A 57671-nucleotide genomic window follows, 5' to 3' on the forward strand; every position below is an offset into this window, starting at 1 on the left:
AAGGCCGCTTAATCATTAAGCGGCCTTCTTGTATTCATTCACAAAGCAGAAATTATTTTTCTACAATTGCTGTAACACCCTGTCCACCCGCTGCACAGATTGAAATCAGTACCCGGCCAGAACCTTTTTGATTAATCAGTTTTGCAGCAGTAGCCAAAATACGGCCGCCAGTCGCTGCAAATGGATGCCCTGCTGCCAGTGAGGAACCATTAACATTCAATTTAGAGCGATCAATTGACCCAAGTGGCGCTTCCAGTGCTAAACGCTCTTTACAGAAAGTTGGGTCTTCCCATGCTTTCAAGGTGGAAAGTACCTGGGAAGCAAAAGCTTCATGAATTTCATAATAATCAAAATCCTGAAGTTTCAGACCGGCACGTTCAAGCATACGTGGAACTGCATAAGCAGGTGCCATTAGCAGTCCCTCTTTCTTGTTAACGAAATCGACAGCAGCAGTTTCAGTAAAGGTCAAATAAGCCAGCACTTCATGACCGTTAGCTTTTGCCCATTCTTCAGATGCCAGCAATACAACAGATGCACCGTCAGTTAGGGGAGTCGAATTGCCTGCGGTCATAGTAGCTGTCTCACCTTTACCAAAAACAGGTTTCAGTTTTGACAGTTTCTCGACAGATGAATCCGGACGAAGGTTCTGGTCACGTTCAACACCGAGAAAAGGAGTAATCAGGTCATCAAAAAAACCTGCTTCATAGGCTGCAGCCAGCTTATGATGGCTTGATGCAGCCAGTTCATCTTGTGCAGTACGGGAAATTCCCCATTCGAGCGCAGTAATCGCCTGATGTTCACCCATAGACAAGCCGGTACGTGGTTCACCATTTTTAGGCGCATCCAGTAGGTTTTTAACATTAATTTTAGTTAAGGCTTTTAGCCGGTCTTTTGCAGTTTTGGCAATATTGAGTTCGAGTAAGGCCTTACGCAAGCCATCCCCAAAAGCGATTGGCGCGTCGGAAGTGGTATCCACACCGCCAGCAATACCTACATCAATCTGGCCCAGGGCAATTTTATTTGCAACCAAAAAGGCAGCCTGTAAACCAGTACCACATGCCTGCTGGATGTCGTAAGCAGGTGTTTCAGGTGCAAGTTGAGTATTAAGTACACATTCGCGTGTCATATTAAAGTCACGGCTATGTTTCAGAACAGCACCAGCAACAACTTCACCAATGCGTTGTCCCTGCAGATTAAAACGCTCAACAAGGCCATTTAATGCTGCGGTTAACATATCAGTATTGGATGCAGTAAAGTAAGGACCATTTGAACGTGCAAATGGAATACGGTTACCACCAATAATTGCAACGCGGCGAACTGTGTTTTGACTCATGTTTTGATCCTGTTGAACAGAAGATGGATTAGACGAAGTAACTTTAGCTGCAGTAGAGACAGTTTTTTTGCTACGGCTAGAAGTGGATTTTACTGCTTTGGGAGATTCGGTCGTACTTTTAGCAGTACGCGATGCTGTTTTTGATGTATTTGACACGTTCTCCCGAGCAGAATTCTCGACCGCCTGATTTTCTTGAGTTGTTTTAGTCATAAGGCTTTTCCAAGCACGTTTACGATATTCTGATGTGTTACATTAACATATTATAGAATAGCCTGAATTGACTACAATGACATTGCATGGAGCTTTCAGGTCAAGACATCAAAACAGTAACTCAAGTATTATTTTGCTAGAATCCGGTGGACCCTTTGAAATATAACTGTTTGAGATTACTTCTAAAGTCAACAGAACTCCAGGTTCATTCAAATTAAATTGTATGAGAGATAATAAACATGACTGATCAATACCAGGTATTTGCAAAATCTCCAATTGGTAAATTTGTCATCAAGAATCTAGGTTTACCATCGCCAATCCAGCTGGACCGTTTTGAGTCAGCTGCGCCTGTTATTAAAGGAGCAGTACTTTTAGGTGCAGCACCCTCAAGTACATTGTCTGGTGAAATTGCACAGGTTTTAAACAATATCCATGCAAATAGCTATGCAGGTAATAATGCTGAACTACAGCAGGCAGCAGCCCAGACCGGCTTGAACCTCAGTGCTTTTAATGCTGGCGATAAAGAGTCCAAGTTTAAGGCAGTGGTATTTGATGCTTCCGGAATCCAGAACTCTGAGCAGTTAAATGAACTGTATAAATTTTTTAATCCGGTTGCCCGCCAGATTCAGACTTCTGGCAGAGTGATTGTAGTAGGCATTACACCTGAGCATGCCAAAACAGTAAAACAGGCAATTGCCCAGCGCGCATTAGAAGGCTTTGTTAAGTCAGTTGGCAAAGAATTCAAAAAAGGTATTACCGCTCAAGTTGTATATGTAGATGAAGGCGCTGAAGCGAATATTGAATCTACTCTACGTTTCCTGCTTTCACCTCGCTCAGCTTATGTATCTGGTCAGGTAATCCGTGTATCTAAAGCTGAAGTGGTTAATGTTGACTGGGCTAAACCTTTAGATGGCAAAATGGCATTGGTAACTGGCGCCAGCCGTGGTATTGGCGAGGCGATTGCACAGGTACTGGCACGTGATGGTGCTCATGTGATTTGTCTTGATGTGCCACAGCAGCAAGCTGACCTTGACCGGGTTGCAGCAAGTATTGGTGGTTCAGTTTTGGCACTGGATATTACCGCAGCTGATGCAGGTGAAAAAATTAAGGCAGCTTCCTCAGAAAAAGGTGGTCTGGATATTATTGTGCATAATGCCGGTGTGACCCGTGACAAGACACTGGCCAATATGAAGCCTGAACTTTGGGACATGGTACTAAATATCAACCTGTCTGCGGCAGAGCGTATTAATGATTATCTGCTGGAAAATGATGGCTTAAATAACAATGGCCGTATTGTATGCGTATCTTCCATATCAGGTATTGCTGGTAATCTGGGCCAAACTAACTATGCTGCCTCTAAAGCAGGCGTAATCGGTCTGGTTAAATTTACCGCACCACTTCTGAAAAATGGGATTACCATTAATGCAGTTGCCCCGGGTTTTATTGAAACTCAAATGACCGCAGCCATACCATTTGCAATCCGTGAAGCCGGACGCCGTATGAACTCTATGAGTCAGGGTGGTTTACCGGTAGATGTTGCTGAAACGATAGCATGGTTTGCCTCAACTGCATCTACAGGCCTAAATGGCAACGTTGTGCGTGTCTGTGGACAAAGCCTGTTAGGCGCGTAAATTTTTCATAAAAACTCTTTTCCATTAAAGGGAAGAGCAGTATAAAAGGAGAGGTGGATTTAAACCTCTCTGGCCCTCTTCCTGAGCAAGGGAGAGGGAATTTTATTTATAAAAAAGATATTGATGAAGGTTGAGTATGCACACACGTCATTTTAGCCAGTTGCCTAAGCCTTATCTGGCTTATCCAAAAGTTATTCAGGGACTGATTTTTAAAAAGCCTAAAGCTGAGAAAGTATTGCCACAAGTTGAATATGTTGTGGACTCTCTTAAGATCGATCAGAAACATCTGAAAGCCTACAATGAAGTGTGCGGCTTTAAAAATAATGGAGAGGTTCCTGCAATTTATCTGGCAGTACTTTCACAAAGTCTGCAAATGCATATGATGACGCAGGAAGCTTTCCCGTTTGCAATTCTGGGGCTGGTACATATTCGCAATATGGTACGTCAAACCCGTAGCATCAAAACCAGTGAAGAGCTGACGTTGTCTTGCAGGTTTGGTGAACTTAAACCCCATGATAAAGGTATACAATTCGATTTTATCACTACTGCTAAAGCTGGTAAACAGGTCGTGATGGAAGGACTGACTACCTACCTGGTTCGTCAGAAAAGTACAGTAAAAGCGGCAGAAAAGGTAAAGGCTGAACAGGAACCCGAATATCAGTTGAAAGAAAAATGGGATATTTCTGAAAATACCGGACGCCGCTATGCTTTAGTCTCAGGAGACTTCAATCTGATCCATATTCATGCTGTTACAGCCAAAGCATTTGGTTTCAAGCAGGCAATAGCACATGGTATGTGGAGTAAGGCTCGAGCACTGGCAAGTCTTGAACTACCAGAAGCTTATGAAGCCGATGTGAATTTTAAATTACCTATGTATTTACCTTCCCGGGTGGAGCTTCTCTCTGCCGAGCAAGGCCAAGATACAGTATTCCTGATTTGTAATGCCAAATCGCATAAACCCCATGTTGCGGGTTGTATTAAAGCGTTGTAAGTTTTAAGCCTGAGTTTCATAACTCAGGCTTTTTTATAGTAAGTATTGAATTAAAACATTTAGATTAAAAATAAGAGTAATGATATGTCAGCCATTCAAGAATGGATTCTTCATGGACACCAGCATTATCAGGGTGAATGTCAATCTGAATTCAGAGATTTAGCAAAGCTGTTTAGCCGATTGCAGTCTAGCCGTTTAAATAGCGGAGGGGCTGGGTTAGCAGTTTATTTTAAAGGAAAAAAAGTTGTTGATATTTATAATGGCAAAAAATCTGTAACTGAAAACTGGCAAGCCGATACGCTGGCAGTATGCTATTCAACCGGTAAAGGCGTATTGGCCACTTTAGTTCATATTCTGGTAAGTGAAGGCTTTCTGGACTATGACACACCCATTGGTCGATATTGGCCTGAATTTGCACAGCAAGGGAAAGACAAGCTGACGCTACGACATATATTGTCTCATCAAAGCGGTTTATATGATATCCGCAACCTGATTAATGACGCTGCAGAAATGCTCGAGTGGCAGCATATGTTAACAGTGTTCGAGCAGGCTAAACCACGTTTTTCAGCAGGAGAGGGCGTTGCTTATCAGGCTTTAACTTTTGGCTGGCTGGTCGGCGGGCTACTTGAGAAAGTTACCGGTCAAACTTTATCTCAGTTAATGCAACAATATCTGGTAGAACCACTTGGGTTAGATGGTGCATATTTTGGTCTTCCCTTGACTGAACTGGAGCGTGTAGCTCGTCCTTTTGCTGCCTCTAAACCAGTCCGGAAGAAACATAACAATCAAATATCAAAGAAAACAAAAAGAAAAACATCATTTAGTGAAAAGCTGTTTTACTGGAGTGGACAGAACCCTCAAGATTTCCAAGATGCTATGGTTCCTAAAGGAATGAAAAACTTTAGCTTCTTTAATGAGGCCGGCCTGCAGGCCTTGGTTCCCGCAGCCAATGGTGTGTTTAATGCGCATAGTCTGGCAAAAATTTATGCCATGTTGGCTAATCATGGACAGTGGAAAGGTAAGGTCTTGATTAAACCAGAAGTTTTTCAGGAGCTCAGCAGTATTCAGAGTTTTGCTCGCGACCGGGTTATGCCTGTACCCATGAACTGGCGTTTGGGCTATCATCGGATTTTTACGCTGGGTAAGGCCGCCCAACAAGGTTTTGGGCACATGGGTTATAACAGTTCAGCGGCCTGGTGTGATCCTGAGCGTAATTTGAGTTTTGCCTATACTCATAATTTCCAGATGGGTTCCATGACTGGAGATTACCGTCTGTGGGCACTCACTCAAGAAGCTTTACGCTGTGCAGATGGTGTACTTACTGGCAGGAAAGGATGGTTCTCTTGAATTAAAATAATATAAAAGGACATATATGGACATAGAGCTTTCAGATTTACAAACCAAGAAGCAGGCTTTACTAGATCTGTTAAAACATCTTAAAGCTAATGCTTATCAATTTATCAGTGTAACGCCAGAAACGCATTCACGGGTCTTAAGACATGCGGCGGTAGGAGAAACTTTAGCAGATATTTTTGGCTGGAATCGCTGGTTCTATGCAGCAGATCTCAAGGCACCTTTATTTGAACTATTGAAATATCATGATTTGCTTGAGCAGCAGGAGCAACTGTTTCGTTGTAAATTTCGTGTTTCAAGTTTAAATGATGAGATTTTTATCCATAGCAGTTACCCTACAACTAGCCAGAATGCTGTTTTTTTAGGACCTGATACCTACCGTTTTAATTTGCATTTAGACTGTTTCCTAAAACAACAGCAGTTCTCTGTGAACAGTATTCTGGAAATGGGCTCGGGTACGGCAGCCACTGCGATTCTAACAACCAAAAAATTTAACCCTCAGCCAGAACTTACATTGGTAGACATTAATCCACACGCTCTATTATTAAGTGAACTTCATGCAGAATTCTCGGGCATTGAAAAGTTTCGTGCAGTAAATAGTCATTTATATCAGGAAATTCATGAGCAATATGATTTGATTATTGCCAATCCTCCTTACCTGGTAGACTCGGAGCGGCGTCAGTACCGGCATGGTGGCTATAAAATGGATGGTGCACAGCTGGCTTTTGATATTGTGCAGCAAGGAGTTACTCATCTTTACAGAAATGGACACTTGTTTTTATATACAGGGGTTGCCATCCGTAATGGTCAAAGCATATTACAGGAACGAATTGAAGAGTGGTTTAAAGGACAATCAAAATTTACATGGCACTGGCAGGAAATCGATCCGGACATTTTTGGTGAAGAACTCGAACAGCCATATTATTCAGGTGTGGAGCGAATTGCAGCCATTATTCTATGTGTTCACAAGATTGCCTGATAGTTTAAAAGCACAGAAATTTTAAATATACATAAATGTAAAAGCGTATCTGGTTTTAAAAATTATTTTCATATTCAAACGCAAAGTAGTGACTTGTCGTTTTAAAAGCAATTGATGACAACGGCTCATTCACTAAGCTGCAAAAAAACAGTATGCTTATACAGGCAAAAAGGAGCATACATGTATCAAGTACTTGCGCGAAAATATCGTCCACGCAACTTTAATGAGCTGGTCGGGCAAAGCCATGTGTCACGGGCGCTGACCAATGCGTTAGAACGTGGCCGTCTGCATCATGCTTATTTATTTACAGGTACACGTGGCGTAGGCAAAACAACAATTGCGCGTATTTTAGCAAAGTGCTTAAACTGTGAAACCGGTGTTACTTCTACACCATGCGAAGTATGTGCTACCTGTAAAGCCGTCAATGAAGGCCGTTTCATTGATCTGATTGAAATTGATGCCGCTTCAAGAACCAAAGTTGAAGATACCCGCGAACTGCTCGACAATGTACCTTATGCACCGACTCAGGGACGCTTTAAGGTTTATCTGATCGATGAAGTGCATATGCTCTCTACTCACTCTTTTAATGCACTCCTGAAAACGCTCGAAGAGCCGCCAGAGCATGTAAAATTTTTATTCGCTACCACAGATCCGCAGAAATTACCTATTACGGTTATTTCACGATGCCTGCAATTTACCTTGCGACCATTAGCAGTTGATGAGATTACTGAACATTTAACCCGAATTTTACAAAAAGAAGAGATTAATGCCGATAGTGACGCCATCTGGCAAATTGGTGAGTCTGCCCAAGGCTCCCTACGTGATGCATTGTCCCTGACAGATCAGGCTATTGCTTATGGTCAGGGTGAGGTACACCATCAGGATGTCAAAGAGATGCTGGGGCTCATTGACCGCACTATCATATATGACCTGATCTTGGCTATTCATCAGAATAATCAGGCCCGGGTCAGCCAGCTTTTATTACAGTTTAGACATCAGGCACTGGATGTTTCACTTGTTCTGGATCAGCTGATTTCGACCTTACACGAATTGGCTCTATTACAATATTTGCCTGACCTAGGCCTTAAATACAGTGATGAGATTAACCGTAAAATTTTACAGCTCTCACGCCTGATTTCAGCGCAAGACCTGCAACTGTATTATCAAATTGCCTGTAAGGGACGAGCTGACCTGCAACTGTCTGTTACGCAAGAGCAGGGCTTTGAAATGTGTATTTTACGGCTGTTAGCTTTTCGGCCTTTGGCACCTGATGAAATATCAATAGACAATTCTGGACCGGCAGTTTCTGATAGTAGCTCCTCAGCATCGGCAGAAGTTAATACAGCACCTCATCTGTCTGAACCACAGGTAACAGTTTTAGCAGAGAAACTTGAGCCTGAGACAAATTTTATTTCTGAAGAGTTATTACTCGCTGGAGCAGAGCCAGACACTGTGTCTAAAACTACAGCAGACTCTTCTGAACCTTTTGAGAAAAAACCGCTAGAACCAGCTGTTCCGGACAGTAATACTGAGGAAAGTTCAGCAGCAAATGAAATGCTGAGCTTTAATTTAAACTCGGCTGATGGGCTGGTCGGGTTTGATGAGGCAGGTTTAAATGTTCAGCCTAAACCGGTAGTGCCTTCTGCTGATCTTTTGGATACTAAATTTCTTGAGCCTGATGCTCTAGTCATTTCAGAACTGGCAATAAACACCCAATCCGATATACCAAAAGATCTTAGCCAGAGTGAAACAGCGCCTACCATATCTGCGGAAGATTTATTTGTTGAGTTACCTGTAGCCGAGTCCTTTAAAACCGGGGGAAAGAGTGAGCAGGTATCTCATAGTTTTTCTAGTGAAAAATTGTCTGATACTAAGCTGGAAAAAGCTGGTATTAGCGCTCAGCAATATGAAAACTCTGGTCACTTGATGCCTCAGGATATTCTAACACTAGCACCTCAGCAGTTAGAGCATGAATGGACTGTAGACAAATGGGAATACTGGTTTAGGAATAGCGAGTTATCACCTGCCGTTCAAGAGCTGGCCCAGCATGGACTGATGACAGGCACGATTAATGGCCTGTCAGTTTTTCAAATTCCACAACAATATGAAGGAATGCTGTCTCAGCTCCAGCATGCTTTAGAGCAAGCCATGAAAGAGCAATGGCCCGATACACAGTTTCAAGTGGAATACAAAGAAATTGAGCAGATCACACCATATATCATGCAAACGGTACGCAAGGAAAAAGCGTACCAGCGTGCAAAAGAATTACTACAGCAAGAGCCTGCAATTCAGAGTTTAATTCATCTTTTTGATGCCGAGCTGCAAAATATCCAGTTAAAATCATGATTGTTTTATAAACAATAAGTGGCTAGATCCTCCCGCATCTGTTGAGATATGGGAGTACTTTTTCGCGTTTCACGATTTACAAACACATGAACAAAGTGACCTTGTGCAGATGCCTGCTGCTGACCCTGTTTAAAAATCGCTAAACGATATGTTAAAGAAGATTGGCCGATCCGTTCAATTGCTACGCCAACCTCAATTATTTCAGGAAAAGACAGTTCCTGAAAAAAGCTGCAAGCAGAATCAACTACCAGCCCAATTACAGGGGATTGATGAATGTTAAACCCTGCTTTCTGAATCAGCAGCGAATTAGCCGCCGTGTCAAAATAGCTATAATAGATTACGTTATTGACGTGCCCGTATATATCGTTATCTGCCCAGCGAGTCTGAATCGGCAAGAAAAATTTAAAATGCTTGCGTTCGGTAATTATAGGCTTATTCATGAATAAATGGCTCGATATATATTGAGGGCATCCTCATAACCCAGCTCACGGGGGTTATTCTGTAATAGCCGGGTTTGTAATATTGCATCTTGTGCCAGCTGTTCTAAAGCCTGCTCAGGTATGGCGAGTGATTGCAAAGTCAAGGGTAAACCAGTGATGTCCAGATAATTTTGCATATGATCAATAAACAGATCACTGAGGCCTTCTACTGAGCCACTACTTTTAGGTTCAATATGTAACATCAATTCAGCATAGTGCTGCTTGGCATGAGTCAGGTTAAATTTTAAGACTTCAGTAAAAACCAGAGCATTGCTATGCCCATGTGAAATATGGAAGTGTCCACCAAGCGGATAAGCCAGCGCATGTACCGCACCTACTGGCGAGTTGGCAAAGGCCTGCCCGGCAAGCATAGAACCGACCAGCATATTCTGCCGGGCTTCCATATTGTGGCCATCTTCAAGTACCGGTCTTAAATTTGTATAAAGAATCTGGAGCGCTTTAACTGCGAGTAAATCCGCATAGAAGTTTTTTTTAATTTTAGATGTATAGGCTTCGACAGCATGCACCATCGCATCAATACCGGTCGCTGCAGTAATATGACGTGGTAAATTTCGGGTGAAATTTGCATCGAGTATAGTAGTATCTGCAAAAAGCACAGGTGATACTATTCCACTTTTTGTTGTTTCCCCAGTGGTTACTATCGAAATAGGCGTGACTTCGGAGCCGGTACCAGCAGTGGTAGGAATTAAAATTAATTTCAATCGTGCGCCTTGGACCTGATTTACACCATACGTCTCCTGGAGCTTTTGCTGTTGTTCAGGATGCGCAAGCAGGGCAATAATCTTGGCAACGTCCATAGAGCTGCCGCCACCAAAGCCTAAAATAATGTCTGCTTTTTCTTCTCGGGCAAAACGGGCGGCTGCCAGGACTACGTCTTCTGGTGGATCAGCCTGTACATCAGCATAAATACTATATTCAAGTCCAATGCTATGTAAAATATCTAAAACAGGTTGATGAAGCTGCTGAGCCAGCATTCCCGGATCGGTAACCAATAACAGTTTTTTGGACTTCTGCTCTATCAAGATTTGCTTGAGTCTCTCAATTGAGCCTAGCCCAGCAATAATATTGGGAACGGTTTGAAACTGAAATTGGCCCATACATTTTCCTTAATTCTTTAAAAAATTGAACATTATTGTTTTGCAGTTCTATAGGATTCATCCTGTAAATAATTTAACATAAGACTCTTCAAAAGAAAGCTGTACTTGAGGTCGTTATGTCGTCCAAAGCGCCGTATAAGGTGTTGTGTGTCTGTTTAGGAAATATTTGCCGCTCTCCCACAGCGGAAATTGTCCTGAGGCATTATTGTGACGAGTATCAGTTAAATGTAATCGTTGATTCAGCTGGCACCAGTAATTATCATCCAGGTAAAGCACCTGACCAACGGAGTCAGAACCATGCCAAAAAACGTGGTTATGATCTCTCAATGTTAAGAGCTCGTCAGTTAAAGATTCAGGATTTTCTTGATTTTGACTTGATTCTGGCAATGGATCATCAGAATCTTGAAGATATACAAGCAGTAATGCATCAAGCTGGTCTTGAATATGGCGAAACATGCCTGCGTGCAAAAGTTGCTCTGATGAGTGAGCATGACCCTGAATATTCCAAGCAGGCTTTACCCGATCCGTATTATGGCGGACTTGATGGTTTTGAGCGGGTATTGGATCAGTGTGAATCAAGCAGTCGTGCCTGGATAAATGTATTTAAAAATCAGTTTGGTCAGTAATTTAAAAGGTTTAGATGTGATTCAGATTCAAAATAATATTCAACTTAAACCTTTTAACAGTTTAAAGCTTAACAGTGTCGCTTCCCATTACATTCACATTGAACAGACTCGGCAGATTCCGGCTGCGGTTCAATATGCTGTCCAGAATCAGCTAAATATTCTTGTGCTTTCTGGTGGCAGTAACCTGCTTTTACCTGAAAAGCTTAATGCACTGGTCATGCATATTGATATTCAAGGTATTGAGTATTTAGATGAAGATGAACAAAGCCGCAGCCTGAGGGTGGGTGCCGGTCAGGTCTGGCATGAGTTTGTACTTTATACCACCACAAAACGCTTGTATGGCTTACAGAACCTGGCTTTAATTCCAGGACGAGTTGGCGCGTCACCTGTACAGAATATTGGTGCTTATGGGGTAGAAGCTGGAGATTTTATTGAATCGGTACAAGTATATGACCATGAAACTGGCCAGTTTGACTCGATCTGTGCTAAAGATTGCGGTTTTTCATACCGGCACAGTATTTTTAAAGATCAGCCAAATCGCTACATTATTACCCATGTAACATTCAGGTTATTAAAAACACCGCAGCTCAAGCTGAACTATGGCGATCTGAAACTGGCTATGGCAGGTGATCAGAGTGCCGAAAACCTGCAACAGCAGGTTATTCATATTCGACAAAGTAAGTTACCTGATCCGGCACAATATCCTAATGCCGGCAGTTTTTTTAAAAATCCTGTGATTAGTAATGAGGCTTATCAAAAACTGGCAGTGCGATTCCCGAGACTACCGCATTACCCCCAGTTGACTGGTCAGGCCAAGATTGCAGCCGGCTGGCTGATTGAGCAGGCAGGATGGAAGGGCAAGCGTCTGGGTCAGGTAGGCATGTTTGAAAAACAGGCACTGGTCTTGGTCAACTATGCTGAAGCGTCATTAGAAGATATCAAAGCTACATACTGCGCGGTACAGCACGATGTTTATCAGAAATTTAACATCATGCTCGAGCCGGAACCGGTACTCTATAATGAAATAGCCCAGATTTGCTCACATACGGAATAAACAGTTTATGGCTCAGTATCATTGGATGGTGCGTTTAGTACAGCTTGCCGCAGGCATATTTGTACTGCTCGGCTGTCTGATGGTTTTTATCTATACTCCTTTTTATTCGCAGCTGGTGGTCAAGGCTCTTAATACTTTTGTGCCAGTAGAAGTCAACCAGGTGGCAGCAAAAAGTCAGGAAATGGCCGCCCTGAGCGAATATGAGGAACTAGAGCCTGGTTCAAATCTCTGGATTGCCCGTCAGGCATATTTAAAACTGATGGAGCAGTCTATGCAAAACCAGAATGCACAGGATTTGCCTACGCTACAGGCCCGTTATAAAGCATTGCAAAAAATTATTATTGAAGAACAGGAAAAAGAAGAAAACGATAAGGACGACCAGCCGGTTATTCCATTACTGGTTCCATCTGTTGATAAAAAAGGACAGGAACAAGAACAGCCAGTCTCCGATTCGGTTGAAGACATGCGTGAGCTTCTGCAATTGAATAGCGCAGAGAATAAGGTGTTAATGGAGCAATATATAGATTTCCTGATGACACATCCGGTTGAACAGCAAGAGGCAGTAGAAAGCGAAATTTATCAGGATATTGCCCAAATACAAAAAGAAAAAAATGAACCAGTCTATCCGGCAAGTTCCAGCAAACCTTATGCAATTGTTGTTTTAGGTGGCGGATTGACTTTAGCTGATAACCAGAAAGATATTGTAGTGAATAAATATACCCGCTTGCGGCTCGAGAAAACCCTGGAAGTCGAAAAACAATACCATTTACCCATTGTTTTAAGCGGGGTAGAAGCCCCTTATATGCAGGCTTGGCTAAAAGAAAGAAATGTAGAAGCAAAATTACTGGAAAACCGCAGTATGAATACTTGTGAGAATTCACGGTTCAGTTCATTGCTTTTACAGAAAAAAGGTGGGGCACCTACAGTAATCTTGATCACGGATGTTTATCATATGCCACGTACACGCCGTTTATTTGCACTAAACGGTATAGAAACCATACCGGTTGAAGCGCCTATGCCTTCAAAATTAACAGACTGGCGTCCAAGCCGGCAGAATTATGATCACAGTCGCCGTGCCAATTACGAAATGCTGGCCACAATTCGCGATATCCTATTTGGCTCAAGTGGCTGCCGGGAGGTACCTTAATGTCAGATATCCCATTTTTAAATCCGAATGTACTTACCCAACTTGACTTGCCTATACCTAGCCGTGAAATTACTTCACAGCTTCTAGAACCATTAAATCTGAACCGCTCCTATGAACCCTCAGTTGATATTTTAGCTTATCGCAAACTTTATGGTTTAAATCTGCTGGACTGTGACCAATGGCAGGGTTACGTTCCCATGCCACTTTTTCGATTACATGTACAGGTTTTTAAACCGAGAAGTGCTGAAATTAAAGGTACAGTCTGCTTGCTGCATGGTTATCTTGAACACAGCGGCATTTACCAGCCAATCATCCGTGAAATACTTGAACAGGGCTTCAGCGTAATAACATATGACTTGCCGGGGCATGGCTTAAGTGACGGTTCGCCGGCCAATATCCAGAATTTTGATCATTATCAGCAGGTTTTACTGGCTGTATATCAGTATGTCCGTCAGGCTGACCAGTTGCCGCAACCATGGTTAGGTATTGGACAGAGTACGGGTGGCGCAATCTGGATGCATCATTTGCTCGAATATGCTGAGCAGCGCCGTAATCCGATTGTTGATCGTATTTTGCTTTTATCTCCACTCATTCGACCTGCAAAAACAGCATGGTGGCATAACCCGGTTGGCCTCGGTATTATCCGGCGTATCAAGCGGCAAGTGCCTCGACATTTCCGGCGTAATAACCATAATCCGGAATTTCTGCGCTTTATTCGCTTAAAAGATCCTTTACAGCCCCGTATGATGGGTATGGACTGGATTCTGGCGATGTCGCGGTGGATGCAGGAAATGGAGCAGAGACCGGCTTGCCGAATACCAGTCTGGCTTGCTCAGGGAGCACTGGACCAGACGGTAGACTGGCGTTATAACATTGAATTTATCCGGCGAAAATTCCGGTTACAGACCCTGCTTATGCTTGAAGAGGGTTCGCATCAACTCATTAATGAGCGGGCCGATATTCGGGCTGCACTTACCGGGCTGATTCCGGCATTTCTACATGCCAGACCTTCAAAATACTATTATGAATAAATAAGCTCATGATCTGGCATTAAGTACTAATAAAACTTAGCGCCATATAATCTTCTGAAAAAGCCAGAGTAATGATCTGGCTTTGTAGTTTTTAGTGAATAGTATGCTTTTATATTCAAGCCTGTTTTTTTGCCAGTAATGTAGCAAAACGCAATTTTATCCGGCGACCATGCTCATCGAGCCGATGTAGCTCACCAACATCTTCATTATATTGTAAGATATTCCAACCCGTATAATAACGAATGAGCTCTCCTTCTTTAAAGGTGAAGGGGAAATCAACATTACATGGATAGTCTGGTGTATCCATAGCCGCAACAATCAGATTATAACCTTCAGGCAGAGTTGCTTTTTGCATTTCTTCTATAAGTCGGGGAATAGTAGGGGGCTGTAAAAACATCAGCACAACCGTTGAAAAGATAAAGTTATAGCGTTTTTCAATAATGGGATTCTGGTTCAGGTCACGTATTTCAGTGTGAATATGATCAATTTTCTCTGCACCAATAATTTCATTAAGCTTATTGATGCTAGCTTCATTAATATCCCATGCATCGACCTCAAAACCTTTTTCACTGAGAAAAAGTGTATTGCGGCCACTACCACAACCAAGATCAAGTGCGGTACCTGCACTGTGCAGAATTTTACTCGCCATACGTATTTCGGAATGCGTTGGTACTAGTCCATATTTTTTTTCAAAGTAACGCTCAGGCTCACAGAAAAATTCAAGTTGGCAGGCAATATCGGAACTGGTAGAGACAATTTTGTGCCATGCTTGAGGTGAGACTAAGGAAGGTTGATGATTAGCATTAAAAGTTTCTTCAGAAATTATTTCACCATTTTCTGATAGCATGGCAAATACCAGTTCGCCCTGCAATATTGTCAATTTAGCCCAAGTCCCTTCTTGAGTATTATGTTTCTCGCGGAAATTCTGAGGAAGGTTTTCATTAGACCATACAGGCATTTGTTTATAACAGCGTAAGTTATTCATCGTATTTTCCTCAGATAGAATTTTATGGTGATCAAGTTAGCCAAGTTAAGAATGTATGTACTCAGCTTTTTACAGATCAGAATTTTTGAGCATTGGCCATTTGCCACATGCGGTAATAAAAATTTTCTTTATCCTGAAGCTGGTTGTTAATAAGGGCATTTTCTTCCATAAAATAATGCAACTGGGCATAATTTTTAATTTCCCGGTCATTAATCCGTTGTGCCAGATGGTGTGCATCCAGTTCCGAAGGATGACGCAAGCCTGCTGCTGCTATCATATCTGCCAGGGCATGCAAAGTGTTTTTATGGAAATTAAAAACTCGCTCAGCTTTGGTGGGCACATGTAAAGCTTTTTGTCGGTCACGGTCCTGTGTAGCTACCCCAACCGGGCACTGATTGGTATGGCAGCTTTGTGCCTGTATACAGCCAATTGCAAACATAAACCCCCGACCTGAATTCACCCAGTCTGCGCCCAGTGCAAATGTACTGGCAATATCAAATGCACTGACGATTTTACCCGCTGCTCCAATCTTGATCTGATCACGTAAACCGGTACCCACCAAGGTATTATGTACAAAGCGTAAGCCTTCACGCAGAGGTGTACCAATGTAGTCACTAAATTCAATTGGTGCTGCACCTGTACCACCCTCAGAGCCATCGACTACAATAAAATCCGGTACAATTTTGGTTTCCAGCATAGCTTTTACAATACTCATAAATTGCCATGGATGCCCAATACACAACTTAAAGCCTACTGGTTTACCACCAGAAAGATCACGTAATTTTTGCAGAAAGTGCATCATCTGGATCGGTGTACGAAAAGCAGAGTGGGTAGCAGGAGAGATGCAGTCACGATCACGACTTACTCCCCGAATCAGGGCAATTTCTTCAGAAATTTTATGCTTTGGCAAAATACCGCCATGACCCGGTTTGGCGCCTTGGGAAAGTTTGAGTTCAATCATTTTAACCTGTTCAAGTTGTGTCTGTTTAGCAAACTTTCCTTCATCAAACTGTCCGTCAAGCGTCCGGCAGCCAAAATAACCACTGGCAATTTGCCAGACCAAATCGCCACCATTTTCCAGATGATAAGGGCTGATACTGCCTTCTCCTGTGTCATGGTAAAAGTTACCCATCTTGGCACCCTGATTTAACGCCAGAATTGCATTGGCGCTGAGACTGCCAAAACTCATGCCAGAGATATTGAAAATTGAAGCGCTATAGGGCTGAGTACATTGCTCATTACCAATCTGAATACGAAAAGTGGCCGGATCTGCTGGTGAGCAAGGTGCCAGGGAGTGAGTAATAAAACGATAATCTGCCTGATAGACATCTAAAATTGAGCCAAAGGGTTTATCTGAATTTTCATTTTTCGCACGCTGATATACCAGACTGCGCTGTACCCGTGAAAATGGCAGTGCATCATGATCCGATTCAATAAAATACTGCCGGATCTCTGGACGAAAATCTTCAAAGATATAGCGAAAGTGGCCCATAATCGGATAGTTTTTTAAGATCGAGTGACGATTCTGCAAAACATCATAGAGACCCAGCAGGCTGAGCAAAGCTGTGATTAGCCAGACACTGTTAAGCAAGGTATCTGAAACGAAGTAATAAATATAATGTGGCTCATAGAATAGCCTAAGCATGGTAATACCTAATGCGATTAGAATGCACAGGAACCAGACCGAATGTCTTGAGAAAAATGTATTGAGGAGCTTATGACGTATTGTTTGTGCTGGGCTTGCCATTATATTCAGCTTTCCTTTTAATATTTTTCAATAGATTCAACTTGCCAAGCCGGGCTATATTTCTCAATGAGAGTTTTGTTCATTCTCAGTCACATAAGAAGATAACTGAGATAATTTTTCAGATAAAAAAATAACCAGAACAGGTCTGGCTATTTTTTATAAATAAATATTAGTTCTGCTCTTCTTCTGGTGGAAGCAGCATCAAAATAGAGTCAGTTAATAGTTGTGCGATATCTTCAAGTATTTCTTCATCATTTAAATTCTGATCAAGAACCAGAATTTCACCATCAGCAAGGCGCTTTAAATAGGCTGCAAAGCTTTCAGAAATATATAGTGCTTCACCATTTGCCCAAAAAAGTAGCTGGTTGTCTTCATCTGTATAAAGCAGGCGTGAAGCAGGTTCCAGCATTAGCATGTAGCCCTGATCCAAAGCTTCTTCCAGATCACCTGTACCGATCTCTTCCGCTTCAGGAATATTCTCCGGATACTTCGGTTCTGACATCAAGCTGATAATAGCATCATCAAGTACAGTAGAGTTTTGCAGACGGGCAAGCAGTTCTGTTTTAAGGTACTCAAGTTCAACAGGTGTAATCTCGCCTGCTGCTGTAGCCTGGCCACGCAGAATATCGGTTAGCGGATTTCTGAGTAACTGATCTTCAGAAAATTTATCACTCACACGATCCATCATATCTGCAATATTAGGCATGCGAAAACCAAAGGAAAAGGTCAGGCAGTCATCTTCTGCTACGCCATAGTGAGACAGACCGGGTGGAACATATAACAGATCACCTGGAGCCAGTACTTCATCAAAATTTACCTCCATGTCTGGTAGCAGTTTAAGAGGCTGACCTGGAACAAAAGCCGTGTCTGCATCGCACATCTGCCCAAGCTGCCAGCGACGGTGACCGTAACCTTGCACCAGGAATACATCATAAAAGTCAAAATGCTTGCCAACTGAACCGCCTTTAGGCGCATAAGACACCATAATATCATCACGGCGCCACTGTGGAATAAAGGGAAATTTTTTCCATAGGGCTGCGAGGTCAAATGAATAATGGTCAACCGCCTGAACCAGCAAGGTCCATAGTTTTGGCATTTTCTGGAAATCGCCTTTAATCAGGGGAGAAGATTTCACTGACCACTGGTTAGAATCTTTATCTTTTTGCTTGATTAAACGGGCAGTAATATTTTCTTCAAGCGCAAGTTCTTTAACATCGTTCGGTTCAAGAATATTGATAATTTCGGGCAGGGCATTACGGACCAGTAGCGGTTTTTTTTGCCAATATTCACTTAAAAATTGTTCGGCAGTTATACCGCCTAAGACAGCTAGAGGTTGGGACATAGAAAAAACCTGTAAATATTAAAAAAATTAGCTAGGGAATCTGGAAGTCGAGTTGGCGCAAAATCTGGCATAGCTGAATCATGGGTAGGCCCATTAAAGTTGTCTGGTCATTACCCGTCATCTTTTCAAACAGACTAATGCCCAGACTTTCACATTTAAAGCTACCTGCACAGTGAAGTGGTTGATCCAGTTCGATGTATCGCTCAATTTCGGCCAGATTTAATGTGCGGAATTTTACCTGATAATGCTCTACCAGTGTGTGCTGAAAACCTGTGGAATGCTGCTGTACACTCAGCCCCGTACTAAAATAGACCGTTTTCCCGGAATTGACCTGCAACTGTTGCACTGCCTTTTCAACTGTTAAGGGCTTACCTATAAAATCATCGGGTGTATGTTCCCGCCATGCTACCTGATCGGAACCAATCACTACTGCTTCAGGGTAAAGTCTGGCAACAATATGAGCTTTGTCAAAAGCCAGTCTCCTTGCAAGTTCATCTGCATGTGTCTCACCCTGGGGTAATTCATCAATATCTGGTGAAATACATCGATACTGCAAGCCTAAACGATTCAACAGCGCTTTACGGGTCTCACTACTGGAGGCCAGAATAAGAGGAGGCTGCTTCATCAAATTGCATAATCCATTAAAATATCTAAAGGTACATAACTGAGTACTGCCTGATGGCAGGCATGAATTTTTACAGGCGGAGCCATATCAGCCTGATAGGCTTCAACCCAGCGCGTTACGCAGATACACCAGAAGTCACCAGGTTTTAGTCCGGGAAAACCCACTTCCGGTAAGGGCGTAATCAGATCATTACCCAGTTTTTGAGAAAAACTTAGAAATTCAGATGTCATCTGTGCACAAACAGTATGCTGGCCCAGATCAGTAGCAGCAGTATGGCAAAAACCATTACGGAAATATCCGGTAATAGGGTCATAGCAACAGCTTGCCAAGGGTTCACCTAATACATTTAAGCGGTTAATCTTCGGATCAGGATGAAAAGACATAAGTACTCGGAAATAGACAGGCTTTATCTATCATAACAAATCTTTGGCAAACGTTAGCTTTTATGCAAAAGAAGCTAACCTTTTTAAGCATAATCATTTAAAATCGATGGCATTTTTAAATACATAAAGAGAGTATTACATGAACTTTCAGCGTATGACTGACCTTGACCTGACAGGCAAACGTGTCCTTATTCGTGAAGACTTAAACGTTCCTGTAAAAAATGGTGAGATTACGAGCGATGCACGTCTACGCGCTGCATTACCGACAATTCAGGCTGCGCTGGAAAAAGGTGCAGCAGTGATAGTGTGTTCTCATCTGGGTCGTCCGGTAGAGGGTGAACCTAAACCGGAACAGTCACTCGCTCCTGTTGCGGCTTATCTGTCTCAGGCACTGGGTCAGGAAGTCCAGTTGGTTACAGAGTACTTGGATGGCGTTCAAGTTCAGGCCGGCCAGGTAGTTTTACTGGAAAATGTACGTTTCAATGCAGGTGAAAAGAAGAATAATCCTGAGCTGGCACAAAAATACGCTGCATTGTGTGATGTCTTTGTTATGGATGCATTTGGTACTGCGCATCGTGCGGAAGCATCTACAGAAGGTGTAGCACGCTTTGCCAAGGTTGCAGCAGCAGGACCGCTGCTTGCAGCAGAACTGGATGCGCTGGGCCGTGCACTAAAAACACCTGAAAAGCCAATGGTAGCAATTGTTGCAGGTTCTAAAGTCTCTACTAAACTCGACGTTTTAAATTCTTTATCCACACTTTGTGACCAGTTAATTGTTGGCGGCGGTATTGCCAATACTTTCTTGGCAGCCGCCGGTTATAACGTGGGTAAATCGCTTTTTGAAGCAGACCTGGTCGACACTGCAAAAGCGATTGCTGCGAAAGTTTCTGTCCCTTTGCCAATTGACGTGGTTGTTGCTAATGCATCTGAAATTAACTTTGAAGATTTCTTGGGTTCATTGGCAAAAGCTCAAGCTGTAGTCAAAAAAGTATCAGAAGTTTCGGAAAATGACATGATTCTGGATGTTGGTCCAGAAACAGCTCAGGCATTTGCAGAGATTCTTAAAAATTCAAAAACTATTTTATGGAATGGTCCGGTCGGTGTATTTGAAGTTGACCAGTTTGGAGAGGGTACCGAAACGCTTTCTCAGGCAATTGCAGAGTCTGCCGGTTTCTCGATAGCAGGCGGTGGAGATACATTGGCAGCTATTGATAAATATGAAGTCGCTGACAAAATTGGCTATATCTCGACTGGTGGTGGGGCTTTCCTTGAGTTTGTAGAAGGCAAAACCTTGCCAGCAGTAGCCGTGCTACTAGAGCGTGCCTAATACATTCTTCTGATTCTATAATTTTTTAAGTTTAAACAGGTTGGCTTGGACCAGCCTGTTTTCATTTTAGATTCATATAACTGTCATATTTGTGCAATAACATAATCTGCATTAGATCTTCTTTGTTTGGATAAAGGTAATGAAGTTAAAATTTATGCTTGTGATCTCACTGGTCGCACCACTGGTACTAACTGCATGTGCAAAGAAAGAAGAAGCAGCTGCAACTGATCAGGGGCAAAATGCACCTGCTGCAGAAGAAAAAATAACACCTGAACAACAAGCTGCAATTGATGCAATCGACAAGCCAATCATGGATGAAAATAATACAGATATTTCGCCTGAACAAGTGAATGTACCAGCTGAAGATTCTATGACTCCAACAGTAGAAATGCCTGCACCAGAAGCTGAAACAGCTACTACAGGCACAGCCACACAGTAAATTGTAGGCTTTTGTTTAAAAGTCCCTGCAAATGCAGGGATTTTTTTTTAAATCATGTGTTTTGTTGCTGAATTGAAATAAATGACAGGGTAGAATAGGCCGCATTACCTGGGAGGATATTATGGCACTTATTTCGATGCGCCAGCTCTTGGACCACGCCGCAGAACATAGCTACGGCGTACCAGCGTTCAATGTAAACAATTTAGAACAAATGCGCGCAATCATGCTGGCTGCAGACGCAACCAATTCACCTGTGATCGTACAAGCTTCAGCGGGGGCCCGTAAGTATGCAGGGGCGCCGTTCTTGCGTCATCTTATTCTGGCCGCTATTGAAGAATGGCCACACATTCCGGTAGTTATGCACCAAGATCATGGTACCAGCCCAGATGTTTGCCAGCGTTCAATTCAGCTTGGCTTTAGCTCGGTGATGATGGATGGTTCATTAGGTGAAGATGGTAAAACACCAACTTCCTATGAATACAATGTTGATGTGACTCGTCGTACTGTACAAATGGCACATGCTTGTGGTGTTTCAGTAGAAGGTGAAATTGGCTGTCTGGGTTCACTTGAAACCGGTATGGCTGGTGAAGAAGATGGCGTAGGTGCAGAAGGGATACTTGACCATTCTCAGCTGTTGACTTCTGTAGAAGAAGCACGCAGTTTTGTGGCTGATACCAATGTTGATGCGCTGGCAATTGCCGTAGGTACTTCACATGGTGCGTATAAATTCACCCGTCCACCAACGGGAGACATCCTGGCAATTGACCGTATTAAAGAAATTCATGCGGCTCTACCAAATACACACCTGGTTATGCATGGCTCAAGTTCAGTTCCACAAGAATGGTTAGCTATTATTAACCAATACGGCGGCGATATCAAAGAAACTTATGGTGTGCCAGTTGAGCAGTTGGTAGAAGCGATCAAACATGGCGTACGCAAAATTAACATTGATACAGACTTGCGTCTGGCTTCTACCGGTGCAATGCGCCGTATGATGGCTGAACAGCCAAGCGAATTTGATCCGCGTAAATTCTTTGCCAAGACTATTGATGCAATGAAACAGATCTGTGTAGATCGTTATGAAGCATTTGGTACGGCAGGCCATGCAGATAAAATCCATCCGATTTCACTGGAAAAAATGGTTGATCGTTATAAATAACTCACTACGTGATTTTTTATAATATTTAAAAGCCCACAGATGTGGGCTTTTTCTATAAGCTCAAGTAAAACAAGCTAAGAGTGGCAAGATGGAACTGATTTTTGGGGCGGCCTTATGCAGTGTGGCAGTGTCTATATTCTTAAAATGGGGCAAATCACACGGTTTTGATGCTCTGCAAATGATTACTGTCAATTATGCAGTTGCCAGTGTACTTTGCTATATATGGTTTAAACCGGATTTTTCTCATGTTTCTTTAAGTACCACTCCGTGGTGGCTGATTTTTATTTTAGGTATGCTATTGCCTGGTATATTTCTATGTCTGGCCAGATCACTACAATACGCAGGAATCCTGAAAACCGAAATTGCGCAACGCCTGTCTGTTGTATTATCTCTACTGGCTGCTTTTTCTATATTTCAGGAACAGTTCAGTATTAGTAAACTGCTGGGTATAGGTCTAGGAATAGTCGCAGTAATCAGTTTATTATTCGGTCAACATTTTCAGGAAAAAACGACTTCCGATCATAAAAAAGGTCTGGTTTTTCTATTGAGTGTATGGATAGGCTACGCGTTGGTGGATATTCTTTTAAAATACACCACAGGCTTAGGCTTACAATTTGCACTGGCCTTGAATCTGGCCTTTCTGTTTTCTTTTGTACTCTCAAGCGGTTTTCTGGTTTTACAAAAAAACCGGTGGTCACAAAAAAATATATTAGCTGGTTCAGGTTTGGGCTTGCTTAATTTTTGTAATATTGCTCTGTACATTAAGGCCCATATGCTACTTAAAGATAGCCCGGCTATTGTATTTGCTGGAATGAATATTCTGGTAGTATTACTGGGCGTGATGAGTGGCTTGCTGTACTTTAAAGAAAAACTGAATCTCCCGACATTAATCGGCTTAATTTTAGGATTGACTGGAGTAATCTGTCTGGCATATGCCATGTAATATGCTTTAAGGTAAGTAAGTTTTTATCACTGCTACCGGATGAAGCAGATAATCCAGTTTATTGACACTACCAAGTATCTGGCCTGGCTGCTGGCAATTTGGGCATGCTGGATAGGAAAGCATATGCCGTCTATTTATTTGTTCTATGTACATGCTGCCGCAACCTAGACATTTAAATTTAAGCAGACGTTTGGGAATAGGTAACATTGTTTTTTGTTTCCGGTTTTTGAATGATTTTAAAATTTTTATATAAAATTATGATGACAATTATAAAAGGAGAGATATCCTCTCCTCAATTTAGAATTTTATAGCTTGGTAAAAATCTGTTCTCTGTCCAAGCGTGATTTAGGTAACTTGGCATTAAAATCGCTTGCACTGCGGTAGCCTAATGTAAGTAATACTGATGGAACTAAGCCTAATTCAGTTAGGCCTAATTCTGCACTGATAATATCTTCATTAAATCCACCAATAGGGGTAGCGTCCACACCTTCAATACCTGCTGCCAATAGCATTTGCCCAAGAGCAATAAAAGTCTGATTTTCAGCCCAACGCTGGACATCACCTTTTTCATTGCGGTAATAATCAACATAACCACTACGGCTGTCTTTCTGACCTTGTTTGGCTGTTTCATCCTTGAAGCGCCCACTTGCTGCATCTTGATTTAACAAATGCTCAAGATGTTCTTCAGTAATATCGGCTTTAGTACAAAATAAAATAGTATGGGAAGAGTCTAATACTTTAGGTGCGTTATAACTGTACTTGCCCACTAGAGCTTTCGCAATACGCTGTTTGGCAGATTCATGATCAGCGATAAAGAAATGCCAAGGCTGAATATTAATTGATGAAGGAGTATAACGAAGTATTTCCAAGAAGCGTTCAAACTGCTCCTGTGAAATTCTCTTGGTTGGGTCATAAGCTTTAGTCGTATAGCGGTTATGTACGATATCAAGCAGATCCATATATGTACTCCATCACTGCATTTAGGTTCAAATCATTGAGATTGATCATACGATATTTTTTAAATAATACTCGTAAATTCAATCAATTTTTATCTTAAAGAAGCAGGATTATATTGTTTGTTTAATAATTCCAGCTTATCAACTTTAACTCTATTTGCTCTGCTAGCGGATTTATCTCCAGAATTTGAGCAGAACACTCTCTCCAGTCACCCAGCACAATACGCTTTTTATTATATATTTCATGAATGGCAGGGCGATGTGTATGGCCGTGAATCAAAATATCAGAATTTTCCAGAACCTGCTCAACTGTATGCTGGTTAACATCCATAATTTCATAAGCTTTGGTCTGCTTGGTCTCAGCACTTTTTTGACGGAATCCATTGGCCAGCTTTTGTCTAAGACCGAGTGGTAGACGTTTTAGAAAGCCCAGCAAAAGCGGGTTGCGAATTATTTTTTTAAAGCGTTGATAAGATATATCATCAGTACAAAGTGCATCTCCATGTTCTAGCCGGAACGCTAAAGCACCAATACTCAACTGATATATATCTGGCAATAGAACACCGTGAAACTGGTCCAAGAATTTTTGGCCTAGGGCAAAGTCACGATTTCCGGCCTGAAAATAGATAGTGTTACCAGCTTGATGGAACTGCTGTAAAGCCTGAACAATTTCATCCAGCCAAGGCGCGGAATAATCATCACCGATCCAGGCATTAAACCAGTCTCCTAAAATATAGAGCTGGGTATGCTGGTTTGCATAATGTTTTAATAAGTCTAAAAACCCCCGAACAAGTCGAGGGTGTTCAGATGACAAATGTAAATCTGAAATAAACAGATAGGTCACAAGGTGTCCTGCATAAAATTATTCAGAGATAATTTTAGCAGATTCGATTACAACATTTTCCAGAGGAACATCGGCATGGTAACCACGGTTACCAGTACGGACATTTTTAATCTCATTAACAACGTCCATACCTTCAACAACCTTACCGAACACTGCATAACCCCAACCTTGAGCAGTTTTACCTGTATGGTTAAGGAAAGAGTTATTTTTCACGTTAATGAAAAACTGGGCAGATGCAGAGTGAGGAGCCTGAGTACGTGCCATTGCAATCGTACCTTCGTCATTGCTCAGGCCGTTATCTGCTTCATTTTCGATTGCATCGCGAGTTGCTTTTTCTTTAAAGTTTTCGTCGAAGCCACCACCTTGGATCATGAAACCGTCAATCACACGGTGAAAGATAACGCCGTCATAAAAGCCGTCACGAACATATTGCAGGAAGTTTTCAGCAGTTTTAGGTGCTTTTTCAGTATTAAGCTCAAGAACAATACGACCTTTATTGGTGTTTAATTCGACTTGAGGAAAACTCATTGGTTAATCTCCTGAACATGGACAAAAATGCCATGGGTTTTTTGGTTGAGAGAAGCATAAGCAAACTGTAAACTACAAGGCAAGTAAAAACGTTATTTTCTTTGTTAAAAAAACTGAATAGCGTTTTAATTATCCTCATTTTTTGATTTAGAAGTGAATTATCTATTATGAAGCCCAATGATGTTGTTTCATCCCTGCCAAATAACCCGACACCAAATAATGAAGCCACAGTCGATCAAGCGCAGCAACAACAACAGGCAGGCTTAGACTTTATCCGTCAGGTCATTAGTGATGATCTGGCTGCCGGGCGTACCCAGAAAGTAATCACCCGCTTCCCACCAGAGCCGAATGGCTATTTGCATATTGGTCATGTGAAGGCTATCTGTCTGAACTTTGGAATTGCAGAAGAATATCAGGGTGCATGTAACTTGCGTTTTGACGACACCAATCCAGATGCCGAAGAGCAGGAATATGTAGATGGCATTGCTAATGATGTGAAATGGCTTGGATTTCAATGGGAAGGTGAGCCGCGTTATGCATCAAGCTACTTTGATCAGCTCTATACATGGGCGCTTCAGTTGATTCAGCAGGGCGATGCCTATGTAGACTTGCAGACTCCAGAACAGATTAAGTTAAATCGTGGCTCTTTTGTAGAGCCAGGCAAAAACTCACCTTATCGTGATGCAAGTGTTGAAGAGAGTCTGACACGCTTTGAGCAGATGCGTAATGGTGAACTGGGTGAAGGTGAAGCGGTGCTCCGCGCTAAAATTGATATGGCTTCACCAAATGTCCACATGCGTGATCCGATTCTGTATCGTGTATTGCATTCTGAGCATCATCAAACAGGCAATAAATGGAAAATCTACCCGATGTACGATTATGCCCATCCGTTGTCTGATGCGATTGAAGGCATCACACATTCGCTTTGTACTCTGGAATTCCAGGACCACCGTCCTTTTTATGATTGGGTCGTCGAGAAAGTCCAGTCACCCGCTGTACCGCGCCAGTACGAATCTAGCCGTCTGAATGTCGACTATACTATTACTTCAAAACGTAAACTGCGTAAGCTGGTAGAAGGTGGGCATGTACATGGCTGGGATGACCCTCGAATGCCAACAGTTGTGGGTATGCGCCGTCGCGGTTTTACTCCAGAAGGATTGCGTGATTTTTGCAAGCGAGTAGGTGTTTCGAAAACTGACGGTATTGTTGATGTGGCAATGCTGGAGTTCTGCATCCGTCAGTCACTGGAAAATAGTGCAGCACGTGGTATGGCAGTACTAAATCCACTTAAAGTAACTTTAACTAATCTGGCAGAAGCCATGGATCTGGTTCATGCGCGCCATCCAAATGTAGATATGGGTGAGCGGAGCATTCCGCTGACATCCGAAATCTATATTGACCGTAAAGATTTTGAAGAAGTGCCGCCAAAAGGTTTTAAACGCCTCATACCAGACGGTGAAGTTCGTTTACGTCATGCCTATGTCATTAAATGCGATGAAGTTATTAAAGATGAAGGCGGTAAGGTAGTAGAACTGAAATGTTCAATTGATACAGAAACTCTGGGTAAAAATCCGGAAGGGCGTAAAGTAAAAGGTGTTATCCACTGGGTTTCTGCAACTCAAGGTATACCGGCAGAAGTCCGTATTTATGATCGCCTGTTTACTGAAGCAGATCCGGAAACTGGAGATGACTTCCTGGCTAACCTTAATCCTGAATCACTCAAAGTGCTTCAGGCTGTAATTGAACCTGCACTGGCACAAGCTCAACCGGAAGACCGTTTCCAGTTCGAGCGTGAAGGTTATTTTGTGGCCGATCGTTATGACCATTCTCCTGAAAAACCGGTATTTAATAGAATTCTCGATTTGAGAGACAGTTTTAAACCGGGTAAATAAGCTTAAAAGAAGCCTCTTGTGAAAGAGGCTTCTTTTTTAAAGGGCATAATATAAATATGATATGGTTAAAGCTGCTAATAGTGCCTGCTTTTATCTTACTGGTCAGTCTGGCCGGCCGGCGCTGGGGAACAACGGTTGCCGGCATATTGGCCGGTATGCCAGTAGTTGCTGGCCCGATAGTGATGCTGGTTGCTTTAGAGCAGGGGGTTGGGTTTGGTATATATACTGCGACAGCAGCTGTTACCGGTGTAATTGCCTTACTGAGTTTTGGGATAGCCTATTGCTGATTAAGTCTGAAACTTAACTGGTGGATGACTTTTCTTCTGGCAACGCTGGTTTGGAGTGTTATTTCTAGCTTTCTGGTACTTTTACCACAAAATATTTATCTTGCCCTTTGTATAGCATTACTCGGTTTGGTCTTCACACCGTACTTATTACCTCGGAAAAATTGGGTGTATCGACCTGCAGCTCATGCAAGAGATCTGCCGGTACGAATGTTAGCAGGTGGAGTATTCACGCTGATAGTTACACAGGCTGCTGATCTGGTGGGTGGAACATGGAGTGGATTACTGGCAGTTTTTCCAATTATTGGTTCGATTCTGGCCGTTTTTACGCATATTACACAAGGTGCCGACGCGGTCACTACTCTATATCGGGGTACAGTACGGGGCTTATATTCGCTTGTACTTTTCTTTTTTATATTGGTAATGGCATGGCCATATATGAATTTCTGGTTTGCGCTTATCCTTGCCATAATTGCAGCAATCATTCTGCAATTGCTATTTCAATATGCAATGAAACCACTTATCTTTTTAAACAATAAAACCCGTTAGACTACTTTTTTTCTTCCTGTTTATAGATGAGATAAGAAGGAATCTGCATTTTTGCCTTATCCCTCAGTTTTTTCTTGATATACAATACCAGCGCAAAGCATGTGGTAGCCACGGTAATCATCATACTGTTCATATAGCTCATGATTGAACTGACATAACCGATAGTTGTCAGACGATTCATCATCTTCACCACTTGCGGGCTGCTCTCAACCCCGGTAATGGCCCAGCTACATAAATGCTCACAGTTATTAATAATAAGATGATACTGATTCTCATGCATGCGGGAACGCATACGTCTAACTACCGTGCGGCCACTATATTTTGGAGCTTCATAGTGGCGTACAGAAATTCTCTTGCCATGAGAAAAGTTCTTGAGTGAGGTCATTTCGATAGGATGTTTTTTAAATAGATGGGCAAAACCAGAATAATGAATCACACGACCACGCCCGGCATAAATACCATGGTGAGTATAGCCAAAATGTTTAACAATTAAATGCGCTCCAACAGTGAAGCGTTTTACGCGTCGTGAATGCATATTGTTTTTATTCCAATAAATCGTTGGGATTACTTTATTGAAAGCAGGGTCAGGATTATACCTAAAATTAGTGTAGGCTGTCACAATATAGCGCGTTTTAACACTTTTATTGAATATTCAGATTTTTTAGAAAAAATAAAAAACTGTTAAGGGTGGCTTATACAATTCTTTTAAAATAAAAATATTTTTCATTTAACGCTTCATGGAAAATTGACCGTTTGGTTAAAACTGGTATGCTTTTTGCTGGGAATAAATCAATTCAACTAAAGCAGATGAGTGTATGACTGTTGAAATTTATCCCTGTAAAAACCATTCTGTTCAGACAGTGGTGCTTAGTTCGGGTCTAGGTGGCCACGCGAATTTTTGGCAGCCGCAGATTGAAGCATTAAGAGAATATTTTCAGGTCATTTGCTATGACCATGAAGGTATAGGACCGCAGAGTCCAGAATTACCGGAAAACTATTCCATACAGCATCTGGCAGAGCAGCTGGCAAAAATTTTAAAACAGCACAAACAGCAAAACTGTCATTTTATAGGACATGCCCTAGGTGGGTTTATAGGCATGGAACTTGTGCGGCTCTATCCTGAACTGGTCAATAGACTGGTCCTGATTAATGCTTGGGACCGGCTCGATCCGCATACTGAAAAGTGTTTTAGTACCCGTATTGCTTTACTTCGATATGCAGGTATTGAAGCTTATATACGGGCTCAGGCCTTATTTTTATATCCGCCTGCCTGGATTTCCGCACATTCACTGCAATTGAATGAACAGGAAAACAAAATGATCGGTATTTTTGCACCTCTAGAAAATGTCTTTAAACGGCTTCATGCATTACAGAATTATCAACCTTTTGAAGTGGCGCGTCAGATTCAAAATCCTACTCTGGTGTTAACCAATCAGGATGACTTTCTGGTGCCATGGAAGCGGGGGCTGGCACTTGCCAAGCTGATTAAAAATGCTGAACTGGAATTAATGCCAAATGGCGGTCATGCCAGTACCATAACCCAAGCTCAAAGCGTAAATGAGATACTAATTAAATTTTTAACTAAAACAACAGATTAATCTGATATAGGGAGTAGAAAATGACAATTTATCAGCAAGGCCTAGAGCAGGATGTACTCAAGCAGTTATTTACTGAAGCACGTACCTATAATGCATGGCAGGAACGTGATGTAAGCGATGAGCAGCTTATGCAGATTTACGATCTAGTGAAAATGGCTCCCACTTCGGCAAACTGTTCACCTGCGCGGTTTTTGTTTATCAGATCGGCCGAAGCCAAAGCCAAACTTAAACCGGCCCTATCATCTGGGAATCTGGAAAAGACAATGAGCGCGCCTGTAACAGTGGTAGTAGCTTATGACGCAGAATTTTATGAGCAGCTGCCTGAACTTTTCCCACATGGAGATGCCCGGTCATGGTTTACTTCAAGTCCAGAACTTGCACATGAAACGGCTTTTCGTAACAGTTCCATGCAAGCAGCTTATCTGATTTTGGCCTGTCGGAGCTTGGGGCTAGATACCGGTCCAATGTCCGGTTTTAATCCAGCTTTAATTGATGAAACTTTTTTTGCAGGCACCAGTTGGAAATCTAACCTGCTGATTAATATTGGCTATGGAGCTACAGAAAAATTGTTTGAGCGGTTACCTCGACTGAATTTTGAAAAAATCTGCAAAATACTGTAAAGCCTATCGAGCAGGAACATACGCGTTGTTGCTGCTCGAGTAATTCTAAAAAATCAAAAGACTAAATCTTAAATAAATTATTAATAGTTAAAAAATTAGCTTTGAATACATTCCTGCTGCGATTAATCAAGGATGCTTATACTTTTGTTCCTGATGCACTATCTAATTAAAAATACTGCTCTTGAGCCCTTATCTAATTTATATTTATTAGTATGCTTCGATTATTTTCTTGGAAAACTTATATTTCATAAGAAGCTTAACAAAGCCACTGTTGCAGTGGTATTGCGTTTTAAAGCACAGATTACTCCTTTTATTCACAGAATTTATATTTAATAGAACTGCCCTAATTCTGATTTTTAATAATGTTCTCTATATTTATACAACTCAAGATAGATCTTAAAAATAATTTTAATACCTTTCCGAGTAATGTACCGCTGTTTTTTACGTCATGGTGCGCTTGATATTTAAACTTGGTTTAACTCTGTTATTCATTTCTATTCTGGATAGAGCCAGTCTAAGATTCTATAAAAACTACTCATCTTATTAGTTATTTTCAAAAACCTTTAAATTTTGCACTGTATGCACATATTTTGTGCGCGTGATACTTTTTGATACACCTATTTAGACTAAATGGTAAAAAAAATAATACCTCAATTTTTTATTAATATATTGATATTAAATAATAAAAAATATTGGCATGTACCTTGCATTAATAAAAATACAAGCAAGAAGAACTGATGTACTTGGTCCTTTTACTCGAGAAGTTTTAAAAGAGAGGTACGAATATGAAAGTCGGCGTTTTTTGTCCAATTGGTAATAACGGATGGTTGCTCTCGAAAACAGCACCACAATATCAACCAAGTTTCGAAATGAATAAAGAAATCGTACAGCGTGCTGAACATTACGGTTTTGACTTTGCTTTATCCATGATCAAGTTGCGCGGTTTCGGGGGGGAGACTGAATTTTGGGATTATAACCTGGAAACATTTACATTAATGGCTGGCTTGGCTGCGGTTACGTCCAAAATCCAGATTTATGCAACAGCTGCTACATTAGTTATGCCACCGGCAATTGTAGCAAGAATGGCTTCCACAATTGATTCCATTTCTAATGGCCGCTTTGGTCTGAATGTAGTAACTGGCTGGCAAAAGCCAGAATATAGCCAGATGGGTATGTGGCCGGGAGACGAGTACTTTGGTAAACGTTATGAATATCTTTCAGAATATGTGCAGGTATTAAGAGAGTTATGGGCAACAGGCCACTCTGACTTTAAAGGTGATTTTTTCAAGATGGATGACTGCCAGGTGAAGCCAGTGCCTCAGGCAGACATGAAAATTATCTGTGCAGGCCAGTCTGATGAAGGACTGGCATTTTCGGCAAGGTATGCCGATTATAATTTTGTTTTTGGTAAGGGCTTAAACACTCCAACGGCCTATGCCGGTATTAATGAACGTCTAAAAACACAGACAGATAAGACAGGCCGTGATGTTTCGACTTATGTACTGTTTATGGTCATTGCTGATGAAACTGATGAAAAGGCTCAGGCAAAATGGCAAAACTATAATAATGGGGCGGACATGCAAGCTATCCAGTGGTTACAGGACCAAGGCGGAAAAGACAAGATTTCAGGTAATGACACCAATATAAGGCACATGGCTTCCAGTGTATCTCCAGTCAATATCAATATGGGTACTCTAGTAGGTTCATATGAAAAAGTGGCTGCCATGCTTGATGAAATTGCAGAAGTTCAAGGTACAGACGGTATTCTTCTGACTTTTGATGATTTTATAAAAGGTGTAGAAGATTTCGGAACCCGAATTCAGCCACTGATGAAAAGTCGTATTGAAGTAGATAGCCCTGTACCAAGCCAGGTCACTGCACTGGAGAAAAGCGCATGAATATGAAATCAGCCATATGTGCCGACTTTACTTCAGATTCTGCACCGATTTTGAATGCTGCCCCCGAGGCAATCAAGCTCGACCCCAAACAGACAGCATTGATTATTGTAGATATGCAAAATGCATATGCCAGTTCAGGTGGTTATCTGGACTTGGCCGGTTTTGATGTATCTTCTACACAACCAGTCATTGAGCAAATTAAAAAAGCTGTAGATATTGCCCATCACGCAGGTATTCAGGTGATTTATTTCAGAAATGGCTGGGACCAGCATTATATAGAAGCTGGCGGAGCAGGTTCGCCAAATTTCCATAAGTCAAATGCCCTGAAAACCATGCGTAAGCAACCGGAGTTACAGGGAAAATTACTGGCTAAAGGCGGCTGGGACTATGAGCTGGTTGATGAGCTAAAGCCTGTAACGGGTGATATTGTTATCGATAAACCCCGTTATAGCGGTTTCTTTAATACTAGTCTGGACAGTGTGCTGCGTGCACGCGGTATCCGTAATTTATTCTTCACCGGAATTGCGACCAATGTCTGCGTAGAGTCCACCTTAAGAGATGGCTTCTTCCTGGAATACTTCGGTGTATTACTTGATGATGCCTGCTATCAGGCTGGTCCGCGTGAAGCGCATGAAGCCACTTTATATAACGTTAAAACTTTTTTTGGCTGGGTTTCTGATGTAGCCAGCATGCAACAGTGTTTTAGTCAAAAACAGTCCCAGAACTCAGCAGCATAAGTTATTTTTTAAATAAAAAAATTGGAAGAAGAAACATGGCAAAAACAGTAATTATACCAGAAGGTACTGGTACGCCTTTGGCACCTTACGTTCCAGCAACCTTGGCCGACAATATTGTGTATGTATCCGGTACCTTACCCTTAGACACAAATAATGAGGTGGTCTTTGTAGGGGATGCTGCTGCCCAGACCCGACATGTACTTAGTACCATCCAGAATGTCATCGAGACAGCGGGCGGTACGATGGATGATGTGACCTTTAATTCCATATTTTTAAAAGACTGGGCAGATTATGCTGCCATCAATACTGTCTATAGAGAATTTTTCCCAAATGAAAAACCAGCCCGTTTCTGTATCCAGTGCGGGCTGGTGAAGCCGGAAGCTCTGATTGAAATTGCTTCGGTTGCTCATATTAGCTAATCGCATCATGGACCATATTTAGAAAGATGCTAGAACAGATTAAGGGCTAAAAAATACCGCACGAACCTGGCATCTTTCTACTATTGAGGAGAATTACACATGAATTCAGTTGTAGCAAAAGATCTGGCAGTGAGTACAAAACTTTCGGCATCTCTGATGAAGTCAGAAAAGTCATCAGCCGCAGAAAAACCGGTTTTAAATGAAACCCAGCAGTTATTTAGAAATGCCATGAGCAGTCTGGCGGCAGCAGTCAATATTATCAGTACCGACGGGCCAGCAGGACGTGCAGGCTTTACTGCATCTGCTGTATGTAGTGTAACCGATACGCCACCTACATTATTGGTCTGCCTGAACCGTAATGCATCAGTCTATGAAACTTTCAAGCAGAATCAGGTGTTATGTGTTAACACGCTCGCTTTGGAGCATAAAAATCTAAGTAATCTGTTCGGCGGCAAAACACCAATGGCAGAGCGTTTTGCACAGGGCGAATGGCAAACCCTGACGACTGGTTCACCGGTATTGCAAGACGCCATGCTGGCTTTTGACTGTCAGGTTAAACAGATCAGTAGCGTAGGTACACATGATATTTTTTTCTGTGAAGTACTAAGTATTCAACAAAAATCAGGAGCTCGCAGTCTGGTTTATTTTGACCGCGCCTATCACCAGCTTACTCAACACCACTAAATCTATTGCAGAAATAAAAATAAACTTTGGGGGTAGTAGACATGAAAGAACGTTGGTTTGTCAGATGGTGTCCCTATCGGGGAAATCTTGAAAAAACGCCTGTAGCAATGAATGAATATCTGCCAGTAGGGCAAAGCATGGTACTGGGCGCCCAGCATGCTTTTGCCATGTTTGGAGCAACTATTCTGGCCCCTCTATTGATGGGTTTTGATCCGAGCCTGACGATGCTCATTACGGGTATCGGTACGATTTTATTTTTCCTCATTACAGGCGGCCATGTGCCGAGTTATCTTGGATCAAGTTTTGCATTCATTGGCGCCGTAGCTGCAGCCACTGGCTATGCTGGAGCTGGCAGTAATCCCAATATTGCGCTTGCTTTAGGCGGAACAATTGTATGTGGAGTTTTATATGCAATTGTAGGTTTAATGGTCATGCGAACCGGTACTCAGTGGATTGAGAAACTGATGCCACCTGTAGTAACCGGTACAATTGTCATGATTATCGGGTTAAATCTAGCCCCGGTTACCATTAAAAGTGTTTCAGCCAATAATTTCGATGCATGGATGGCACTTGTAACTATTTTATGTATTGGTACGATTGCCGTTTTTACCCGAGGCATGATTCGTCGTCTACTATTACTGATCGGTCTGGTCATGTCCTACGCGATATACTTTGTCTGCGCCAATGTCATGGGTTTAGGCAAACCAATCGATTTTAATGCTATTTCCAATGCGGCCTGGTTCGGTTTACCTGCTTTTCATCAGCCGGTATTCCAGCTTAATGCCATTTTATTGATCGCACCTGTGTTTATCATTTTAATTGCTGAAAACCTCGGCCACTTTAAGGCGGTCAGTGCGATGACCGGGCAAAATATCTCTCCATATATGGGAAGGGCTTTCTTTGCAGATGGTTTATGTACCACACTTTCAGCTTCAGTAGGTGGTACGGGCATGACGACTTATGCTGAAAATATTGGGGTAATGGCAGCCACTAAAATTTATTCTACTGTTGTCTTTGTTATTGCTGGTGTTTTTGCAATCCTGTTAGGTTTATCCCCAAAATTCGGTAGTCTGATCAGCACCATTCCAGTAGCAATTCTGGGCGGTGCTTCAATTGTAGTTTTTGGTCTAATTACGATCGCAGGAGCACGTATCTGGATTAGTAATCAGGTAGATTTTAGCAAGAATGGCAATATGATCGTCGCTGCGATCGCTCTAATTATGGGCGCAGGTAATTATTCTCTGCATATTGGCAACTTTGATTTAGGCGGAATTGGTACTGCAACCTTTGCTGCAATTCTGATGAATCTGGTTTTTAATCGTGAAACACGGACTCTTAAAACTGGTTCAGGTACAACACCTTTAACTTCACCTGCCATGCCCGTTAAAGAATAAATCTAGAACAGTACAGATACAAAGTAGTTGATAAAAAATTTATCACTTTTTAAAAAACCTTATCTTTTATGGAAGTAACTATGACAATAAAATCTGTAGCATTCATTGGCTTGGGTGCAATGGGCTGGCATATGGCAGGCCATTTGACCAAAGCATATACAGATGTCCGGGTCTGGAACCGTACTGCCAGCAAGGCCAAAGAACATGCCAGAGTGTTCGCAACACAAGCTACCAGTCTTAAAGAAGCGGGACAGGCCGATATTATTTTTTCCTGTTTACCTACCAGTAAGCAGGTTGAGGAGATTATTCAACAGGCACAACCTAAAACGGGTAGTATCTGGGTAGATTGTACCAGTGGAGAGCCACAATCAGCACAGCGGCTACAACAACAATTAAAAGAGCAGGGCGTAACCTATCTTGATGCGCCAGTTTCAGGACAGACTATAGGGGCAGAAAAGGGCACCTTAACCGTTATGGTTGGTGGAGACCCGAATATGCTAGAGCAGGCAAACCCGGCCATTCAAACTTTTGCCGGTCTGATTCAACATGTAGGCGACAGTGGTTCGGGATTTGCAGTAAAAGCGGTAAACAATATTTTAATGGCAGCAAATTTATGGGTATTGGCTGAAGGTATGTGTAATTTAAAAAGCCAAGGGGTCGAACTGGATGCAGCCCTAAAATGTATTAATGCCTCAAGCGGTCAAAGTAATATGTCTCATCACATTTTTGCACAACGCGTGTTGAGTCGTGAATTTCCTTTAACTTTTGCATTAAACCTGCTTGCGAAAGATGCCACTATTGCTACACAGCTTGCAGGCACTACTCAAACTATAATGCCGGTTTTGCAGTTAACACAGCAGCTGTATCGTTCAGCTAGTAATAATCTACCCTCAGAAAGTGACTTTTCCAGTGTGGTACAGCAGCTCGAGCAATGGAATAATCTAACCCTGCAATCTGCCTGAATAAATCTTGTTATTCTATATGATTAGATGTTTGTTAATAAAAAGTCCTGTATATAAACAGGACTTTTTTATGGTTGTTTCCAGCAAGGCATTTTACTGAATTGGATGATGAGAAATTTCACTCAATTCTTTGCGGCTATAACCACGTGATACCAATACCCGGGTAATCCCTGCGATGACATCTTCATTGGTGGCTTTCGCCAACGCTTCCAAAAGTTGTGCATTGCTTTTACATGCACAATCATTTTCGACACAAACAACCTGGTTTTTATGTGCGTTCTGTTGCTGGTCTGCGGAGAACAGCTTTTGCCAAAAACTCATAAATTTATATTAATCAACCTAACATATGCGGAAATATAGCCAAATTAAAATAAAATACAAGTCATCCTAGGTCTTAAAAGATGAGCTCAACAGTTAAAACTTTTAATTTTACTGTTATGAATTAACAGTTTTATGACAGAGGAGAAATCTTATAACTTACAACTATATGTATTAGTTATATTTTTTATAAAATAAAAAGAGATTATAAAAATAATCTCTTTTACATATGATACAAATTGTTTAAATCTTTTCCAGCAAAATACCTGTCTCCACATGATGGGTATATGGAAACTGGTCAAACATGGCAAACTTTAAAATTTTGTGGCTTTCTAATAAGATTTTAAGATTATCATGCAGGGTGTCAGGATTACAGGAAATATAGATAATCCGGTCAAAGCGTTGTAATAATTTTAAAGTATCCAGATCGATTCCTGCACGTGGCGGATCAACAAAAACAGTATCGAACTCATAACTCTGAATGTCAATTTCTGCTTCCTGCAAACGTCTGAATTCACGTTCACTATTGAAAGCTTGGGTAAACTCTTCAGCTGAGAGGCGGGCCACCTGGATATTGTTAATTCCATTTTGCTCAATATTCCATTGCGCTGCATAAACTGAACTTTTGGCCAGCTCGGTTGCCAGCACCCGCTCAAATTTTAAAGAAAGCGGTAGCGTAAAATTACCATTACCGCAATAGAGTTCCAAAAGATGCTTTTGTGATGCCTCGGCAGCTTTACATGCCCATTCAAGCATTTTCTGGCAGACAATTGCATTAGGCTGAGTAAAACCACCTTCAATCTGTTTATATTTAAATTTTTGTTCTAATACCTGTAATTCTTCTACAACAAAGTCATCAGTTAATACCAGCTTTTGACCGCGGCTCCGCCCAATAATCTTAATATTTAACTTTTCTGCCAGAGTTCTTGCTGCCTTTTCCCACTCATTGTCGAGTTTACGGTGATAAATCAGTGTAACCAGCATCTCACCGCTTAAAGTTGCCAGAAAATCAACCTCGAACAGACGTTTTTCAAGCAGAGGGTCTGCTTTGAATTCTGCAAGTAAAACCGGCATAAGCTGGTTAATGCTGTGATCTGCAATTGGAAATTCATCTACACGAATAACTGTTTTTTGCTGGTCTTCAGGATTACGTTCAAACATGGCATAAAACATATCCTGATCGGTATGCCAGATACGGAATTCAGCACGCATCCGGAAATGCTGTTCAGGTGATTCAAATACTTCCAGGGCAGGCGGGTTAAATTCGGCAAATTGAGTAGAAATACGCTGAATTTTTGCTTCAAGTTGGGCTTGATAGGTCGCGGTCATAAAGAATCAACAAAAACAGGTGAAAATCGATGCCGCATCTTAACAAAGATTGGCAGGAATAAAAATCAGTCCTGCCTTTTAACGTGCTGTGCTTTTGCCGGTCTTTATACAGTACTAGAAGGATCGGATCATTTTTAAACCAGCACTCCAGTTGCGGCCATCTGCGGGTTCGAAGAAACGTTTGTTCCCATCATTTACTATTACTGAACCTACATAATCTTTATCAAGCAAGTTATCTACCCGGGCAAAAGTATTGATTTTCCAGTCAGCATTTTTCCATACATAGCCAATATTTGCAGCCATAACTGTATAACTTGGTGCAGTATCAGAGTTAATATCGTCTACATAAATTTTATCATTGTAGCGAACATCAAGTCCTGCCTGAAAGCCGGTTTCGGGTTGCCAGTTTAAAGCGATATAGGCCTGATTTTTGGCAATTCCCGGTATGATATTGCCTTTATATACGGTTGCACGGCTGTCTGAGCCAGGAATATCTGCATCAAACTTGGCATTTAGATAACTATAACTTGCCTGTGCATAAAGCTCCTGCCACAAGTTTTTATTCCAGTACAACTCAATACCTTCACGCTGGGTGCGTTTGGCATTTTGAAAAGTATTACGGCCATTATTACTCTCTGCCGAGACAATATCATTGCGAGTCTGAGTATGGAAAATGGCCGTACTGAAATCGCCCCAATTATTCTGAGTTTTGAAACCAAGCTCATAACTGTCACTGCTGGCTGGTTTCAAATCAAAATTAATCCCCGAAGTTCCTGAGGTAGGGTAAGCCATTTCTGTAAAGGTCGGTGTTTCAAAGCCTTTAGCATAGCTAATATAAAGTGTTGAATCCGGTATGATATTCCAGCTTAATGCAATTGAGGGAAGAAGCTTCTGATAGTCTGTCTGTCCACTGTCATCCTCATTGGTACCCTTAATATATTTATCTTTAGATTCATAATGCACATTGCTATAACGCAGACCACTGTCTACCCGCCAGTCTGGCAGGAATTGCCAAGAAGCCTGAATATAGGGGTCAATATTCCATAAAGTATTTTTCTCATCACGACGCAAGTTACCTTTTACGCCATATTGTGGTGTATTGTTATTCAGTACAAAATTTTCATAACCCTGCCGGTCTTCATCCATTGCATCGAGTGCCATACCAATACTTAGGGTAGTATTTGGCAGTAGCTCTTTACCGGTCCAGCGCAAATCCGTACCGTAATACATACGTTCAAAATCGATTACACCGCCGGCATGTCGAGGGTTGGCCTGTGCAGTATTTGGAATGGACTGGTATTGAATTACATGGCGCTGGCCAAGATAAGCCATGCCATAAAGTTCATGCTGATCATTAATTGGCTTTGACCACGTTACTCCTGTTTGAGTCTGCTGAATTTCCTTACGTGTATCAAACTGTCGAATAAAGCTGGCCTGCTGTCTCGGATCATCCTTCCATTGTTGACGGGTTAAACCGCCTGGGTCATCAGCGTTGATATCCACATGGTTAACTACCCAGTTAACTTGAGAACCATCTTCTAGATTCCAGCTCAGCTTTGCATTGTTCAGGACTTTACGTGCTGCACTATGTTCCCGAAAGCCGTCAGTGTCAAAGTAAGATGAACTGATGATATAGCTTGGTTCACCTGCTTTATCTGCACCACCTTGTAAAACCAGACTGGTTTTGTTTTTATGATGGCTGCCTCCGGCATAACCCAATTCAACAGAATCACGACCTTTGCCTTCACGTGTTGTAGTAAGAATAGTCCCGCCAGATGAATTTCCATACAGGGAAGAGAATGGACCACTTAATACTTCTATATGGTCGAGACTGCCCAAATCAATATTTGAGGTCTGACCTTGACCATCCGGCATGGTGGCAGGAATACCGTCAACATATAAGCGTATACCGCGTACCCCGAATGTTGAACGTGCACCAAAGCCACGCATGGAAATTTGCAGATCTTGCGCATAGTTTTCACGGTTATTAATCTGCAGCCCTGGAACACCTTTTAGGGTTTCTGACAGATTCACATCCAGATTATTCTGATTTTGTGGCTGTTCTATACGATAGACAGATGCCGGTGTTTCAAGCCAGCTGGTATCGGTACGTGTAGCCTCAAGCGTAATTGGTGCAAGCTGTACAACTTCTTGTGCTTGAGCCCAGCTTGCCTGAAGAATGCAGGCACTCAGAAGAAGTTTTTTATATGGAAAGGCAGATAGGGAAGCAGAGCTTTTCATAAGTATCCTGAACTGGTAAATACTAATAGCCTAAGAATTTAAGACTAGATTCTTAAAGTAAAAAAGCTGAGTTTTTAAAAGATCAGACCATGTTTATTCATATATAAACCAATGAAAGTATAAGGGAAAAATTTGTTATAAGAATAAGTTAAAGCTTCCCTATGACTCTAAACCTGATTTCAAATAAAAACTCAGCATTAGGAGCGTATTAAAATGGAAATAAATGCAGCTGACCAGAATTTATCTGTAGTATCTTGGTATAAAAGTCGTAGAATAACTTGAGAAATAAGATTATTTATATTTTTAAAATTCAAAGAGATCAATAAAAAACCAGCGACTTAAACTAGAGCGCCGGCTAATATTTTAGTACTGATTAGTTTCCACGATAAGTAGAATATCCATAAGGGCTGAGTAGGAGTGGAATATGATAGTGGGGTACAGTGCCATTCACTTCGAAAATGACTGGAATTTCGGGGAAAAAAGTATCCTGTTTCTGTGTTTTGAACCAGTCACCTGTTTTAAAGGTAACTTTATAAAGCCCCTGATGAAAATTCTTGTTTTCCGGATAGAGTGCAGTAATACGGCCATTTTCATTGGTTTTAGACTGACTGATCTGAACCCATTTTCCTTTAACCTGTTCTTCAAGCGTGACCTCAACATTAGATGAAGGCAAGCCTGTTTCCAGGTTAAGTACATGCACACTGAGCGGATTAGCTGCAGCAAAACTGAATTGGGCTGCACATAGACTTAAACCGGCAATAATGAGTTTTTTCATGTTTTTACTCCTGTGATAAACTTTTTTGGACACCCTGTTCGGCGCATGCTTCATCTTGTGCTGCACCCCCTCCACCTGCGACTCCTACTGCACCAATCACTTCATTTTTATAAGTCACCGGAATACCGCCACCGAGTAGCAACAGTTCATTTAGGGTGTTCAAATTACTGGCTTCAGGGTTATTTTGAGCATTACGGTTCAGGACAGAAGTCCGTGTTTTGGTGGACAGTGCAGTATAAGCCTTGCGCTGTGCCGCAAGGGCATTATGTGGACCAACACTTTCTTGACGTTTGAGTACCAGTATATTGCCGCCCCGGTCCAGTACCGCGACTGCAATATTCTTTTGCTGGGCATGACAGGCAGTAATGGTATGATCAGCTAAATGTTCAGCAAGCTTTAGACTTAAATTATATTGCTGTATTGGTTCAGGTGTTTTCGCAGACAATGTCGTGATAAAACCTGAAGCTAAAAAAAAGCTTGCCGTCAGAACAGGCCAGTAAGATGGCTTTAACATGAGTATCTCCTTAAATCCTGAAAACATAATAAAAAGAGATGTGGTCTTGTTGGATGACAAGTAGATTACAGATTTGTCATTTAGGCGTAATGGAAAAATGGTTGTGAAATGAATATCTTGATTATTGAAGATGAACAGAAAATAGCGCGCTATCTGGCCAAGGGGCTGACTGAGTCAGGTTATCGGATATGGCTTGCACATGACGGACGGGAAGGTCTTATGCTATTTGAACAGCATGCAATTGACTTGGTTATCCTAGATGTCATGTTACCAGAGCTTGATGGCTGGCAGGTGATTCAGACCTTGCGCCAGTTTTCGGAAGTTCCGGTATTATTCCTGACCGCCCGTGACAGTGTTTTGGACCGGGTCAAAGGTCTGGAACTGGGTGCTGACGACTATCTGGTAAAACCTTTTTCCTATATTGAGTTACTGGCAAGAGTTAAAACCTTGTTACGGCGTTCATCTGCTAAAGTAGTCGAACAGTTGCAGGTCGAGAATCTGAAAATCGACTTGCTCGAACACAAGGTTTACCGTGACCGGGACCTTATTGAATTAACCAACAAAGAATATGCTTTACTCAGATTTCTGGCTGAGCATCAGGGCGAAATCATGACACGTACCCAAATTGCTTCCCAAGTCTGGAATATCAATTTTGATACTGACACCAATGTGGTTGATGTAGCAGTACGTCGCCTGCGTGCTAAGATTGATGATGCTTATCAGCCTAAACTGATTCATACCATACGTGGTATGGGCTACAAACTTGATACAAACACATGAGTATATTCCGGCATTCGCTTGCAGTTCGGCTGAGCTTATCATTTATCGGTATTGCCTGTGCAGTGTTTTTAGCGATAGGTCTACTGGCTTACAATGGTATGGATCAGGTATTAAAGCGCCAGCAGGATGAAGTATTGCGAGCCAGGGTAGAGCGGCTGGAACTCCTGATTCAAAATTCTAGCGATTTAAATAGCCTGATTCAGCGGCCCAAACTTTATGAAAATATGCTTGGAAATCAGGATAATCTGCTTATATTAAAAAATCAGAACGGAACTGCTCTGATTTATATTAATCCCTTGCAGATTCATATACCCATTTTGCCTAAAGCCGAACAAACCTGGCTCATTGATAATAAGAAACAGCAGGCCACTACAAGGTTGGCATGGAAAACAATCAATTATCAGGGACAGCAATATTTGCTGATTGCAGGTAAGCAGTTCGATGAGCGAGAGCAGGTCCTTTATAGCTTTGCCTTAAAGCTTGCAGGTTACATTGGGCTAGGAATCTTGACGGTATGTATATTGAGTGCTTTAGTCAGTTATTATGGCCTTGCACCACTAAGAGATTTAAGTGAGCAGACCCGGTTAATCAATATTCAAAAGCTGAACCAGCGTGTCAGCGAAACCAGTCAAAGTGACGAAATCAGACTACTCTCTACCGCCATGAACAGTATGCTGGAGCGGATTGAGCAAGGTTATCAGCAACTGAGCCGCTTTTCTGAAGATATGGCACATGAGTTTCGGACGCCTTTAAATAATCTGATTGGACAGACGCAGATTCTGCTTAGTCAAGACCGTGAAAAGGCCGATTATCAGGATTTGTTATTTTCCCATTTGGAAGAATATGAATGTCTGAAACGGATGGTTGAAAATATGCTATTTCTGGCACGTGCTGATCATTCTCAAAATAGCCTAAGCATTATAGAGATCAACCTAAAAAGTAGTCTGAATGAACTGTTGGCATATTTCGAATTAATCGCTGAAGAAAAAAATCTGCAGATTAACAGCCGCCTCAAGATTACATTTATCCATGCTGACTATTTATTGTTTCAAAGAGCAGTTTCCAACCTTTTAAACAATGCGATTGAATATAGTACAGAGAATGGCCATATTTCTATAATAGCTGAACGGATAACGCTGGCAGGTAAAATATATAATGCAATTCATGTTTTGACACATGATGTATATATTGCTGAACAACATTTGCCACATTTGTTTGAACGCTTTTATCAATGTGATCCGGCCAGACACCAGCAAGGACGTTCTGGCGGTTTAGGGCTTGCAATTGTTCAGTCAATTATGAGTGTTCATGAAGGGATAACAGAAGTTAAAAATATGCCAGAAGGGGTCCGGTTTAGTCTGTATTTTCCTGAACATTTAGCTGGCAATTCAGTAAACAGAAAATAAAAACATTCTTATAAGCGTTTTAATTCTTCTGTTAAATACCGCATTCCTTCCGTGGCAGTCATGCAAAGTAACTGGTACTGTTCAGGGAGCTGCACATGATCGGCTTTTGGGTCAATATAGTAAGCCTCACAATGAGCGGGAATCTCATTAACCAGAGCTGCAACAGGATATACTGACAGTGTTGAACCTATCACAATAAAAATATCAGCCTGTCTTGCAAGTTTAATGGCCTGTTCATAAGCAGGCACAGCTTCACCAAACCAGACCACATGGGGCCGTAAAGGATAATCTTGCCGACATTTATGTTGCTGAAGGTCAAGCTCCCAGCCGTCAACCGGATAAAACTCTTCAGTATATTGAGCGTCCGGGCCTGATGTTTTTGCCAGGCGAATATTCCCGTGTAAATGTAATACCCGCTTACTTCCTGCGCGCTCGTGCAGATCATCAATGTTCTGGGTAATCACCTCGACGTTAAAATTATCTTCTAAACTGGCAATAGCCTGATGTGCAGCATTCGGCTCGGCATCAAGAATATTTTTACGCCGTTCATTATAAAATCGTTGTACCAGTTCAGGATTTTTGGACCAGGCTTCAGGCGTAGCGACTTCCTCAATACGGTATTGCTCCCAAAGTCCATTGCTGTCGCGAAAGGTATTAATTCCACTTTCTGCACTCATGCCTGCACCAGAAAAAACAACCAGTTTCTTCATAGTTATTATGCTCCATTGCTTAAAGTTTATTTCTAATGTAATTCAGTTAAATCAACATATTAAAGCTTTAGCTAGAAGTTTATATCAGTCAGGCATCTCATCAATATTTCGCGGTTCAGCTCGGGGCTGTACATTCATGCGATGGCGAAATGATGAGGAATGTTCATAAGCCTGAATTCGTACCCGCATAATCGACCCTAATGGCTGATGTTCACGAATTCCATGCCAAGGATTAAAAGAAAGGACATCATCTGAATACACCCGTCGGGCCGGACCAAAAGTATCCTGCTGGGGAAAATGCAGAATACCAATATTCTGATGTGGAGATTCTTCTTCACGCCATAAAACTGCTGCATCCTCAACTGGCATCCGTTCAAGATCAGTACAAAGTTGCGCACGTATTACGTAATCAGCAGTATTATGTTTAAAAAAATCCCTGACCAGATCACGGATGGTGGACTCGGATTCAATCTGCATCTGTTGTCCTGTAAGTGTTTTTACTGAATCGGACTCAGGGGCAACACTAATCTTGGCAATATAATCGCCATAGCGTAACGCAGCCATTGTATGATAGGTCTCACCTAATATGTGGTTCTGGCTGCGAGCCAGACCTTGCAAAGTTGCAGGCGCGGGAACTCCTGCAGATTCTACTAACTGATTAACGCCACGTAATACTGAACGCATACCGCGCATCATACTCTCAGGTGCCTGCTCGCCTTGGGTAATGAAAGGCAGCATCTGTTTGTATTTTCGTACTGTCCCGAAAGCCAGTACCGGTATATTGACCATTAAAAAATCCTGATTATGACCATCACTGGGATCATCAGGAAGTAACCGGTGTCCGGGAACATTTAAAATTTTAAGAGCAAAGCCATGAGGTGCCGGAATCTTATCGCTACGCAAATCTCCCGGGGCAGCAGAAAGACGCACCATAACATCATAATGGCCAGGGTGAGCGAACAGGCCTTGGCGCAAATGTTCAGGCAAATTTTCAGGAACCTTCAAAATTCCTTTTAAGAATCCATGTGATTTTGCATGAGCATCACGGACAGCATGACGGTGTTTATCAAAGACTTTACAGTTTGTTTCAGCCATCTGCTCGACAATTTCCTGAATCAAACGGTCCTCATCTGGCTGTTTTTGTTCTACTCCGGGATAGTAGCGCACATAGCGTTCCGGCATGACAAGGCTCCTTTATTATTTGAATATGACTAAATTTAAAAATAAGAAAATAATTTGGTACTAATCTAGCCAACTCTAAAGGAATGAAATATGCAACTTGGTAAACAATTCGAGTGTATTTGGTAAATATAAAGTGCTGGCTTGAAACCTAGAGGGGGACTATTGTAGAAACATTTTTTGCCACATGAGCTTACAGTCAGGCATGTTATGCTTGAACTTATTGTTCAGCCATTCAAAGGATAGTTTCGTGCAATTACATCATCATATACAAACTGCTTCTGAGGCCACTACACAAACTCCAGTTGTATTGTTGCATGGTTTATTTGGTAGTTACAGTAATTTGAATATGCTGGCGCGGGGTATAAAAGACCGTGATATTTTTCAGCTGGATCTGAGGAATCATGGACAGTCTGGTCATTCGGCCGAACATAATTACGAACTGATGGCACAAGATGTAATCGAAACTTTAGAACCCTTTAAACTGGAGAAAGTCATTCTGATCGGGCACTCTATGGGCGGAAAAGTTGTGATGAAAATTGCGGCTTTAAGACCGGAGTGGGTAGAAAAGTTGATCGTACTGGATATTTCACCTGTGCATAGTAATCATGGTGAACATGAGCAGATTTTTAAGGCATTAAAAGCGGTAGAAGCCAGTGATGTACAAACCAGACCTGAAGCAATGACAATTATGCGTGAATACCTTCAGGAAGAAATGGTTATACAGTTCCTGATGAAATCCTTTAAGGCTGGGCACTGGCTGTTTAATGTCGATGCTCTGGCGAACAATTACCCAAATATTCTGGCATGGGAAACTATTGAGCCCTCATCCATTCCAACCTTATTCATCAAAGGTAGCAAGTCACCTTATATTTCCAAAGAAAAACATTTTCAGGCAATTCACCAGCAGTTTCCATTTGCACGGATTGAAGAGGTTGAGGCAGGCCACTGGTTACATGCAGAGAAAACAGAACAGGTTATGGCACTCATCTTAAATATGCTGGATACCTGAGCCTTACAGTTTCCTAGACTTCATATCTTAAAATATAAAAAACCTGTCATTAGACAGGTTTTTTTATATGTATTAATTAGTGGTCATGATGAAGATATTCTGGTTCTTTTGGTAGTGCAAAACTACACAGGAAACAGATAACAAGCATGACAATAACATAAACGAAGAAAGTATTTTCAAACCCTGCTTCTTTAAATTTTAAAGCAACGGCAGGAGCCGAGCCTCCAAATAATGCATTACCTACTGCATAAGAGAAACCGACACCAAGTGCGCGAACATGGGTCGGGAACATTTCTGCTTTAACCAGGCCACTAATAGACGTATAGAAGCTTAGCAGCATCATCAGGAAAATAAGCAGGAGCGTTACGATTACAGGTGAGTAGCTGAAGTGTCGCATCCCGACAACCATTACTGGATAGATAAAGATAGCACTGGTGGCACTAAACAGCAGCATAGAGGCCCGTCGTCCAATCCGGTCGGAAATCATACCGAATATCGGCTGCGCCAGCATAAATACAAATAGGGCACAGGTCATCATAAAACCGACAGTCTTGCCATCAATACCGATATTGGTTAGGTAGGTTTTTGAATAAACAGTAATAACATAGAAAGTTAATGAACCTGCCGAGGTATAGCCAACCACCAGTAAAAAGGTTTTCCAGTGTTTTTGAAATAATGCACGCAGGCTACCAGACTCTTTACGCTCACTGTCTTCATGTGACAGAGTTTCTTCAAGACGGCTACGGGCCAGCAAAGAAATAATGGCGGTAATACCCCCGATGACGAACGGTATACGCCAGCCGCCGTCCATTAACTGTTGTTCACTCATAAAAGCAAGCAGGATCACACCCAGCAGACTCGCTAGAAGTTGACCGCCGGAGAGGGTGACATACTGAAAAGAAGCATAAAAACCACGCTGGCCTTTTAATGCAATCTCGCTCATATAGGTTGCAACCGCTCCGTACTCGCCCCCAACCGATAAACCTTGTAATAGTCGAACCAGTAATAATAAAAATGGAGCTGCCATACCTACCTGTTCATATGTAGGCAGTAAGGCGAAAAGGAAAGAACTGATAGCCATCAAACTGATAGAAATAACCATCGACTGTTTACGGCCCCGGGTATCAGCAATACGGCCAAAAAGCCAGCTACCGATTGGACGCATAAAGAAACTTGCCGCAAATACTCCCCAGACATAAATACCCTGTGCGGTAGAAGTCATATCTGGTGCAGTAAGTGCATGCTGGAAATACATGGCAAAAACAGCATAAATATAAAAATCGAACCATTCCACCAGGTTACCGGAGGAAGCCCCGACAATTCCCAAGACCCGTTTGCGTTTTTCTTCTTTCGTATATATGACTTCACTCATCTAGATATCCTTATGGCTATGCCAGTTGTACTATTTGCTAGATAATCATTATTTAAAATATATAAATGATCGTATTTTCTCTTCTTCTATATAGGAAGAAGATATACACAGTAGTTAGCATTGGCAATTATAGAGATTAAATATTAAAAAGTAGCCATATGAGAAATTTTAGTAAATATATGGGCATTAATTCGGCATTTTTATTATAAATATAAAAAGACTTTTAATTACAGGTAAAAAAACAAGCCCTAAAATATGAAATTTTAGGGCTTCTGGCTTTGAAGTATATTTAAGCAAGCTTAAAATTTCTTGGTGTAATTTACAAAGAACCGGTTCTCGGTAAAGTCATTACCGTATTTGACGTCGTAATTAATCAGAATATATTGCAGAGCTACACCCTTCAGCGCAGGCTGCTGGAATGCATAATTTACAATAATATTTGACTCACTTTCCTTGTTTTCTCGGCCATCTGCGGTTTTAAAGTCATTGCCATATACATACTTCAGTGTCGTATTCAGGCCCGGTACATGGTCTTTAAAATCATAACCGTAGATAAAGTGATATGACTTTTCATCTTGCTTGAAGAAACCGGTGGTATTCCAGTTAATAAAATAAGTTTCTGGCAAGAAACCGTCTGGAAGCGGGTAAGCAGACTCACCAATAATTTGCTGGTAACCGATACCGAAGCTATGATTTTTAATCTTGAGAGTTTCTAGTAGACCTACATTTTGTGCATCTATGTCAAAATTATTTCCGGTATCTTGAGCATTAAAATATTTAAAGCGTGAGTTAACTGAAAACTCTGGCTGTTTCCAGGTATGATCCAGGCCAAGGTAATGCTTGTTATATAGATTTTCCAGATTACCAAAATAATATTCTGCTTTAAGATTTGGCATGATCTGATAACGCAGGTCAATATAGTTTAGGCCATCAGAAAATTCGGTTACGCCGTTTGAAGTAAAAGAAAACTTGCGGAAGTCTTCTTCATTGCGTGGCGAAACCTTGGTAATGCGGCCAATTTCCAGATTTAACTGGTCGGTCAGTTGTGATTTAAGATTAGCTCCCCAATAGGACGTCAATAGTTGCCGGCTGGCATCTACGGCAGTAACCGGTAAATCCAGCCATAACTCACCCAAACTGAGCAATGTTCTGTCATAACCCAGTTTTAAGGTAGCGCCATATTTTAAAAAGTCGCGTGCTTGCGTTTGAGTTACCGGATTAAAAGGTAGAACAGTATCGGCAACGTGTTTGTCTGAACTTAAACGTACCGCGTACTGTACTGAGGCATCTGCACCAATTTTGACGGGCAGTCCTGCAATCTCAAGTGGGGTGTCAATCATTCTGGATTTATAGAACAAAGAAGCAGACTGTGACCAGCTGCCGGTATCTTTTAAATCAGAACGTTCAAAATTACGATCAATATATGCATTTTTTAAGGTAAATTTCCATTCATCTTCAACTGGAAAAAGTACAGGTAAACTTGAAGCAGCAGTAGAAGCTTTGTTTTGCTGTACGGGACTTCCTGCAATATTCTCTGGAAGCGGTGTACTCTGATGAACTGCTGTATCCTGATTACCTGGCGGAGATTCAGCTGCCCAAAGCGGTAGAGATGCCGTAAATGCTGCCAGCATAACCCCTGAAGAAACTGCAAGATGTTTAGTTTTTAATTCATTCATAGAGTTTAGTTCCATTTCTTGAAGTAATGTGCCCATCCTGGGCACATAAATAAGTTAAGTATTTAATGAGGTCGTTGTATTTAAAGGTGGAGCAGGGGTAGCAGTTACAGATACTTTTAAATTGACCAGAAAAATTGCTAGGGCAGCAATAATACCGGGAATAGCAATCGCTAAAAAGTTCATCTGATGTGGTAATTCCAGTGTAAGTAAGGCACCTGTTAATACAGGTCCAACAATTGCACCAATCCTGCCTATACCGGATGCCCATCCCAAACCGGTTGAACGTACAGCTGTTGGATAAAACTGTGCGACAAAAGTATAAAGTAGAATTTGCGAACCGATGGTTGCCGCACCAGCAATCGCAATCAAGCTATACAGCACAAATTGCGGGCTGTTGAAACCTAGTAAGATCAGGGCAAGAGCACCTAATATAAACATGGTAGTAATGACAGGTTTCAGATGGAATCTGTCTGCCAGTACTCCACCACCAATTGCTCCTACCATTCCCCCGATATTTAAGGCAAACAGAAACAGCATGCTGGCACCTAGTGAATAGCCCGCTTGCAACATCAGTTTTGGCAGCCAGCTTCCTAAAGCGTAGACCATCAGTAGACACATGAAAAAGGCTATCCAGAACATGAATGTACTGAAAGTACGTCCACGCTGAAATAAGGCACGAACAGGTGCACCCTGATGATCAATGTTTTCATTTAAATAAAGTTCAGTCTCAGACCCTACAGCTAGCTGAGGAGATAGTTTCTGAACAATATTTTTAGCTTGTTGCTCGTCTTGGGACTTGATCAGGAATGCAAGAGATTCAGGCAGAAGTTTCCAGAGTAAAGGTAAAAACAGTAAAGGAATACCCGCTATGTAAAACATAATCTGCCAACCATGATCTTTGACTAACCAGGCACCAAGTAAGGCAGATACCATACCGCCAATGGCATAACCACTAAACATGATTGCGACTAAAGTACTGCGAATTTTCTTTGGTGCATATTCTGTCATAAGGGCTACAACATTTGGCATAACCCCCCCGATACCTAACCCGGCAATAAAGCGTAATATTGCAAATTCGACAGGACCACTGGCAAAAGCGCCTATAAAAGTAAAACCACTAAACAGTGAAACACAGATTAAAATAGTTTTCTTGCGGCCCAGTTTGTCAGACAGCGTGCCAAAAATCATGGCACCAAACATCATTCCAAATAATGCTGCACTGGCCAGTAAGCCTGCTTGTACTGCCGATAATGACCATTGCTGCATTAATAGCGGTAGTGCGACCCCATAAATAACCAAGTCATAACCATCAAAGATAATAATGATCAGACATAAAATTAATACCTTCCAATGAAAAGGCGTAAATTTCGCATAGTCTATAAGATCATGAATATTGATCTGACTTTTATTCATTCTTCACCTCCAATCTGTGAAGTACTGAGTAATTATGCTGATAAATTAGGCGGTAGCTTGTATTAAGTCAAAAACTTAATCAGTATATATTTATGTAATAAAGGTATGACTAAAACTTATTATTTAATTATTTGATCTTAAAAATATTTTATAGATAGAGTAAAATAAAAATGTATAAAATTATTTTAACTTAATAAAAATTTTAATAAAAAACCGGATAAATTAATTTATCCGGTTTTGAAATTTAAAAAGAAAATGAGATTTTAAATTATCTTATAAAATCTGAGATTATCTGATTAAATATTTCAGGCTGTTCAATATTTGAAATATGAGAAGCATTTATTTTGGCAAGTTGAGCATTTGGAATACGCTCAAGCATAAATTCAGCATCTTCTACGGTAGTGACCGGATCTGCTGTACCTGCAATAATTAATACTGGCACTTTAATCTTTTTAAGCTGATCACGTAAATCCGCTTTAGCCAGAGCCTCACAACAGCTTGCATAACCTTCGGAGCTGCCAGCTGCCAGGTCGTTACTCAAGTGCTTTACAATTGCTGTTTGGCTCTGGATAAAGGGTTCGGTAAACCAGCGTGAAGCAGCAGTTGCAGCAATAGGCTTTAAGCCCTGTTCACGGACCAAACTGGCGCGTTCCAGCCAAGCCTGTTCCTGTCCAATTTTTGCTGCTGTATTGCATACTACAACGTGATTAAAGCGTTCAGGATAATGGATCGCAAGCCATTGTCCTGTTAGGCCGCCCATGGAAATTCCACAAAAGCTGGCGGTTTGTATTTTAAGGTGGTCAAGCAGATGAATAACATCCAGACCTAATTGTTCAAGCGTATAAGGACTTTGAGGTGCAGAGGAGCTGCCATGGCCGCGTGTGTCATAGCATATGACAAAAAAGTGAGCTTTGAAGTAATCCAATTGCTGCTGCCACATACTCAAATTAGTTCCAAGCGAGTTGGAAAAAATCAGTGCCGGCTTGTCTGTATCGCCAAAAGTCTGATAGTGCAGGGCAACATCATTTAAAGTAAATGTTGGCATTATAATTTCCTTGAAATTGTTTAAACCCGTTCAATAATCATGGCAATACCCTGACCAACCCCGATACACATCGAACACAGCGCATAACGGCCATTACTCTGCTCCAGCTGATTGAGTGCAGTGGTCACCAGCCGCGCTCCCGAAGCACCCAGTGGATGACCTAGCGCAATTGCACCCCCATTCGGATTCACCTTGATACTGTCATCCGGCAATCCTAAATCCCGGGTGCAGGCCAGTGCCTGTGCCGCAAATGCTTCATTCAGCTCGATCACATCCATCTGCTCAAGACTCATGCCCGTCTGGTCCAGCAGTTTCCGGATGGCCGGAGCCGGGGCAAAGCCCATAATCCGGGGTTCAACGCCTACCGTGGTCGCCGCAACAATTCTGGCACGCGGCTTGAGCTGGTACCGGGCAACAGCCTCATCTGAAGCCACCAGTACTGCGGCTGCACCATCATTAATTCCTGAAGCATTGCCCGCAGTGACCGTGCCTTCTGCCTTGACTACAGGTTTAAGCCGGGTCAGGCCCTCAAGCGTGGTTGAGGCACGTGGATGTTCATCGCTATCAACCACTACTGCTTCCCCCTTACGCTGTATCGTTACCGGGGTCAGCTCGTGTGCGAAGAAACCTCGCTGCTGGGCGGCAGCCGTGCGCTGCTGGCTGGTCAGGGCAAAGCGGTCTTGGTCTGCCCGGTTAATGCCAAACTGCTCAGCGACATTCTCGGCAGTTTGTGGCATGGTTTCAACACCATACATTTCTTTCAGCTTGGGATTGATAAACCGCCAGCCCATGGTGGTGTCTTCAATCTTCTGGCTGCGGCTAAAAGCCGATTCAGCCTTGCCCATGACAAAGGGCGCACGGGTCATGCTTTCTACCCCACCGGCAATGACCAGATGGGCTTCTCCGGCCTTGATGGCACGCGCTGCCATGGCGATGGTATCCATGGACGAGCCACACAGCCGGTTAACCGTCGTGGCTGGTACCTGATATGGCAGACCTGCCAGCAGGGCTGACATGCGGCCGACATTACGGTTGTCTTCACCCGCCTGATTGGCACAACCATAGATCACATCATCGAGCTGGTTCCAGTCCACGCCCGGGTTACGCTGCATCAAGGCCTGAATCGGTACGGCACCGAGGTCATCAGCACGGACGGCTGCCAGACCGCCGCCATAACGGCCAAAGGGAGTACGGATGGCATCAACAATATAAGCATTCTTCATGGGTTCTGACCTTCTATTCTCTGCTGCATGGGGACAGTGAATCTATCAATTTGAGGTGGCATCAAACAGGCGGGCACCGGTCAGTGACTGCAGCTCGTCAAAAGACAGCCCGTCGACTTTCTCGATGACCTTCAGACCTTCCGCACTGACATCAATCACGCACAGGTCGGTATAAATACGGTCAACACATTTCAGGCCGGTTGCCGGGTAGCTGAGTTCGGCTACAATTTTCGGTTCACCTTTTTTGGTGACATGGTCCGTGGTTACAAATACTTTCTTGGCACCTACAGCCAGGTCCATCGCCCCACCAACTGCCGGGATGGCATCTGCTGCTCCGGTATGCCAGTTGGCCAGATCACCATTTTCAGCCACCTGAAAAGCGCCGAGTACACAAATATCCAGATGACCACCACGCATCATGGCAAACGAGTCTCCGTGATGAAAAAAGGCACCCCCTTGCAGCATGGTGACGTATTCCTTGCCGGCATTGATCAGTTCCGGATCTTCTTCACCCGCTGCCGGTGGCGGACCAAAGGCCAGCAGGCCATTTTCCGAGTGCAGGAATACATCCTTGTCTTCTGGCAGGTAACTGGCAATCTTGGTCGGCAGGCCAATACCCAGGTTGACATAGGCACCATCCGGAATATCCTGGGCAACCCGGGCTGCAATCTGGTCACGGGTCAGTTTGGTATAGCTCATCATATTCTCCTTGGCGGCTTATGCGTGGGTATTCGGGCTCGATGGCGTGACTGCCACGACATGCTGGACAAAGATTCCCGGGGTCACGATATGTTCCGGATCCAGTGCACCCAGCTCTACCACCTCGGAGACCTGGGCAATGGTGACCTCGGCTGCCATGGCCATAATCGGACCGAAGTTGCGTGCAGATTTACGGTAGACTAGGTTGCCCCAGCGGTCACCCTGATGAGCCTTGATCAGGGCGAAGTCAGCCCTGATCGGGTTTTCCAGCACATAGTCCTTGCCTTCGTGGTGCAGGGTAGGCTTGCCTTCGGCCAGCAGGGTGCCGAAGCCGGTAGGTGTATAGATGGGTCCAAGGCCCATACCGGCCGCCTGGATACGGCAGGCCAGATTACCCTGCGGAACCAGCTCCAGTTCGATCTTGCCGGCACGGTAGAGTTCATCGAAAACCCAGGAGTCGGACTGGCGCGGGAAGGAGCAGATGATTTTACGTACAGCACCTGACTTGAGCAGTTTGGCCAGACCATAATCACCGTTACCGGCGTTGTTATTTACAATGACCAGATCCTGCACGCCAAGCTCGATCAGGCCATCAATGAGTTCAGCTGGCTGGCCGGCTGTACCGAAGCCGCCAATCATGATGGTAGAGCCGTCTTTAATCTGTGAAAGCACTTCGGCTAAGGAAGTCCTGCTTTTATCAATCATAATATGTCCTAGTCAAATAGATAACCTGTTTCAGCTTTTTGAGCTTTGCGTAGAAGCCACAGCAGCCGTAATTGGCTCATGTTTACTCAGTACCAGATGTGCAATTACACCAATACAGATACCCCAAAAAACCGAGCTAAGGCCCAGAAAATGCATGCCAGAGGCAGTGGCTAAAAATGTAATCAGCGCTGCATCCCGCTGAGCATCATTTTTCATTGCCATACTAATATTGGTGGCAATCGCTCCTAATAATGCAAGTCCTGCCAATGCAGCTACCAGTTCCTTGGGTAACAAACTAAAAAGCATGACAATACTGCCAGCGAACAGACCGCCCAAAATGTAGAAAATACCGTTGGCGATCCCAGCAATATAACGCTTGTCTTTAAGTTCATGGGCATCTTTACCCATACATAATGCTGCCGTGATTGAAGCCAGTACAATAGTGATACCCCCTACACAGGCCACAGCAAGAGAGGCAATACTGGTAACACTGATAATCGGTTTGGCCGGCGTGTCATAGCCGCTCAGTTTCATAATTGCCATACCCGGTAAAAACTGTCCGGACAGGCTGACCAGAATCAGTGGAATAGTCAGGTTTAATGTGGAATTCCATGACCACTCAGGCATGATGAATTGTGGAATGGCAAGGGAAAAATTCATTTCAACCGGATTCATTTTTCCAAGAATCAGACTTAAACCGATGCCAGACACTAAAACCCAGATCATTGCATAGCGTGGACTTAAACGTTTTGCGACCAGATAAACCCCTAGCATGCCAAATACAATGATGGGCATGCTATCTGTAGCTTTAAACAGTCCCAGACCGAACTGGAATAAAATCCCCGCCATCATGCCAGCTGCTACATCCTGAGGAATCCATTTCAATAATTTATCAAAATAGCCAGTGGCACCGATGGCAAAAATTACTAATGCAGAAGTGATATAGGCACCTACTGCCTCATTTAGGGAAATATGAGGGAATAACGTGACCAGCAGGGCAGTTCCCGGAGCAGACCAGGCAGTAATTACCGGAGTTTTATAGCGTATGGACAGGTAAATTCCTGCAACTGCTGCACCGATCGAAATCCCCCAGATCCATGAAATCATCATGGCACTAGAAACATTAGCCTGTTGTGCCGCCTGGAAAAAAATAATTAAAGGACCTGAATAAGAAATCAGCACGGCCAGAAATCCTGCGACAGTTGCTGAAATTGACCAGTCTGCTTTTAATGTCCTGAACAGGGTTGCCATTGCGCATTCGCCTCCATGCAATTAAATTCAATGATCCTGTTGAATCTTTTTATATAAGATCAGGTCTAACCCTGATCACCTCCACCTACCGGTATGACACTGCCGGTAATATACGATGACTCGTCAGAAGCCAGAAAAACAATGGCATTTACTTGTTCCTGAATAGTTCCATAGCGGTGCATTAAAGACCGGTCAATCGTCTGGTCAACCACTTCCTGCATCCAGTGTTTTTCAGCATCTGAAATTGGGCTGTCATTCCGGGGCACTTTCCGTGGCGGTGCCTCAGTTCCGCCTGTCGCTACAGCATTGACCCGGATTCCATCTTTGGCATGTTCAAATGCTAAAGATGCCGTCATGGCATTTACACCACCTTTAGAAGCGGAGTAGGGAATACGATTAATACCACGGGTAGCGATAGAAGAGACATTAACAATAACACCGGACTGATTTTTAATCATTTCTGGTAAAACTGCACGACAGCACCATAAAGTCGGGAAAAGTGAACGGTTTACTTCCTTGATGATTTCCTCTTCAGAAAATTCCTGAAAAGGTTTCATCCAGATGGCACCACCCACATTATTGATCAGTACATCAACACGACCATAAGTTTCCACTGCTTTACTCACGACTGCCTGAGCACCGGCAAAAGTTTCCAGATCTGCCTGAATGGTGACAGCGTTACCACCCGCCGCTTTAATTTCGGCTGATACTTCTTCTACATAGTCAGAGCGGTCTGCCATCACTACCTGAGCACCTTCTGCCGCTACATGCAAAGCTACTCCACGACCAATGCCTTGAGCTGCCCCAGTAACAATGACTACTTTATTATTAAATCTTTGCATATTCATAAGCTTCTCCACAGAGATTAATTTGCAGAGAATTTTTCAAACAGGAAGTTTGCAGGTTTGACACCTTCAGCGTCCAGCCAGCCGCGTACTGCCTCGACCATTGGCACTGGTCCGCAAAGATAAATATCTACATCACCGCTATTTAACCAATCATGATCAATATGATTGGTCACATATCCCTTACGTTCATGCAGGCTTTCCGGGTTAGCTACAACTGTGCAGTATTCAAACCACGGAAATTTTTCCTGAAGCTCATCAAGTTTTTCAAGAGCCACCAGATCAAAGTCATTGGTTACACCAAAAACCAGACGTACAGGCTGTTCACAGCCCTTTTCTTCCAGTACCTGTAGCATTGACATGAACGGTGCTATACCTGTGCCGCCTGCCAACATGAGAACCGGGCGGTTAATATTACGCAGGTAAAAACTGCCAAATGGACCGGTAAAACTCATCTTGTCGCCCGGTTTTACAGTTTTGCTTAGAAACTCGCTCATTTTGCCATTGGGCACATTACGCACAACAAAACCAGTCAGGCGATTGCCCGGTTTTGAGCTAAAAGAAT

General features: G+C 42.4%; 55 protein-coding genes and 1 pseudogene (1 of these 56 running past the window's edge). 27 read left to right on the forward strand and 29 right to left on the reverse strand.

The genetic code is table 11. The features are described from left to right. Positions 1-52: 52 nt before the first annotated feature. On the reverse strand, positions 53-1543 hold the full coding sequence (locus tag B3R63_RS06950; RefSeq protein ID WP_286729341.1) for an acetyl-CoA C-acetyltransferase: 1491 nt from the start codon (positions 1541-1543) through the stop codon (positions 53-55). A gap of 239 nt (positions 1544-1782) precedes the next feature. On the opposite strand from B3R63_RS06950, the gene B3R63_RS06955 reads away from it, so the two are divergent. The 5 genes from B3R63_RS06955 (at position 1783) to dnaX (ending at position 8843) form a co-directional block, all read left to right on the forward strand. Further along, on the forward strand, positions 1783-3174 hold the full coding sequence (locus B3R63_RS06955) for a 3-oxoacyl-ACP reductase (protein WP_286729344.1): 1392 nt from the start codon (positions 1783-1785) through the stop codon (positions 3172-3174). A 136-nt stretch (positions 3175-3310) separates the two neighbouring features. Beyond that, positions 3311-4165: a MaoC family dehydratase gene (locus B3R63_RS06960; RefSeq protein ID WP_286729346.1), complete on the forward strand. Its 855-nt coding sequence runs from the start codon at positions 3311-3313 to the stop codon at positions 4163-4165. Between the two features lie 84 nt (positions 4166-4249). Continuing rightward, positions 4250-5512 carry a serine hydrolase domain-containing protein gene (locus B3R63_RS06965; RefSeq protein WP_286729348.1) on the forward strand — a complete coding sequence of 421 codons (1263 nt, stop codon included), beginning with the start codon at positions 4250-4252 and terminating at the stop codon, positions 5510-5512. 25 nt (positions 5513-5537) lie between these two features. After that, positions 5538-6497 carry a class I SAM-dependent methyltransferase gene (locus tag B3R63_RS06970; protein WP_286729350.1) on the forward strand — a complete coding sequence of 320 codons (960 nt, stop codon included), beginning with the start codon at positions 5538-5540 and terminating at the stop codon, positions 6495-6497. A 180-nt stretch (positions 6498-6677) separates the two neighbouring features. Then, positions 6678-8843 carry a DNA polymerase III subunit gamma/tau gene (gene dnaX, locus B3R63_RS06975; RefSeq protein ID WP_286729353.1) on the forward strand — a complete coding sequence of 722 codons (2166 nt, stop codon included), beginning with the start codon at positions 6678-6680 and terminating at the stop codon, positions 8841-8843. A gap of 5 nt (positions 8844-8848) precedes the next feature. Here dnaX and B3R63_RS06980 read toward each other — a convergent pair whose 3' ends face one another. Next, positions 8849-9283 (reverse strand): acyl-CoA thioesterase, encoded by a 435-nt coding sequence (locus B3R63_RS06980; protein ID WP_286729356.1) that lies wholly within the window; start codon positions 9281-9283, stop codon positions 8849-8851. Next, the gene (locus tag B3R63_RS06985; protein WP_286729359.1) at positions 9280-10440 is read right to left on the reverse strand and encodes an iron-containing alcohol dehydrogenase; all 1161 of its coding nucleotides are present in this window, start codon (positions 10438-10440) and stop codon (positions 9280-9282) included. The genes B3R63_RS06980 and B3R63_RS06985 overlap by 4 nt, the downstream gene beginning before the upstream one ends. Before the next feature lie 116 nt (positions 10441-10556). Between B3R63_RS06985 and B3R63_RS06990 the strand changes: the two genes are divergently transcribed. Genes B3R63_RS06990 through B3R63_RS07005 form a run of 4 tightly spaced genes read left to right on the forward strand, consistent with a single transcriptional unit; the run spans position 10557 to position 14298 of the window. Further along, on the forward strand, positions 10557-11066 hold the full coding sequence (locus B3R63_RS06990; protein ID WP_286729362.1) for a low molecular weight protein-tyrosine-phosphatase: 510 nt from the start codon (positions 10557-10559) through the stop codon (positions 11064-11066). Then, complete coding sequence (murB, locus tag B3R63_RS06995; RefSeq protein WP_286729364.1) at positions 11038-12120, forward strand: UDP-N-acetylmuramate dehydrogenase; 1083 nt, start codon at positions 11038-11040, stop codon at positions 12118-12120. Before B3R63_RS06990 ends, murB begins: the two co-directional genes overlap by 29 nt. Positions 12121-12127: 7 nt before the next feature. Further along, entirely contained in the window at positions 12128-13267 is a 1140-nt protein-coding gene (locus B3R63_RS07000; RefSeq protein ID WP_005019973.1) for a YdcF family protein, read from the forward strand. Next, complete coding sequence (locus B3R63_RS07005) at positions 13267-14298, forward strand: alpha/beta hydrolase (protein ID WP_286729367.1); 1032 nt, start codon at positions 13267-13269, stop codon at positions 14296-14298. Before B3R63_RS07000 ends, B3R63_RS07005 begins: the two co-directional genes overlap by 1 nt. Before the next feature lie 115 nt (positions 14299-14413). On the opposite strand, the gene tehB is transcribed toward B3R63_RS07005, so the two are convergent. From tehB to B3R63_RS07030, 5 genes are all read right to left on the reverse strand, one after another. Continuing rightward, positions 14414-15283 (reverse strand): SAM-dependent methyltransferase TehB, encoded by an 870-nt coding sequence (tehB, locus tag B3R63_RS07010; protein ID WP_286729369.1) that lies wholly within the window; start codon positions 15281-15283, stop codon positions 14414-14416. A gap of 76 nt (positions 15284-15359) precedes the next feature. Next, the gene (locus B3R63_RS07015) at positions 15360-17030 is read right to left on the reverse strand and encodes an FMN-binding glutamate synthase family protein (protein ID WP_286729372.1); all 1671 of its coding nucleotides are present in this window, start codon (positions 17028-17030) and stop codon (positions 15360-15362) included. A gap of 169 nt (positions 17031-17199) precedes the next feature. After that, positions 17200-18372: a cupin domain-containing protein gene (locus B3R63_RS07020; RefSeq protein WP_286729374.1), complete on the reverse strand. Its 1173-nt coding sequence runs from the start codon at positions 18370-18372 to the stop codon at positions 17200-17202. A gap of 31 nt (positions 18373-18403) precedes the next feature. Next, a complete protein-coding gene (locus B3R63_RS07025) occupies positions 18404-18997 on the reverse strand; it encodes a Maf family protein (RefSeq protein ID WP_005026257.1) in 594 nt (197 codons plus the stop codon). Continuing rightward, entirely contained in the window at positions 18997-19380 is a 384-nt protein-coding gene (locus B3R63_RS07030; RefSeq protein WP_005026254.1) for a DUF2237 family protein, read from the reverse strand. The genes B3R63_RS07025 and B3R63_RS07030 overlap by 1 nt, the downstream gene beginning before the upstream one ends. Positions 19381-19519: 139 nt before the next feature. Here B3R63_RS07030 and B3R63_RS07035 point away from each other — a divergent pair, with 139 nt between their 5' ends. The 5 genes from B3R63_RS07035 to B3R63_RS07055 all read left to right on the forward strand — a co-directional run bounded on the left by B3R63_RS07035 (position 19520) and on the right by B3R63_RS07055 (position 23416). Continuing rightward, positions 19520-20707, forward strand: coding sequence for a phosphoglycerate kinase (locus B3R63_RS07035; protein WP_286729378.1), 1188 nt, complete (start codon positions 19520-19522; stop codon positions 20705-20707). 139 nt (positions 20708-20846) lie between these two features. Further along, complete coding sequence (locus tag B3R63_RS07040; RefSeq protein ID WP_286729380.1) at positions 20847-21146, forward strand: hypothetical protein; 300 nt, start codon at positions 20847-20849, stop codon at positions 21144-21146. A 121-nt stretch (positions 21147-21267) separates the two neighbouring features. Beyond that, positions 21268-22305, forward strand: coding sequence for a class II fructose-bisphosphate aldolase (fba, locus tag B3R63_RS07045; protein ID WP_005026246.1), 1038 nt, complete (start codon positions 21268-21270; stop codon positions 22303-22305). 88 nt (positions 22306-22393) lie between these two features. Then, positions 22394-23248: a DMT family transporter gene (locus B3R63_RS07050; protein WP_005026244.1), complete on the forward strand. Its 855-nt coding sequence runs from the start codon at positions 22394-22396 to the stop codon at positions 23246-23248. Positions 23249-23287: 39 nt separating this feature from the next. Next, entirely contained in the window at positions 23288-23416 is a 129-nt protein-coding gene (locus B3R63_RS07055; RefSeq protein WP_265734065.1) for a hypothetical protein, read from the forward strand. A 137-nt stretch (positions 23417-23553) separates the two neighbouring features. Here B3R63_RS07055 and nfsB read toward each other — a convergent pair whose 3' ends face one another. The 3 genes from nfsB to B3R63_RS07070 form a co-directional block, all read right to left on the reverse strand. Continuing rightward, positions 23554-24207 carry an oxygen-insensitive NAD(P)H nitroreductase gene (gene nfsB / locus B3R63_RS07060; protein ID WP_248131955.1) on the reverse strand — a complete coding sequence of 218 codons (654 nt, stop codon included), beginning with the start codon at positions 24205-24207 and terminating at the stop codon, positions 23554-23556. 121 nt (positions 24208-24328) lie between these two features. Next, a complete protein-coding gene (locus tag B3R63_RS07065; protein WP_286729386.1) occupies positions 24329-25048 on the reverse strand; it encodes a UDP-2,3-diacylglucosamine diphosphatase in 720 nt (239 codons plus the stop codon). Between the two features lie 18 nt (positions 25049-25066). Further along, positions 25067-25576 carry a peptidylprolyl isomerase gene (locus B3R63_RS07070; RefSeq protein WP_005019994.1) on the reverse strand — a complete coding sequence of 170 codons (510 nt, stop codon included), beginning with the start codon at positions 25574-25576 and terminating at the stop codon, positions 25067-25069. A 167-nt stretch (positions 25577-25743) separates the two neighbouring features. On the opposite strand from B3R63_RS07070, the gene B3R63_RS07075 reads away from it, so the two are divergent. Then, complete coding sequence (locus tag B3R63_RS07075; protein ID WP_286729389.1) at positions 25744-27468, forward strand: glutamine--tRNA ligase/YqeY domain fusion protein; 1725 nt, start codon at positions 25744-25746, stop codon at positions 27466-27468. Positions 27469-27524: 56 nt separating this feature from the next. Then, positions 27525-28301, forward strand: a pseudogene (locus tag B3R63_RS07080) (hypothetical protein). Between the two features lies 1 nt (position 28302). Here B3R63_RS07080 and B3R63_RS07085 read toward each other — a convergent pair. Beyond that, positions 28303-28836, reverse strand: a complete 534-nt coding sequence (locus B3R63_RS07085) for a lecithin retinol acyltransferase family protein (RefSeq protein ID WP_286729392.1) — start codon at positions 28834-28836, stop codon at positions 28303-28305. 280 nt (positions 28837-29116) lie between these two features. Between B3R63_RS07085 and rutD the strand changes: the two genes are divergently transcribed. From rutD to B3R63_RS07125, 8 genes are all read left to right on the forward strand, one after another. Further along, complete coding sequence (rutD, locus tag B3R63_RS07090; protein WP_286729395.1) at positions 29117-29899, forward strand: pyrimidine utilization protein D; 783 nt, start codon at positions 29117-29119, stop codon at positions 29897-29899. A 20-nt stretch (positions 29900-29919) separates the two neighbouring features. Continuing rightward, entirely contained in the window at positions 29920-30519 is a 600-nt protein-coding gene (locus tag B3R63_RS07095) for a malonic semialdehyde reductase (RefSeq protein ID WP_286729398.1), read from the forward strand. A 785-nt stretch (positions 30520-31304) separates the two neighbouring features. Then, positions 31305-32417, forward strand: a complete 1113-nt coding sequence (rutA, locus tag B3R63_RS07100; protein WP_286729400.1) for a pyrimidine utilization protein A — start codon at positions 31305-31307, stop codon at positions 32415-32417. Beyond that, positions 32414-33154: a pyrimidine utilization protein B gene (rutB, locus tag B3R63_RS07105; protein WP_286729403.1), complete on the forward strand. Its 741-nt coding sequence runs from the start codon at positions 32414-32416 to the stop codon at positions 33152-33154. The genes rutA and rutB overlap by 4 nt, the downstream gene beginning before the upstream one ends. Positions 33155-33189: 35 nt before the next feature. Further along, positions 33190-33573, forward strand: a complete 384-nt coding sequence (rutC, locus tag B3R63_RS07110) for a pyrimidine utilization protein C (RefSeq protein WP_286729406.1) — start codon at positions 33190-33192, stop codon at positions 33571-33573. 99 nt (positions 33574-33672) lie between these two features. Continuing rightward, the gene (gene rutF, locus B3R63_RS07115; protein ID WP_414630836.1) at positions 33673-34257 is read left to right on the forward strand and encodes an NADH-dependent FMN reductase RutF; all 585 of its coding nucleotides are present in this window, start codon (positions 33673-33675) and stop codon (positions 34255-34257) included. Between the two features lie 41 nt (positions 34258-34298). Beyond that, positions 34299-35651 (forward strand): solute carrier family 23 protein, encoded by a 1353-nt coding sequence (locus B3R63_RS07120; protein WP_286729409.1) that lies wholly within the window; start codon positions 34299-34301, stop codon positions 35649-35651. An 80-nt stretch (positions 35652-35731) separates the two neighbouring features. Further along, the gene (locus B3R63_RS07125; RefSeq protein ID WP_101160702.1) at positions 35732-36613 is read left to right on the forward strand and encodes an NAD(P)-dependent oxidoreductase; all 882 of its coding nucleotides are present in this window, start codon (positions 35732-35734) and stop codon (positions 36611-36613) included. A gap of 93 nt (positions 36614-36706) precedes the next feature. Here the strand turns inward: B3R63_RS07125 and B3R63_RS07130 are convergent, their stop codons facing one another. The 5 genes from B3R63_RS07130 to B3R63_RS07150 form a co-directional block, all read right to left on the reverse strand. After that, positions 36707-36934 (reverse strand): hypothetical protein, encoded by a 228-nt coding sequence (locus tag B3R63_RS07130; RefSeq protein WP_005020007.1) that lies wholly within the window; start codon positions 36932-36934, stop codon positions 36707-36709. A gap of 240 nt (positions 36935-37174) precedes the next feature. Continuing rightward, positions 37175-38260 carry a tRNA (uridine(54)-C5)-methyltransferase TrmA gene (trmA, locus tag B3R63_RS07135; RefSeq protein ID WP_286729411.1) on the reverse strand — a complete coding sequence of 362 codons (1086 nt, stop codon included), beginning with the start codon at positions 38258-38260 and terminating at the stop codon, positions 37175-37177. A 114-nt stretch (positions 38261-38374) separates the two neighbouring features. Continuing rightward, positions 38375-40501, reverse strand: a complete 2127-nt coding sequence (locus tag B3R63_RS07140) for a TonB-dependent receptor family protein (RefSeq protein ID WP_286729412.1) — start codon at positions 40499-40501, stop codon at positions 38375-38377. A 373-nt stretch (positions 40502-40874) separates the two neighbouring features. Continuing rightward, positions 40875-41276, reverse strand: coding sequence for a hydroxyisourate hydrolase (gene uraH / locus B3R63_RS07145; protein WP_005406363.1), 402 nt, complete (start codon positions 41274-41276; stop codon positions 40875-40877). A gap of 4 nt (positions 41277-41280) precedes the next feature. Continuing rightward, complete coding sequence (locus B3R63_RS07150) at positions 41281-41790, reverse strand: GlcG/HbpS family heme-binding protein (protein WP_005406349.1); 510 nt, start codon at positions 41788-41790, stop codon at positions 41281-41283. Between the two features lie 108 nt (positions 41791-41898). Here B3R63_RS07150 and B3R63_RS07155 point away from each other — a divergent pair, with 108 nt between their 5' ends. Together B3R63_RS07155 and B3R63_RS07160 are read left to right on the forward strand one after the other, a co-directional pair. Beyond that, entirely contained in the window at positions 41899-42570 is a 672-nt protein-coding gene (locus tag B3R63_RS07155) for a heavy metal response regulator transcription factor (protein WP_286729417.1), read from the forward strand. Further along, positions 42567-43976 carry a heavy metal sensor histidine kinase gene (locus B3R63_RS07160; protein WP_286729420.1) on the forward strand — a complete coding sequence of 470 codons (1410 nt, stop codon included), beginning with the start codon at positions 42567-42569 and terminating at the stop codon, positions 43974-43976. Before B3R63_RS07155 ends, B3R63_RS07160 begins: the two co-directional genes overlap by 4 nt. An 8-nt stretch (positions 43977-43984) precedes the next feature. On the opposite strand, the gene B3R63_RS07165 is transcribed toward B3R63_RS07160, so the two are convergent. Continuing rightward, positions 43985-44686 (reverse strand): SIR2 family NAD-dependent protein deacylase, encoded by a 702-nt coding sequence (locus B3R63_RS07165; RefSeq protein ID WP_286729423.1) that lies wholly within the window; start codon positions 44684-44686, stop codon positions 43985-43987. A gap of 84 nt (positions 44687-44770) precedes the next feature. Further along, complete coding sequence (locus tag B3R63_RS07170) at positions 44771-45868, reverse strand: catalase family protein (protein ID WP_286729425.1); 1098 nt, start codon at positions 45866-45868, stop codon at positions 44771-44773. A gap of 247 nt (positions 45869-46115) precedes the next feature. Here B3R63_RS07170 and B3R63_RS07175 point away from each other — a divergent pair, with 247 nt between their 5' ends. Next, positions 46116-46877 (forward strand): alpha/beta fold hydrolase, encoded by a 762-nt coding sequence (locus B3R63_RS07175; protein ID WP_005020022.1) that lies wholly within the window; start codon positions 46116-46118, stop codon positions 46875-46877. A 76-nt stretch (positions 46878-46953) separates the two neighbouring features. Here the strand turns inward: B3R63_RS07175 and B3R63_RS07180 are convergent, their stop codons facing one another. From B3R63_RS07180 to benC, 10 genes are all read right to left on the reverse strand, one after another. Continuing rightward, positions 46954-48249 (reverse strand): MFS transporter, encoded by a 1296-nt coding sequence (locus tag B3R63_RS07180; protein ID WP_005406307.1) that lies wholly within the window; start codon positions 48247-48249, stop codon positions 46954-46956. Between the two features lie 299 nt (positions 48250-48548). Then, positions 48549-49961, reverse strand: coding sequence for an OprD family outer membrane porin (locus B3R63_RS07185; protein ID WP_286729430.1), 1413 nt, complete (start codon positions 49959-49961; stop codon positions 48549-48551). Positions 49962-49979: 18 nt separating this feature from the next. Next, complete coding sequence (locus B3R63_RS07190) at positions 49980-51338, reverse strand: aromatic acid/H+ symport family MFS transporter (RefSeq protein WP_111281399.1); 1359 nt, start codon at positions 51336-51338, stop codon at positions 49980-49982. Between the two features lie 268 nt (positions 51339-51606). Beyond that, positions 51607-52383 (reverse strand): 3-oxoadipate enol-lactonase, encoded by a 777-nt coding sequence (pcaD, locus tag B3R63_RS07195; RefSeq protein WP_286729434.1) that lies wholly within the window; start codon positions 52381-52383, stop codon positions 51607-51609. A 20-nt stretch (positions 52384-52403) separates the two neighbouring features. Continuing rightward, positions 52404-53606, reverse strand: coding sequence for a 3-oxoadipyl-CoA thiolase (gene pcaF / locus B3R63_RS07200; RefSeq protein ID WP_286729436.1), 1203 nt, complete (start codon positions 53604-53606; stop codon positions 52404-52406). 45 nt (positions 53607-53651) lie between these two features. Continuing rightward, positions 53652-54305, reverse strand: a complete 654-nt coding sequence (locus B3R63_RS07205; RefSeq protein ID WP_286729438.1) for a 3-oxoacid CoA-transferase subunit B — start codon at positions 54303-54305, stop codon at positions 53652-53654. 18 nt (positions 54306-54323) lie between these two features. Continuing rightward, complete coding sequence (locus B3R63_RS07210; RefSeq protein WP_248131926.1) at positions 54324-55010, reverse strand: 3-oxoacid CoA-transferase subunit A; 687 nt, start codon at positions 55008-55010, stop codon at positions 54324-54326. A gap of 30 nt (positions 55011-55040) precedes the next feature. Continuing rightward, entirely contained in the window at positions 55041-56261 is a 1221-nt protein-coding gene (gene benE, locus B3R63_RS07215) for a benzoate/H(+) symporter BenE (protein WP_005026182.1), read from the reverse strand. Positions 56262-56326: 65 nt separating this feature from the next. Next, positions 56327-57109, reverse strand: coding sequence for a benzoate diol dehydrogenase BenD (gene benD, locus B3R63_RS07220; protein WP_248131922.1), 783 nt, complete (start codon positions 57107-57109; stop codon positions 56327-56329). 17 nt (positions 57110-57126) lie between these two features. Continuing rightward, positions 57127-57671: the 3' portion of a benzoate 1,2-dioxygenase electron transfer component BenC gene (gene benC, locus B3R63_RS07225; RefSeq protein ID WP_286729442.1), read on the reverse strand. 472 nt of this gene lie beyond the right edge of the window; 545 of the gene's 1017 nt are visible here — the last part of the coding sequence; its start codon lies off the right edge, out of view; the stop codon is at positions 57127-57129.

It is taken from the genome of Acinetobacter sp. UBA1297, from assembly GCF_002307755.1.
Classification (GTDB): Bacteria; Pseudomonadota; Gammaproteobacteria; order Pseudomonadales; family Moraxellaceae; genus Acinetobacter; species Acinetobacter radioresistens.

What these genes read in the sequence shown, in the direction of transcription:
- B3R63_RS06950 (WP_286729341.1), bottom strand. Translation starts at nt 1,543, where the DNA reads ATGACTAAAACAACTCAAGAAAATCAGGCGGTCGAGAATTCTGCTCGG.
- B3R63_RS06955 (WP_286729344.1), top strand. Translation starts at nt 1,783, where the DNA reads ATGACTGATCAATACCAGGTATTTGCAAAATCTCCAATTGGTAAATTT.
- B3R63_RS06960 (WP_286729346.1), top strand. Translation starts at nt 3,311, where the DNA reads ATGCACACACGTCATTTTAGCCAGTTGCCTAAGCCTTATCTGGCTTAT.
- B3R63_RS06965 (WP_286729348.1), top strand. Translation starts at nt 4,250, where the DNA reads ATGTCAGCCATTCAAGAATGGATTCTTCATGGACACCAGCATTATCAG.
- B3R63_RS06970 (WP_286729350.1), top strand. Translation starts at nt 5,538, where the DNA reads ATGGACATAGAGCTTTCAGATTTACAAACCAAGAAGCAGGCTTTACTA.
- dnaX (WP_286729353.1), top strand. Translation starts at nt 6,678, where the DNA reads ATGTATCAAGTACTTGCGCGAAAATATCGTCCACGCAACTTTAATGAG.
- B3R63_RS06980 (WP_286729356.1), bottom strand. Translation starts at nt 9,283, where the DNA reads ATGAATAAGCCTATAATTACCGAACGCAAGCATTTTAAATTTTTCTTG.
- B3R63_RS06985 (WP_286729359.1), bottom strand. Translation starts at nt 10,440, where the DNA reads ATGGGCCAATTTCAGTTTCAAACCGTTCCCAATATTATTGCTGGGCTA.
- B3R63_RS06990 (WP_286729362.1), top strand. Translation starts at nt 10,557, where the DNA reads ATGTCGTCCAAAGCGCCGTATAAGGTGTTGTGTGTCTGTTTAGGAAAT.
- murB (WP_286729364.1), top strand. Translation starts at nt 11,038, where the DNA reads ATGTATTTAAAAATCAGTTTGGTCAGTAATTTAAAAGGTTTAGATGTG.
- B3R63_RS07000 (WP_005019973.1), top strand. Translation starts at nt 12,128, where the DNA reads ATGGCTCAGTATCATTGGATGGTGCGTTTAGTACAGCTTGCCGCAGGC.
- B3R63_RS07005 (WP_286729367.1), top strand. Translation starts at nt 13,267, where the DNA reads ATGTCAGATATCCCATTTTTAAATCCGAATGTACTTACCCAACTTGAC.
- tehB (WP_286729369.1), bottom strand. Translation starts at nt 15,283, where the DNA reads ATGAATAACTTACGCTGTTATAAACAAATGCCTGTATGGTCTAATGAA.
- B3R63_RS07015 (WP_286729372.1), bottom strand. Translation starts at nt 17,030, where the DNA reads ATGGCAAGCCCAGCACAAACAATACGTCATAAGCTCCTCAATACATTT.
- B3R63_RS07020 (WP_286729374.1), bottom strand. Translation starts at nt 18,372, where the DNA reads ATGTCCCAACCTCTAGCTGTCTTAGGCGGTATAACTGCCGAACAATTT.
- B3R63_RS07025 (WP_005026257.1), bottom strand. Translation starts at nt 18,997, where the DNA reads ATGAAGCAGCCTCCTCTTATTCTGGCCTCCAGTAGTGAGACCCGTAAA.
- B3R63_RS07030 (WP_005026254.1), bottom strand. Translation starts at nt 19,380, where the DNA reads ATGTCTTTTCATCCTGATCCGAAGATTAACCGCTTAAATGTATTAGGT.
- B3R63_RS07035 (WP_286729378.1), top strand. Translation starts at nt 19,520, where the DNA reads ATGAACTTTCAGCGTATGACTGACCTTGACCTGACAGGCAAACGTGTC.
- B3R63_RS07040 (WP_286729380.1), top strand. Translation starts at nt 20,847, where the DNA reads ATGAAGTTAAAATTTATGCTTGTGATCTCACTGGTCGCACCACTGGTA.
- fba (WP_005026246.1), top strand. Translation starts at nt 21,268, where the DNA reads ATGGCACTTATTTCGATGCGCCAGCTCTTGGACCACGCCGCAGAACAT.
- B3R63_RS07050 (WP_005026244.1), top strand. Translation starts at nt 22,394, where the DNA reads ATGGAACTGATTTTTGGGGCGGCCTTATGCAGTGTGGCAGTGTCTATA.
- B3R63_RS07055 (WP_265734065.1), top strand. Translation starts at nt 23,288, where the DNA reads ATGAAGCAGATAATCCAGTTTATTGACACTACCAAGTATCTGGCCTGG.
- nfsB (WP_248131955.1), bottom strand. Translation starts at nt 24,207, where the DNA reads ATGGATCTGCTTGATATCGTACATAACCGCTATACGACTAAAGCTTAT.
- B3R63_RS07070 (WP_005019994.1), bottom strand. Translation starts at nt 25,576, where the DNA reads ATGAGTTTTCCTCAAGTCGAATTAAACACCAATAAAGGTCGTATTGTT.
- B3R63_RS07075 (WP_286729389.1), top strand. Translation starts at nt 25,744, where the DNA reads ATGAAGCCCAATGATGTTGTTTCATCCCTGCCAAATAACCCGACACCA.
- B3R63_RS07085 (WP_286729392.1), bottom strand. Translation starts at nt 28,836, where the DNA reads ATGCATTCACGACGCGTAAAACGCTTCACTGTTGGAGCGCATTTAATT.
- rutD (WP_286729395.1), top strand. Translation starts at nt 29,117, where the DNA reads ATGACTGTTGAAATTTATCCCTGTAAAAACCATTCTGTTCAGACAGTG.
- B3R63_RS07095 (WP_286729398.1), top strand. Translation starts at nt 29,920, where the DNA reads ATGACAATTTATCAGCAAGGCCTAGAGCAGGATGTACTCAAGCAGTTA.
- rutA (WP_286729400.1), top strand. Translation starts at nt 31,305, where the DNA reads ATGAAAGTCGGCGTTTTTTGTCCAATTGGTAATAACGGATGGTTGCTC.
- rutB (WP_286729403.1), top strand. Translation starts at nt 32,414, where the DNA reads ATGAATATGAAATCAGCCATATGTGCCGACTTTACTTCAGATTCTGCA.
- rutC (WP_286729406.1), top strand. Translation starts at nt 33,190, where the DNA reads ATGGCAAAAACAGTAATTATACCAGAAGGTACTGGTACGCCTTTGGCA.
- rutF (WP_414630836.1), top strand. Translation starts at nt 33,673, where the DNA reads ATGAATTCAGTTGTAGCAAAAGATCTGGCAGTGAGTACAAAACTTTCG.
- B3R63_RS07120 (WP_286729409.1), top strand. Translation starts at nt 34,299, where the DNA reads ATGAAAGAACGTTGGTTTGTCAGATGGTGTCCCTATCGGGGAAATCTT.
- B3R63_RS07125 (WP_101160702.1), top strand. Translation starts at nt 35,732, where the DNA reads ATGACAATAAAATCTGTAGCATTCATTGGCTTGGGTGCAATGGGCTGG.
- B3R63_RS07130 (WP_005020007.1), bottom strand. Translation starts at nt 36,934, where the DNA reads ATGAGTTTTTGGCAAAAGCTGTTCTCCGCAGACCAGCAACAGAACGCA.
- trmA (WP_286729411.1), bottom strand. Translation starts at nt 38,260, where the DNA reads ATGACCGCGACCTATCAAGCCCAACTTGAAGCAAAAATTCAGCGTATT.
- B3R63_RS07140 (WP_286729412.1), bottom strand. Translation starts at nt 40,501, where the DNA reads ATGAAAAGCTCTGCTTCCCTATCTGCCTTTCCATATAAAAAACTTCTT.
- uraH (WP_005406363.1), bottom strand. Translation starts at nt 41,276, where the DNA reads ATGAAAAAACTCATTATTGCCGGTTTAAGTCTATGTGCAGCCCAATTC.
- B3R63_RS07150 (WP_005406349.1), bottom strand. Translation starts at nt 41,790, where the DNA reads ATGTTAAAGCCATCTTACTGGCCTGTTCTGACGGCAAGCTTTTTTTTA.
- B3R63_RS07155 (WP_286729417.1), top strand. Translation starts at nt 41,899, where the DNA reads ATGAATATCTTGATTATTGAAGATGAACAGAAAATAGCGCGCTATCTG.
- B3R63_RS07160 (WP_286729420.1), top strand. Translation starts at nt 42,567, where the DNA reads ATGAGTATATTCCGGCATTCGCTTGCAGTTCGGCTGAGCTTATCATTT.
- B3R63_RS07165 (WP_286729423.1), bottom strand. Translation starts at nt 44,686, where the DNA reads ATGAAGAAACTGGTTGTTTTTTCTGGTGCAGGCATGAGTGCAGAAAGT.
- B3R63_RS07170 (WP_286729425.1), bottom strand. Translation starts at nt 45,868, where the DNA reads ATGCCGGAACGCTATGTGCGCTACTATCCCGGAGTAGAACAAAAACAG.
- B3R63_RS07180 (WP_005406307.1), bottom strand. Translation starts at nt 48,249, where the DNA reads ATGAGTGAAGTCATATATACGAAAGAAGAAAAACGCAAACGGGTCTTG.
- B3R63_RS07185 (WP_286729430.1), bottom strand. Translation starts at nt 49,961, where the DNA reads ATGGGCACATTACTTCAAGAAATGGAACTAAACTCTATGAATGAATTA.
- B3R63_RS07190 (WP_111281399.1), bottom strand. Translation starts at nt 51,338, where the DNA reads ATGAATAAAAGTCAGATCAATATTCATGATCTTATAGACTATGCGAAA.
- pcaD (WP_286729434.1), bottom strand. Translation starts at nt 52,383, where the DNA reads ATGCCAACATTTACTTTAAATGATGTTGCCCTGCACTATCAGACTTTT.
- pcaF (WP_286729436.1), bottom strand. Translation starts at nt 53,606, where the DNA reads ATGAAGAATGCTTATATTGTTGATGCCATCCGTACTCCCTTTGGCCGT.
- B3R63_RS07205 (WP_286729438.1), bottom strand. Translation starts at nt 54,305, where the DNA reads ATGAGCTATACCAAACTGACCCGTGACCAGATTGCAGCCCGGGTTGCC.
- B3R63_RS07210 (WP_248131926.1), bottom strand. Translation starts at nt 55,010, where the DNA reads ATGATTGATAAAAGCAGGACTTCCTTAGCCGAAGTGCTTTCACAGATT.
- benE (WP_005026182.1), bottom strand. Translation starts at nt 56,261, where the DNA reads ATGGCAACCCTGTTCAGGACATTAAAAGCAGACTGGTCAATTTCAGCA.
- benD (WP_248131922.1), bottom strand. Translation starts at nt 57,109, where the DNA reads ATGAATATGCAAAGATTTAATAATAAAGTAGTCATTGTTACTGGGGCA.